Source organism: Puia sp. P3, assembly GCF_050632245.1.
Lineage (GTDB): Bacteria > Bacteroidota > Bacteroidia > Chitinophagales > Chitinophagaceae > Puia.
Map to the genome: position 1 here is coordinate 2,459,996 of NZ_CP192583.1, position 56,427 is coordinate 2,516,422.

Here is a 56,427-nt window from a genome sequence, read left to right on the forward strand (position 1 = left end):
CGTCCCCGATCCGCTGAATCCGGATATCGTTTACGGCGGCAACTACGACGGCTATCTCGGCAGGCTGAACCACCGTACCGGCGAGAACAGGTCTATCGACGTCTGGCCCGACAACCCCACCGGCTCGGGCGCCGACTCGCTGAAATACCGCTTTCAGTGGAACTATCCCATCTTCTTCTCCCCGCACAACCCACACCGGCTCTACGCTGCCGGTAATCAGCTGTTCGTCACGGAGAACGAAGGGCAGACCTGGGAGACGATCAGCCCCGACCTCACGACCAACGACAAATCGCGTCAGGGACCCAGCGGCGGCCCCATCACCAAGGACAATACTTCCGCCGAATACTACTGTACCATCTTCACCGCGACGGAGTCGGCGCTCGAAAAGGACCTGCTCTACACCGGCAGCGACGACGGGCTCATCCACGTCTCCAAAGACGGCGGCAAGCACTGGGACGATATCACGCCGCCGCAGGCCGGCAAATGGACGCTGTGGAACTGCGTAGAGGCCGATCCCTTCAAAAAAGGCGTGGCCTATTTTGCGGGTACCCGTTTCCGCGAGGACGACTATACGCCTTATTTGTTTAAGACAGAAGACTACGGCAAGACCTGGCGGCTGATCACGAAAGGCATCGACCCGCGCCATTTCACGCGCGTCATCCGGGCGGACAGGAAAAGGCCCGGACTGCTCTACGCCGGCACAGAATACGGCATGTATATCAGCTACGACGGCGGCGACAACTGGCGCCCCTTTCAGCTGAACCTCCCCATCGTACCCGTGACCGATCTCACCATCAAGGACAACGACCTCATCGTGGCCACGCAGGGCCGCGCCTTTTGGGCGCTCGACGGCCTCAGCCTCCTCCAGCAGCAGTCGCCGGACCTGCTCAAGAAAAGACTGCACGTATTTGCAGTCGACGACGCCTGGCGCACCGAAGGCGGCGGACGCCGCCGCCGCGACCAGCAGCCCATCCACAACGCCGGCCAAAATCCGCCCAACGGCGTCGTATTCCGCTACTGGCTGAAGTCGCCTGCGGATACCCCCAAAGTATCCATCACGATCTTTGACAAACAACAGAAGCCTATCAGAACGTTTACGACCCGGTCGAAAGACGCCGATACCCGCCTCGACTGCGAATCGGGTATCAATACCTTTGTCTGGGACATGCTGTATGCCCCCGCGGAAAAGATCACCGGAATGCTGCTCTGGACCGGCGGTGCCGGCGCACCCAAGGCGGCGCCCGGTAAATACACCGCCCGCTTCAAATACGACGACGATTCGACCGACGTCGCCTTCGCCATCAAGGGCGATCCCAACTACCAGCTGACCGAGGCCGACTACGACGCCCAGACCGGCTTCCTCCTGCAGATACGCGACAAATACAACGAGGCCCAGAAGGCCATTCTGCAGATCCGCAGCGTCCGCACACAGCTGCAGGACTTCAATTCCCGCCTCGACAGCACGCAGAAGCCGATCAAAAAACTATCCGACAGCCTTATCCGCAATCTCACCGCCATCGAGGAGGCTCTGTACCAGACTAAGTCGAAGAGCGGTCAGGATATGCTGAACTTCCCCATCCGGCTCAACGACAAGCTCTCCGGCGTTTATGGCTATGCGTCGGAAGGCTATGCCGCGCCCAACCGTCAGGCCCGCGAGGTCTTCGCCTCGCTGAGCGCCCGGACAGACGCCCAGCTCGACAAATTGAAAAATATATTGAACACAGGCATCCCGGCGCTGAACAAACTGGCATACCAACAGCAGATCCCCGTGATCAGCGTAAAAGAAAATCCTACAACCAACTGACATGGAGAACCAATGGCTCGAGCTTTCTTCCAATTTTGGCCTTATCGCGACTTGCGTGCTGACCTTCAATCTGCTGCTGGGCATGCTGCTCAGCACAGCCTACCGCCGGTCGCCGCTGTGGAAGAAGATGCCACCCCTTGTAAAGAAAGTGAGTATCGACGACCTGCATAACTGGACGGCCTACGTGGCGCTGGCGCTGGTGGCAGGACACGTGCTGCTGCTGCTCGCCGACGCCTCCCTGAAATACCGCCTCGTCGATATCCTCTTTCCGGTGAACGCGCCCCACCAGGTCCTGTGGACTCTGCTGGGCGCGCTCGCGATGTACGCGCTGATCGCGGTCATCGTCACGACGCAGAAAAAAATAAAGAGCAGGATGAGCTTTCGGCTGTGGAAGAATATACACCTGATCTCCTATGGTACGGCGCTGCTGTTCGTCGTCCATGGGGTCGTGATGGACCCACTGCTGAAGGACCGGCCAGTCGACTGGCTCGACGCGGAGAAAATGCTGTCTGAATTGTGCGGGGTGGCGCTGATCGCTGCGACCGTGGTCCGCTACAGATATTACCGCCGGAGGCAACACCTGAAGGTGGTGTGAACCTCGGCGGTTCACGCTGGTTGTATCCGCGGTTCACCTGATTTTAACCAATGCTATACCGATTTGAACGCAGGCGATATTTGTAAAAGATCATAAGGTAATTTCCATAAAATTATCGGCTATGCGCAAAATAATTGGCTGTTGGCTGCTCCTTCTCGGCGCTATGGGCTCATCAGCCCAGTCCATCGACAGCAGCATTTTCAGTCAGCTGCACTTTCGTTTTATAGGCCCCGATGGCAATCGCGCCATCGCCGTCGCCGGCGTGCCGGGCGACCGCAATATCGCCTACGTCGGAGCCGCCTCGGGCGGCATCTTCAAGACCGATGACGCAGGCATTACCTGGCGCCCCATCTTCGATAGCACCGACAACTCCTCCATCGGAGCGCTCGCGATCGCCCCTTCCAGCCCCCGCCAGGTATGGGCCGGCACCGGCGAGACCTTTCTGATCCGGCCGGCCGAAGCCATGGGCAACGGCGTGTATAAATCCACCAACGCCGGCCACACCTGGACCAATATGGGACTCCATGCCACGGGCAGGATCAGCCGCATCATCGTCGATCCAACAGACTCCAATACGGTCTATGTAGCCTCGCTCGGACATACCCACTCGCCGCAGCAGGAGAGGGGCGTATACAAAACTACAGACGGAGGCAGGTCCTGGGAACGCGTCCTCTTCGTCGACTCCCTCACGGGCTGCTCCGATCTCTCGATGGACCCGCAGCACCCCGGCACCCTCTACGCCGCCATGTGGCAGATCTCGTTCAAGACCTGGCAGCTCAACAGCGGCGGGCCCGGCAGCGGCATCTTCAAGACCACCGACGGCGGAAAGACCTGGAACCGGCTGGCGGGCGGCCTCCCCGGCGGAACCGCACACCCCGTGGGCAAGACTTCCGTGGACGTCGCCTACAGCAATCCGAATATCGTTTACGCGCTGATGGAGGACAGGGACCCCGCGCTCTACCGCAGCGACGACGCCGGAGTCACCTGGAAGAAGGTGTTCACCAGCCACTCGATGGCCCAGCGGGCCTCCTACTATACCCGCGTTCGCGTCAACTCCGGCAATCCCGACAACGTATTTACGATATGCGTTACCGTTATGGAATCGAAGAACGGCGGAAAGTCCTTCAACGGCAACGGCGGGAACGGCGACTACCGTCCCGGCGGCGACACCCACGACATGTGGTTCGACCCGAAGAACCCGGCCAGAGCGATGGTAGCACACGACGGAGGCATGAACATGACCTACAACGCCGGCAAGACCTGGCAGAACGTCAACCTGCCCATCGCCCAGATGTACCACGTGTCCGTAGACAACCAGGTGCCCTATTTCGTATACGGCAACCGGCAGGACGGCAGCTCCTATCGCGGACCCAGCAACAGCCTGCAGGGCGGTATCCCGACGGGACTCTGGACGACCATCGGAGGATGCGAGAGCGGATTTGCGCAACCGGATCCCGAAGACAACGCCATCATCTGGTCCGGCTGCTACGACGGCGGCCTCGACCGCACCGACCTGCGTACCGGTCATGTCAGGGACGTACGCGCATGGCCCGAGGCCGGCTACGGCTATCCTCCCGCCGAGATGAAATACCGCTGGCACTGGAACTTCCCCATGACGATCTCGCGCCACAACCATAACAAGGTATATATCGGCAGCCAATACGTACACGTGACGACCAACGAGGGCCAGTCCTGGTCCGTCATCAGCCCCGACCTCACCACAAACGACAAATCGCACCAGCAGAGCTCGGGAGGGGTCAGCACGGACAATCTGTTTACGTTCGATGGCTGCACCCTCTATGCGATCGCCGAGTCCCCGGTAAAGGAAGGCGTGGTCTGGACCGGCTCCAACGACGGTCTGGTACACGTCACCCGCGACGACGGCAAGCACTGGGAGGACGTCAGCCCGAATATGCCCGGTCTCCCGAAATGGTCGACCATCCGCGATATATGCCCTTCGGCCTTCGATGAGGGCGCCTGCTACGTCGCCGTCAACGGCCAGTTCATCGGAGATTTCAAACCCTATATCTACAAGACCACGGATTTTGGTAAGTCCTGGAAGCTCATCACCGGCAGTTTCCCGCAGGGCTATTCTTCTTTTATCCACTCGGTAAAAGAAGACCCGGACAAAAAAGGACTCGTATGGGCAGGCACAGACAACGGGCTGTATTTCTCGCCCGACGACGGCGACCACTGGGTCCACCTCAAGAACAACCTGCCCCCCGTGCCAGTCTACGGCATCACCATCCAGCGCGGTTTCAGGGACCTGGTCCTCGGCACCTACGGACGCGGTTTCTATATTCTTGACGACGTTACGCCCATCCGGGAGTTCACCCGGCAGACACAGCAGTCGGAAGCCTATCTTTTCTCCATGCGCAAGGCCTACCGTTTCCGGCCCCATATCGCCATCCACGGCGAACGTTCCTCCGCCTCCGGCCAGAACCCTCCCTATGGGGCAGATATCAACTACTATCTGAAAGACAGCGTTCAGGATACCGTAAAGGTCCTGGTGCTGGACGGAGCCGGCAACATCGTTCAGCAGATAAAAGGCTCGAACAAGCCCGGGGTCAACCGGGTGTGGTGGGACCTCGGCCTGCAGCCCTATGTCCTGCCGCCACTGCGTACCCGCCCCGAAGACGCCGACTGGGTCAAGCTCGACTCCAACGGCGAACGCGCGATGGTGATCTATGACCTGGACATCGGCCCCGGCCTGCCGACGACAAAAGTGCTGCCCGGCGCCTACACGGTCGTCCTGAAAGTGGGCGGCAAGGAATACCGCCAGCCCCTGGAGGTCCTGCGCGACCCGCATACCACGGGCAGTGACGAAGATATCCGGTTACAGTATACCTTTGGTACGGAGATATTCCAGTCGATCCAGAGCGTGCTGCACATGATCGATACGCTGGAGACGCTCCGGTCAGGGGCGATCGCCGCCGAACCAACGCTGACGAACAAACGCCAAAAGGAGAAGCTCGCCGCCTGGCAGCGGCAGCTGCTCGACGTCGAAGCGCTGCTCCACGACGTCCACTCCACCGGAGCGCGGGAGGATATCTTCCGGAGCCCGGCGCAACTGCTGGAAAGGTTTCTGACGATTTCCAAGGAGAGTATCTCCGGCGGATCGGACTGGCGGCCTACCGATCAGCACAGGGAAGTGTACAACCTGCTCAGCGGCCGGCTGGCAACGACGAAGACCAAATACGAGGCCGTGCTTAAGAACTATCCGCTGCCAAAGCCGGGCGGAATTCTGCCCCGCGAAAAAGTCGAAAAACCAATAGGAAAAGGTTGATTGTTGAAAAAAGGAGTCACCATATCGCTGCTGCTGCTATTGTTCTATACCCAGATAGGGTACTTCGGACAGTTCCTGCTGCAGCAATGGCGGCTCAAAGAAGCTGCCCGGGAGGCGTGGATAGCCGCGCTTCCCGACGCCGCATTCTTCAGGGTCTCGCAGGCCGACGTCGACAGCCACGGAAAATGGGAGGAGCCCGGACGCGAGTGCTGGTACAACGGGCATCTGTACGACGTCATCAGACAGAAGGCCGGCTGGCTGTACTGTTTTGACGACGACAACGAAGAACGGCTGCTCAGCCGCTCCGGTGAACTGGCACACGAGAACCATAATAAAAAGACGCTGCCTTCTTTCCGCATGGCAGATACCATCGTCGAACCACCGGCAATTGCACTCCTGGAGCCTGTTGTGTGCCGGCATCCCTGGTCGGAGCTCATCAGCGGGCGCCTTCCGTTCTATTGCTGTGATATCGTAGTCCCACCGCCAAAAGGGTAGAAGTTCATTCCCGGCTTCCAATACCTTCTTACCAAAACTTTTTTCAAGATGTTGAGACTACGATCGACAGGCATTTATCTGTTGCTGGGCGCCGCTATCTCTGCGAACGCCCAAACCCCGCAAAAAGACACTGTACATACACAAACGCTGAATACCGTTCAGGTTACCGGCTGGTCCAACGGCCAGAAAGGCAACCAGCTGGACATCGCCCGCAGCATCGGAATGCTGACGCCGGTGGACTTTCACCGCAACAACGGACTTTCGCTGGAGAACTCGCTCAACCTTATTCCAGGTGTTATTATGCAGTCCCGGTCGACCTTTGGCGGGCAGCGCATCAGCATTCGGGGCTATGGCAACAACACCAATTTCAACGGCCAGGGCGTACAGGTCCTCTTGAACAATATCCCCATTACCGATGCGACCGGGACGACGATCCTCGACGACGTGGACTTCGCCACCCTCGGCAGGGTAGAGACGATCAAAGGCCCGGCCTCCAGCCTCTATGGCAGCGGAATCGCGGGCGTGGTCAACCTCTATACGCTCAAACCCCAGCCCAACAAGACCCGCTTCGTTGAGGAGAATACCTTCGGTTCCTATGGCCTCTGGCGCAACAACACCCGGATCGAAACGGCCGGCGAACACTCGGCCCTCGTCTTCAACTACGGCCGCCAGCAGTCCGACGGCTTCCGGGCACACAGCGCCAGCCACAAGGACTATGCCCAGCTGAGCGGCGATTTCTATGTCAGCGACAAAAGCACGATCTCGACCTATTTCGCCTATGCGAACTCCCACGAAGAGCTGGCGGGTGAGATGGACAGCGCCCAGTTCTACGGCCGGCAAAAATGGAGCGACCCTGCCTATCTCGTCAACAACTCCAAAGTGGACATCGAGAGTTTTCGGGGCGGTGTGACCAGCGACTACAGGATCGACGGGCATTTCAGCAATCTGACCACGGTGTATGGGGGCGGGTATACGCTGAATTCTCCGTTCGCACATGGTTTGACAAGTAACCAGGCGTTTACGTTTGGAGGCAGGACGGGGTTTGTTTATAGCTCCGGCCCGGCGGCTGGTTCCGGCCCCATCGCTGTCGAGGTGGTTCACGGCATCTTCGGCGCGCAGTTCCAAAAACCCTCGCCTTCAACAAGTCCTACAATCTCACCAACGATACCCTCGGCGGGATCCGCGGCGACCTGCAGAATGTGTCGAGCAGCTACAGCGTCTTCACCGAGTGGAAATTCGCGCTGCCCTCGCAGCTCATACTCACGGCCGGCGGCAGCCTCAACTTTACCGAGTTCGGCATCACCGATATGCTCGCCAACAGCGCCAACCCGAACCACGCCAACGGTTCGGGCTATCGTAGTTTTCCTGCCGTCTTTACCCCGCGCGTAGCGCTGCTGAAGAAATTCAGCGACGCGTTCTCGGTCTATGCCGATATCAGCAGGGGCTATACGCCGCCCACTACCTCGACTACCGTCATTGCCGCGATCGGCAAAGTCAACACGGGCCTGCGCCCTGAATACGGCATGCAATATGAGATCGGCACCAAGGGCGACCTGCTCGGCCGCCGCCTGTCTTATCAGCTGGCACTCTTCGACCTGGACGTACGCAACAAGATCGTATCCCAAACTATTCCCGCATCGGGCGGACTGCCACAGTATACCGAGTCCGTCAACGCCGGCCGCCAGCAGGACCTGGGCGCCGAGCTGACACTCAGCTATCTGCTGGTGGATGACAAATCCTCGGCGATCACGCAGCTGCGGCCCTGGCTGAGCTATGCCTGGTCAGATTTTAAATACAAGGATTTTAAAAGCGACCACAACAACAACGCGGCGACGGTGGACTATTCCAACAAGAAAGTGGCAGGCACAGCTCCCAGCGTCCTCAATCTCGGCGTCGACCTCCAGACAAAGCCGGGATTCTATGCCTATCTCAGCTACCGCTACAACGGCGCCGCGCCGTATACCTTCGACAACCTGCATTCGGCGAAGTCCTATAGCCTGCTGAACGGGAAGATCGGCTACCGCAGCGTCCTCGGCGCGCATTTCTCCGTAGATTGTTATGTCGGCGCCGACAACCTCACGGGCAGCACATACTATACTTTCCTTTTCTATTCCGGCAACCTGGCGGGGACGACCGATCCGCATTTCCTGCCGATGCCGTATAACGCGACCGTTTACGGAGGCGCAAAACTGGCGTATATCTTTTAACTTTAGAATCATGAATCGAATTTCTTCCGGCCTCTCCCGGTTCCGTCAGGTTTTCGAACCGCTTCACTCATTTCGGTCCCGTCATCAGTCCAGCCCCCTCCATCCCCGCGTGAACCGCGCGGTTCACATTTTTCGGCGACCCTGATGCTCGTCCTTTCTGGCTGCGGCGGGCGTTTCGGCGACAAAGGCAACAACAAACAGGGCCTCCGGATCGTCAGCGTCAGCAAACAACTCACCGAGATCGTCTTCGCGGTAGGCGGCGACACCGCCCTCGTCGGCGTGGACATCTCCAGCACCTGGCCGCCGGCTGCGAAAAAGATCACCGCGGTCGGCTACCACAGAGCTCTCAATCCCGAAGGGATCATATCGCTGAACCCCACGGCAGTCTGGAACGACGGCAACTGGGGCCCGCCCGCGACGATAGAGCAATTGAAAAAAGTCGGCATTCCGCTGCGTCAGTTTGACGGCGGCAATACGATCGACTCGACCAAACAGCTGATCCGCCAGCTGGCGAATGAATTTCACAACCCGCAGGCGGGCGACTCTATCTGCGACCGGCTGGATAAGGATATGGCCCGCGCCGATTCGTTCCGTCGGACATTCCCTGATACCCCAAAAGTCCTCGTCATCCATTTCGGCCAGGCAGCCAACCAGTACTTTGTGCTGAGCCATCGCGGCACCCAGCAGCAGATGCTGGACTGGGCCGGCGCGGTCAACGTGGCCGACACCGCCCAGAAATGGAAAAATCTGAGTGCGGAAGTCATCGCAAAAGCACAGCCCGACGTCATTCTCGCCACGGACTACGGCTTCGACCTGCAGGGCAGCGTGGAGAAATTCAAAAGCCTTCCGGGCGTGTCGCTGTCGCCGGCGGCAAAGAACAATCGCATCTACCGGGTAGAAGAACACGACCTGGTCTATCTGGGACCCCGCACCGGGCAGAATGTGTACGAGCTGATCAGGCTGATCCATAAACACCAGTGACTTGAAAAAAATCCCCTTCCATATCTATTATTTGGTCTTTAGTCTGCTGCTCCTGTTGTCGCTGATCGTCTCGACCCGCGTCGGAGCGGTCTCTATCGGGTATGACCGCATACTGCTCTTTATCCGCCACGCGCTGACAGGGACACCCGGCGCTTCCATCGAGGAGCAGCTTTTCCTGCAGATCCGTCTGCCCCGCGTCCTGCTATGCGCGCTGACCGGAGCCTCGCTGTCTGTCGCCGGCGCGCTGATGCAGGCTCTCTTTCGCAATCCAATAGTAGAACCGGGTCTAGTCGGAACCTCTTCCGGCGCGGCGCTTGGCGCCGCCTTTGTTTTTGTCATGGGCAAAAGCCTCAGCGGCGCGTGGGTAGACGCGCTGGGGCCATTTCTCCTCCCGCTGGCGGCTTTTGTGGGCGGCGGACTGGCTACCTTACTGGTCTACCGACTGTCGAGCGTATTTGGCAAGGTCAACGTCAACACACTTCTGCTTGCGGGCATTGCCGTCAACGCTCTGGCGGCGGGCGGGACCGGCTTCTTCTCCTATATCGCGCGCGACCCGCAGGCCCGCAGCATCGTGTTCTGGCATCTGGGTACGCTCTCCGGCGCGGACTGGACCAATACAGGCATCGTGGCGTTCTCGACCATTGTAGGTATCGGGTTCTCCCTCCGCTATTCGCGGGCGCTCAATGCACTGTTGCTGGGTGAGACGGAGGCTGCCTACCTGGGCGTCAATACCCGGCAGCTTCAAGACGAGGATCCTCCTGCTGAATACTTTCCTGGTGGCGGCGGCCACTTCGGTGGTGGGCGTGATCAGCTTTGTGGGGCTGATCGTACCGCATATCCTGCGGCTGCTGAAGAGCTCGGACAATCGCTGGCTGATCATCGGCTCGGCCCTGCTGGGCGCCATCCTGCTGAATATCGCCGACATGCTCGCCCGCGTCATCGTAGCCCCCTCCGAATTCCCTATTGGCGTGATCACCGCTTTTGCGGGCGCACCCGTCTTCCTTTTCCTGTTGATCCGCGCCGGCCGCCAGCAGCAAAAAGGAGGGTTTTATGCTTAGCATCGAAAACCTCGTCTGCCGCATCGGGAACCGGACCATCGTCGACGATATTTCCATCTCGTTTCAGCCCGGGCGTTTGCACGTTATCGTGGGGCCGAATGGTTCCGGTAAGTCGACCTTTCTGAAGGCCTTCAGCGGAGAGTGGACACCCGCCGCCGGTCATGTGACCTATGATGGGGTAGGGTTGAGCAAGTTCGACCGGATCGACCTGGCCCGCCGCCGCGCAGTCATGACCCAGCTGCCCGAGCTGCACTTCCCGCTGAGTGTGGACGAGATCGTGATGATGGGACGGTATCCGCATTTTTCATTCCGCCCGTCCGCGCGCGACAGAGACGTCTGCCGCCACGTAAAAAGACTGCTGTCGATCGACGAGCTCGGCGACCGCGACTATCTGACCCTTTCCGGCGGCGAAAGACAGCGCGTCCAGTTTGCCCGCGCCCTGGCGCAGGTCTGGGAGACGCCGCACGACGGCGCCCGCTACCTCTTTCTCGACGAGCCGGTGTCCAGCCTCGACATCCACTATCAGCACCAGTTCCTCCGCCTGGCCAGGTCGCTGGTCAAAGAAAATATCGTCCTCATCGCCGTGCTCCACGACATCAATCTGTCTTTACAATATGCCGACCGCATGGTCTTTATGAAACAGGGCAGGGTAGTGGCGGAAGGAGCCCGCGATATCGTGACGGCCGAACTCGTCCATCGGGTATTTGACGTGGAAGCGAGACTGCTCGCCGATCCGGAGGGCGGGCGGCCGGTGATCGTATTTACGTGAAAGGCGGTGCAACGGTTGGTCAGGTTCCTTTGTCAAATGGAGACAAAACCTGATCATGAGAAACAAAACTGGCCTGCTCGCCATCGGCATCGTCCTGGCGTTTGGGGGAATGCTGCTCCCCGGTTGTCTGAAAGATAAAGTCAAGAAAACGTATACCATGTACATCCCCGTGTATACGAAGAAAACTACCGTCATCGCCTCTATCAACGGTGACGCCGGCCACGCCATTACAAAGGCGGGCCAGATCTATATCAAGGACTCCTATATTTATCTGAACGAATACAACGCCGGCATCCACGTCTTCGACAACAGCAATCCCGCCCATCCGGTACAGGTCGCCTTCCTGAATATCCCCGGCAACCAGAATATAGGCATCCGCGGGAACACGCTGTTCGCCGACATGTACAGCGACATTCTCGCGATCGACATCTCCAATATCAAACAGGTAAAAGTGGTCGATACCCTCCTGAGCGCAATCCCTTTCCGCAACACAGGACAGAACGATCAGGTGATAACCGGCTGGATCAAAAAGGACACAACGGTGGACGTGGAGACCCGAACAGGCCCCCCCGTGTTTTATGACATTCCAGGAACGAACTTTTATTCTGTAAATGCTGCCGCCTCCGCGGCCGCAGCCTCCAGTCTTGGTTCAACCGGCATCGCGGGCTCCACCGCCACTATGACCCTTGTGGGGGACTACCTTTACGTTATACCCGAACCGCATTCGCTGAATACCATCAATATAAGCGATCCCACAAAGCTTGGTCTGTCCTCTAGCATCAATGCTGGGTTTGACATCGAAACGATCTTTCCGGTCCGGAACCGGCTTCTCCTGGGCTCCAAAGAAGGCGTATATATCTATTCGTTAGACGACGCCTCCAGGCCCGCCAAAATAGGCGAGTTCACGCACGGCAGGGCCTGCGACCCCGTGATCGCCGACCAGAACTACGCCTATGTCACCCTGCGTTCGGGCACTAACTGCGGCGGAAGCGCCAACGAACTGGACATCCTCAACGCGCAGGACCTTTCCGCGGTCTCGATGCTAAAAAGCTATCCGATGACCAACCCTTCCGGCCTCGGCAAAGACGGATCGACGCTGTTCATCTGCGACGGGCCCGACGTCAAGGTCTACGACGCGTCCGACCCTTCCCACCTGAAGCAGCTGAGTACCATAGCCGTCAGCGCCGCCTACGACGTCATTGCCAACAACCACGTGCTGCTCGTAGCGAGCCCCACCGGACTGGACCAGTACGACTACAGCGATCCATCCCATATCGTTGCACTAAGTCATCTATCCATTACCCCTGGCCAGCAATGACAAAACACATTCTGACAGGCGCTCTTTTCCTCGCGTCAGTGAGCGCCTGTTTTAGTCAGCAAACCGCCAACACTACCCTCCAGGCCGCCACCGCTGGCCGGCACGCCGCCAACACTACCCTGCAAGCCGCGACCGCTAGCCGGCAAACCGCCGACCCTTCCCGGCAAACCTGGCGATTCCGCAGCGACAACTACGGCGGCCTCTCCATCGGCCAGATGGGCAGCTACGGCCGAGTCCGGACCGTCAACGGCCTGAGTCGCGGTCCCTCGGTTTCTGGGGCTGGGCGCGGGCCTCGACTACTACCGTTTCAGAAACATCCCTCTTTTTCTGTCCGCAACGCGGGACCTGACCACCGGCAAAAGGGACGGACTCTTCATCATCCTCGACGCCGGCGCCGACCTGCCCTGGTACAAAAGGAAACCCCAGCCCTATGAGAACCTCACCAGCAGCTTCCGCGCCGGCCCCTTCTGGAACACCGGCCTGGGCTACAGATGGCGGTTCTCCGACGCCGGCCGCAAAGCCCTGCTCTTCTCCGCCACCTACGGCATGAAACAGCTGAGCGAACGCCAGACAACTACCGGCGCCTGCTTCGATCCCCCCGCCTGTACAATAAATAGCCAGACGGCCGACTTTCACTATACCGACCGGAACCTTCGGTTAGGGGTAGGTGTGGAGTTTTAAGACGTGAACCGCCTCTCCGCAACAAAACTTACTTCCACGTAATCGTCGTCCACGGCTTCGTCGTCGGTCCCAGCGGTCCCAGGTCCCAGCTCGATCAGCCTTCCCCGACTGTCGAACTCATGATCGTAAAGTTTCTCAGGACCCTCCCCATTGGAATACTTTGTCATGATATAAGACGGCGACGTGACTTCAGGGAAATAACCAAGATATTCCAGGTACTGAAAACCCTCATGGTCGTTTTGCCACCCTTCACAGTAAAATTGCTGCTTAGCCGGGTGCGTATAGTCATATTCATAACTGTTGCCATTGAAGGAAAGCAGGTCACCGTATTGGTCATAGATAAGGCTATCCGTCTCGGGCAGATCACCGGCATACACTTCGTTATTGACCCTCAGCCTGCTCACGGCGACAAGCCTGTTGTTCTTATAACTATAGGTCTCATTGACATTGAAGTTGCCCCGCCCTCCCGGAGGGAACCAACTGGAATCCGCGATACTCGACTCGGGCCTCCCCTTCGCATTTAGCGTGATCGTCAGCAGCGTGTCCGGACCACCGTTTTTCAGGTTATGCTTGTCAATAAGATAAACCATCCTTCCCTTTTGCAATACCGCCGCTTCCCGGTATCCAAAGCGGTTGTAAAAAACAAACCGACCGGGAAATCATAAGAGCCGTCGATCTCCACCACCGTCCTGCCGGAATAGATCTTTTTGAAGGGAAAAGTTTTCCGGCCATCGTTGGGATCGTCAAAATCAGCGCGATGGTATTCCACTACCTGATACTCACTGTTCAGTGGATTTTGGGGAGGGATTGGTCCGCTGTCTTTACGGCAGGACGAGGACGCGAAAAGGAGAAGCACGCCAGCAGCGGCGAAAAGAATTCTTTTCATATAAATAAAAGTTTAAGGTTTCGACGGTCCTCTATTTATTTCCAGTTCACGGTCACATGACCATTTGTCTCGTCATCGTAACTGATCAGCCGGCCCTGTCTGTCCAACTGGTGATTGCTGACCTTGTGCGGCTCGAAGTCCGTATAGCTCGTCAGCAGATTGGTTGGGCTGCTGATCTCAGGGAAATAGCCGAGATATATCAGGAGGAAGAACGGTTCGTCAGGCCCGGTCAGCCCCTGGAAATAGAATTGTTGTTTGGCCGTCCTCGTGTAGTCATACGACCAGGTAATCCCGTTGAATGATATCACGTTACCGTACTGGTCGTAATTAATGCTGTCGGTGGGGTTGCCGTGATGCGGTTCATTTAAAACATTGTTCACAGCAATGATCCTGTTGTTTCTGTAAACATAATTCTGAATCAGGTATTGCGGAGGCCAGTAGCCGAGCAGGTCGTAGATCAGACTGGTGTCCGATTTCAGCGACTGCGGCCTTCCCGCCCCGTTCAGCGTGAGCCAGATGGCAGTGTCATGGCCGCCGCCGGGTGACAAAGTCTTTTTGATCAGGTAGACCATTTGCCCCTTCTGGGATACCGTATAGGATTTATAGAACGACTGTTGGAAGGTAAGGTATGAACGATCATCCTGGAAGCCACAGTCGATACCAACCACCGTATGGCCCGAATGATCGTACGTTTTTTTGAAGGGAAAATGGGCGTAACCGAGCCACTCATCGTACTCGGTGGCATGACACTCGACGACCTGGTAGTCGCTGGTCAATGGATTCTGCTGAGGGAAATGGCCGAGATCTTTACGGCACGACGAGGACAAAAAAAGGAGAAGCATGCCTATAGGGGCAAAGAGGCTCTTTTTCATATAATAAAAGTTTAAGGTTGACTTTTTCGTCAGGGGGCCGGATCGTTAATCAGTGTGTGTGTAGTAAGAAACGAGGTAAGAACGATAGTTGAGGAGGATCTTAGCGTGTAGGCTAGCGTAACGAAATTAGGTGTTTATAATTAATTGCCAAAAAAATGTTGTGCCTGACCGTTAGTTCTCGCGGCCTCCGGGGTAATCGGCTGATCCTCAATTTGGTTAATTTAGGGGCGGTGATTGGTAAAATTTGAAAAGGGCATTTGACGCGATTGTAGGAAATTTAGTAGGTCGCATAAGATCACTCAATTCAACTTCATTGGTATGAAAAGGCTCCTGATTCCCCTCGCCATCATCGCCGCAGCACCGGCATTTGCGCAGCATTCCATCGAACAGACCTGGCCCGGTTCCCGCCCCGCGCCACAGCCGATCGCCAGTTTCGACGGCCTCGGCGAAGGCTTCAGCGGCCCACAGGGAACCGCATACTACCGCAACCCTTCCGACAACGCACTGGCCGTCGGACCCGACTATATCTTCCAGATTGTCAATACCCGGATGGCGATCTTCACCAGGAAAGGCAAACGATTCGACAGCACCGGCCGCGTCCTCTATGGACCCGGCGAGACCCGCAACGTGTTTCGCGGCTTCGGCGGCCCCTGCGAACACATGAACAACGGCGACGCCGTAGTGCGCTATGACCAGCTCGCCAATCGCTGGCTGATCGTTATGCCCACATTCAGGAGAGGCATACCCCGCACCGAAGAAAAGATTCCGCCCACGGCGGCGTTCCCTATCCGCCCCAGCCGGGTGAAGCAGTGATGCTCTACCAGCCTGGACCGACCTATGCACAGGAACCCCAGCCCGGCAGCGCCCCGCGCACGGACCAAACAGGATTCCACTGGCACCTACTGCATGTGCTATGCGATCAGCACAGGACCCGATCCGATGGGGCCCTACTATCGCTATGAATTCGACCGCCCGCTCTTTCCCGACTATCCCCGGCCAACCATCTGGCCCGACGGCTATTATACCACCAGCAGCACCAGCGACAACCTCATCCAGCGCCAGGCGTTCGTCGTCGACCGCGACAAAATGCTAAAAGGCCAACCCGCCACCGAACAGGGCTTTTTGATCAACGGCGTCAATTTCCTCCTCAACTCCGACGTCGAAGGCCAGCAGGCTCCCGCCAAAAGGATCGCCTAATATAATGGTCGCCAACGGCGGAACCCAGCTGCAGAACAAATTCGAGGACGACGGCATCTATTTCTGGACCTTCCACGTCGACTGGAAAGACACGACACGAACGAAGATCGAAGGCCCTTTCAAAGTCAACGTCGCGCCATATCACTACGCCGGCGACGGACAGCTGAAAAAATCAGTCCCGCAGCCCGGCACCGATATGTCACTCGACACCCAGGGCGACAAGCTCCTCGGACGACTGGTTTACCGCCGCAACGGCCGGCAGGAATCACTGGCCGTCGTCCACTCGGTAAAAACTACCTCGGGCGGCAGCGGAGTAAGATGGTATGAGTTCCGGCTCGGTCGCCATCGCCGCCCCGCCGTCTATCAGCAGGGCACCTACGCGCCGGGAGGCGACTTCCGCTGGCTGCCGGGCCTGGCGATCGACAAATCAGGCAATATCGGCATCGGCTATTCCTTTGGAGGAGAAAAACAATTTGCAGGGCAACGGTTTACGGGCAGGCTCGCAGGCGATAGCCTCGGCATCATGAGCTTTGGCGAAGGGATCTTAGCCGAGGGACAGGCCGCACAGACCAACACCCTCCGCTGGGAAGACTATACCTATACCGCCCTCGACCCGTCCGACGACGAAACCTTCTGGTACGTCGGCGACTACCTGAAACAAGGTGCGAAGAACTATTCGACGAAGATCGGAGCATTCAAACTCAATCCCCCGGCCGCCGATAAGAAGGAACCCGCCGCGGGCAGGAACAAAACAGACGCAGGTAAGAAATAAAGGATAAGGCCTAATGGTCTATGGAATTATTTCTGCGCCGTAAAAATATAGGTCGATAACCCGGCCGGCGTCGCCAGAGTAGTCAAAAAAGACTATCGTTTTTGACCCTGCAGAATACGCGCGCAGGCATAGTCGCCTTTGAGCTAAGCACAGGTGCCGTACTAAAAACGAGAAATGAATCCACCTGGACGAAATTCGTCCCCTGTATCTGCGTCGTATCTATTTCTTATGACAGGCCGTAACCAGAACAAAGACGAATAAGACCACCAGCAGATAAGGTTTCATCGGTGCGTTTTACCCCTTGACAAGCATTCCTCCACAACCGTTGCACTTCAGATATTCGATACCTCCACGTCAAATATTCGTTCCTCCATCAACCGCAAACCCCGCTCCCGTGACATACCCTCCCTCCGGCCCTGCCAGCCAGGCGACAAGGCCCGCAATATCCTCGACCCTCCCATAGGCCGGTATCGCCATCCTCGAAAGCTGGTCCTTCGAAAACGGGCCGTCGGCAGGATTCATATCCGTATCTACCGGCCCCGGGTGTACCAGATTCACGGTGATCCCGCGAGGCCCCAAATCTCTTGCCATTCCCTTGGTCAGCCCGATCAGCGCCGACTTGCTCATCGCATACAGCGAGGCGCCCGGCACGGCTACCCGCTCCGCCAGACAGCTCCCGATGGTAATTATCCTTCCGCCTGAACCCAAAAAGGCAACGCCGCCTGACTGCCGGCGAACACGGCCCTCACATTGACCGCCATTATACGGTCGAAATCATCGTCGGTAAACGCGGTGATATCGTTAAAAAGGCCGATGCCGGCATTATTTACCAGGATGTCAAGCCCGCCAAAAACGCCAGCCGCCTCGCCGATCGCGCGGCGCACGGCCTTCGGATCGGCACTGTCGGCCGCAACGGCCAGCCCCTTCCCTCCGGCTTCTTCGATCTGCTTCACCACCGCAAAAGCCTTTGCCTCCGAATTGTGATAAGTAATTACGACATTCGCACCCTGAAAGGCGAGTCTTCTGGCAATGGCGGCGCCGATACCACGGCTGCCACCAGTCACCACTGCTGTTTTACTCTGTAAATTTTTCATGGAGTAAAACTAGGCCGGAGCAAATCTACAACCAACGCCCGCACGAATTGTACGCGGCTGACAAAAAAGTAAGTATGAGAAAGCTAACCTCGACCAACGCGGTCAACGAAGCCAGTCTTATCCGCAATTGCGGTGTCGTATATGCGCTGAACCTCATCGGCGGACGCTGGAAACCTACCATTCTCTTCTCCCTGCTCGACGGCCGGAAACGCTACAACCAACTGCTGAAAAACATCCCCGGCATATCCGAAAGAATGCTCGCCGCGCAGCTGCGCGAGCTCGAAAAAGACGGCCTCGTCAACAGGACCGTCTACGCCGAAGTGCCGCAACGCGTCGAGTACCAGCTGACCGAGCTCGGTATGACAGCGGCGCCGCTGCTGCAGAATATGTCAGACTGGGGCAACAGCCTCAGAGAACAAACCCAAACATTATAGCTCCACAAATTCCCACGCACTCTGATACGCTTCGTGCTGCTCCGCATACGTGATAAATCCGCCATAGAAGGGAAGCCGCGACAGGGTAGCGCTGTCACCGATCACCACCAGCTTTCTTACGCGCCCTGGTCATCGCTACGTTCATCCGCCGGATATCCGACAGGAACCCGATCTTGTTGTCGGTATTGCTGCGGGTCATACCGATATAGACAATATCCCGCTCCTGCCCCTGAAAACTGTCGATCGTATTCACCGCTATCTTGTCCGAATACTGTCGCAGCACCGCCGAATGTTCCATCAGGTGCTGAAGCAGACGCACCTGGTTGCGATAAGGAGAGATAATGGCCATCGACGGAAAGTCCGGGACGCTGTACCGCGCCGCCAGCTCTTCCACGGTATGTATCGCATGTCTGATCAGGAACGCCGCCTCTTCCGGATTGACCATTCCGGTCCCTTCCGGCTGCTCGTCATAACCGCAGCCCGCGGTGTCGATAAAGACCAGCGGCTTGTCCCCTTCGAAAGCGTACGACCGCCTACCGAAGCATGGGCCTTCAGCCGGCTTTCATAAAAGACCTCCGAAGAATAACCCATGATCACGGAGTTCATCCGGTATTGCTCGTCCAGCAGCGATACCACCCCGGGATGCAGGGCCACGTTCTTTTCCAGCAGGGTAGTGTTGAGACCGGACGCTTCCGCCGACTTCACCGTCGGGGGCAGCTGGCAGTGATCACCCGCCAGCACCAGCCGCTGCGCTTTCAGGATGGGGATCCAGCAGGCCGGCTCGAGCGCCTGACCCGCCTCGTCGATGACCGCGGTCTGGTAGCGCAGGTTCCTGATGGTATAGTGATTGGCCCCGACCAGCGTAGCCGTGACCACCTGCGCTTTGGAAAGCACATCCTCCAGAATATACTGCTCCAGCCTCTCGACCTCCTTCATTACGCTGCGGGCCTCGTCGAACAGCGCCTTCCGCTGGTCTCTTTCCGCCTTCCCGAAATTGCGCTTGTACTTATGGGCCATGTCTTTGAACTCGCTGGCCCTTTTCTTCAGCTTCTTGATCTCCCTGCTGCTGCCGTGCGCCGCCATCTTATCGTCCAGTGTCAGCGACTGCAGGCGTTCCGACACCCTGGCCGCATTGCCGATGCGCAGGACGTTGAGGCCCTGCTCCGACAACCGCTCACTCAGCAGGTCCACCGCGGTATTGCTCGGCGCCACCACCAGAACCTTTTCGCCGTTCCGCCTCACCATCGCACTGATCGCGTGTACCAGCGTCGTCGTCTTGCCCGTGCCGGGAGGACCGTGGACGATGGCGAGATCGCCCGCCTCGAGTATCCTCGCGACGGCAGCCTGTTGGGAAGGGTTCAGCGGCAAACCACCGAAATCTGTCTCTCGCCCATACCCACCGGAATCCTCCGCCAGCGCCGGTTTCTGCTGACCCGTCAGCACCCGCACAAGCCGCCCCTCCTCCTTCTTTTCCATCACCGACGCCGCCTGCCGCAGCGCAGAGAACATTTCACTATAGCTGTTGTCGTCGAAGAGAAGGTCGATCCCCAGTTTGCCATTGCGCGTCCAGTCGGGCAGTTCGTTTACCCGCAGCGTTAGTTTGAGCCGGTTGCCGCTCTGAAAAGAGATAGTCCCTTCCACCCGGTCGTTGACCGCATCATGATTGGAAAAAGCACCGCCGAAGCGCCGAAACGCAGCTGATGGGCGACGTCCTGGTTGGTCGTTCGCTCCACCTCCACGGTAAGATAGTCTCCCCTTCCGATCTCCTCGTCCTTTATGGCGATGGGATACCAGGCCAGTCCGGCGTCGCGCCGGTCGTTGACAGAGGCCGTTTCGGCCATCTCCCGGTAAAGCCTCCGGTCTTCCGCTTGCTCGGTTTTCAACAGGTCCGTCAATTTTGCGAAATAATCCATCGCGCAAAGATACGCCCGTAGCCCCAAAGAGGGTCGGATAGGGGCGCCTTTGTTAACGGCCGTTAACGAAACACCCTCAGGATTTTCCCTATTTTCATTCAGAATTATCCATTCAACCATTTTCCGATGAGGTGCATTTTACCACTCCTCGCCTTATTCTTATCCACCACAAACGGCCTGGCCCAAACCCGCCGCCCGGTCATGGAGTTCGGCATGGTCAGCCCGGAAAGCTTTTCACCGCATATCACCGGCGACAGCACCCCTCGAGCCGTCTACCTGTTCGACAAAGGTGTCGTCACATTCGAGCAGGGCTACAGCTCGGGCGGCGGATTCAGCGTCGTATTCAAAAGACACGTCCGCATCCTGATCCTCCACAAGAGCGCCCTCAGCCTGGCGACGGTCACACTGTCCAGATACCGCAAGAGCGACGCGACCCTCCAGGACGTAAAAGGCGCGACCTATAACCTCGAGAACGGAACGGTCATACCCACCGGCCTGGACAAGACCAATATCTTTAAAGACAAGAACACCAACTACGACCTGCAAAAGATCGCCTTCCCCAACGTAAAGGAGGGCTCGATCATCGAGTACAGCTACACGTTCGTCTTTCCGAATATCGGCTTTGTTCCCCCTGGACATTCCAGGGCAGCTTTCCCGAGCTCTGGAGTGAATTCGATATCACCGTTCCCCGTCTTTTCGACTACGCCGTCATGATGCAGGGCTACCAGAAGTTCGCGATCGATACCGTGATCACCTACGACGCCAATTCGCCGGGCATCAACTACGGCGTGACCGACCGGACCTTTTGCCAACCAGACCGTCCGCCACGTCTGGGCACAGGCCGACGTTCCGCCGCTGGAAAGGATCGAGCCGTATACCACGACGCTGAAGAACCACGTGAGCAAGATCGAGTTTCAGCTGTCCGCCGCCAGACGCCCCAACGGGTACACGGAAACGTTTTCCACGACCTGGCCCCAGGTCACCCACGAACTGCTCAGGAACGACCACTTCGGCGCCGAACTGGACGACCACCACCGGTGGCTCGACGACGAAATGAAAAAGGTCACTGCCGGTTCGGCCTCTCCCGAAGAGAAGCTGCGCCGGATCTACGCTTATATGCGGGATCATTTTACAACCGCGCCGCTCGAGCGCATCTATGTCTCGCAGCCCATCAAACAGACATGGCAGGAAAAGAAGGCCGGCTGCGTCGCCGATATCAATCTGCTGCTGACCGCTGTTTGCAAACACGAAGGTCTCGACGCTTCACCGGTCATACTCAGCTCACGCCCCAACGGCTATGCCCACGACGGATACCCACTGCTGAGCGAATACAACTACGTCATCACCCGCGTCCGCATTGGCGGAAAAAACTACCTTCTGGACGCTTCCAGGCCCTATCTCGGCTTCAACCAGCTGCCCGAACTCTGCTACAACGGCTATGCCCGCGTCATCGACTCTTCGCACGACCGTATCGCCCTGATGGCCGATTCGGCAAAGGAAAGCCGCCGGACGCTGGTGGTGCTCACCAATACAGACAGCGGCTTTACCGGCACCTATTCCCGCACCGCGGGCGTGTTCGAATCCATGGCCCTGCGGAACCAGCTGAAACATATCCATCCGGACGATTTCTTCGACAATATCAGAAAGACCCTGCCCGGAGACAAACAAATGGGCGCGGCGGCCTTCGACTCCCTCGAAACGCCGGAAGCCCCCGTCGTCTGGCACTACAACATGAAATATATTTTTTCACAGAAAAGGGTCTATTTCAATCCTATCCTGCACGAGCGCTTCAACAGCAGCCCCTTCAACCCGGAAGAGCGGCACTATCCCGTGGAAATGAACTACCGCATCGACAACGCCTATGTCCTGACCATGGAGATCCCAAAAGGCTATTCGGTCGAACAGCTCCCGAAGTCCCAGCGCATAGTGCTCTCCGACAGCGCCGGCTTTTTTGAATACAATATCGGCTCGGACGAACATTCCATCAACCTGCGGATCCTGCTTCAGCTGAAGAAAGCCGTCTTCCCCTGGAGGAATACGGCGGCCTCCGCGATTTCTTCTCGATGATCTCGGGCAAAGAAAAAGAACCCATCATCTTTAAAAAGACAGAACCATGAGCCCTGCCGTCCGCCCTTCCGCAGCCCTGCTGCTCCTTTTCTCGCCCTGACAGGCCGGAGCCAGGCGCCGGCGATACCGGACTCGATGAAAAAGAACGCCACAATGGTCGTGCGCAGCAACCTGCTGGAAATAGAGATCCTCTCCCCCGGAAGGCAAAAATGCACCGCCGCTATGTATACACCATCCTGAACAGCAGGGGCGACAACTACGCCAACGTGTATACCTTCTATGATAAATTCCATGACCTCGTCAGCGCGACGGGGATACTGTACGATGCGGAGGGCAAACAAATAAAGAAGATAAAAAAGGGCGATATGCAGGACTGGAATACCGACGGGTCGGGTATCCTGATGACCGATATGCGGGTAAAAGTCTATTCATTCGGCTGTCGCAGCTATCCCTATACGGTGAGCTATGACGAGGAGACCGAAATGAACGGCCTCTTCATGCTGCCCGAATGGCAGCCGCAGCCGGCAAGGAACGTCGCCGTCGAACAAAGCAGCCTGGTGATCAGAGCGCCTTCCGGCTATCCCCTTCGCTACAGGAACTACGACTACCCCGGAGAAACGGCCATCACCGAAGAAAAAGGAATAAAGACCTATACCTGGCAGGTGGGCCACCGGCCGGCACTTTATGACGAGCAGTTCGAACCCGATTGGGTCCGTCTGGAGACCCGCGTCCGCCTGGTACCGGGCGATTTCGAGATCCAGGGGTATAAAGGAACTCTCAGAGAGTGGAATGATATAGGTAAATTTGTCAATTACCTCTATCAGGGACGCGACCAGCTGCCGCCAGAGGCCAAAATAAAAGTACACCAGCTGACGGACGGGCTGACTGACGACCGCCGGAAGATCGCCGTTCTCTATCGATACCTTCAGCACAACACCCACTACGTCGGCATCGAGCTGGGCATCGGAGGCTGGCAGCCGTTTGATGCCGGCTATGTGTATACCAAAAGATACGGTGACTGCAAGGCCCTGTCCAACTATATGGTCGCCCTCCTGAAAGAAGCCGGCATATCGGCTTCCAGCGTCCTCATCCGCGGCGGCAATGCGCCCGCGCTCGACACGGACTTTGCCTGCGCCCAGTTCAACCACGCCATCGCCGTAGCTTTTACGGGCAGGGATTCGGTCTGGCTGGAATGCACGAGCTCTACGCTGTCACCCGGCTATCTCGGCAATTTTACCTCGGACCGCGACGCCCTCCTGATCGACCCGGCCGGCGGCCATATCGTCCATACGCCGGTGTATGGAGCAAAAGAGAATCGTTTTGTGCGGATCGTAAAAGGAAGCATTAGTCCGGAAGGCGATCTCGACGCAAGCCTGGTATACGACTATTCGGGGCTGGAGCAGGACATGCTGCAGTGGAGGATCGATCAGCTCACGCGCAAGGACCTCGTCAGGGCAAGGGTGGAAGACATGGGGATCCCCAACGAAAAGATCAACGACTGGTCCTATAGCAGCGACTCTTCGGCCGTCCCGGCGATTCCGTCTATCCGCGAGAATATACAGCTGTCCGCCGGACGTTTTGCAACGGTTAGCGGCAGCCGGCTGATTTTCACCCCCGGCTATTTCTTCAAACGCATGATCGGCGTAAAGGACGAGACGCATTCCCGGGCTTTCGAGCTGCCCAGGTCTTTTGAAGAGACCGATTCGCTCGTGCTGCAGCTGCCCCGGGCTACCAGCCGGAAGGACCGGCATTCAACGGCACGATCTCCTGCCCCTGCGGCAGCTATCGGATTCGAAGCAACTTCAGCGACGGAACACTCACGCTGAGCTGCTATTTCCGGCAGAACAAAGGCGTTTATGACGCCGCGACATGGCCGCGGCTGGCCCGCTTCTTCAATCTGGTTCACAGGGAAGGTGACAGGCAGATCGTGTTTGTCAAACAATAAAAAAGGGCCCCCAGGAAAAGGGGCCCGTAAGGTTTTTGAAAACCGATTCAATATTCAACCTTCTTTATTGTTTAGCCTTCTTTACGGAAAAAAATATTCCCGCTGATAGTTTGCAGGTCGATCTCCTTCCCCCGCCGCCATTGAGCTCGGCGGACACGGTCCCGCCGCCAACCTGCTTGATCCGCCGGCTGGTCGAGGTCAGCTCGATATTCGAATACATCGTTCCGCTGATGGTCCGCATCTTCAGTTCTGCCTTGCGCTGTGGAGCGATGGCGAGGTCGATATAGCCGCTGATGCTCTTGGCCCTGATCTCCGCGGTATTGCCCGTGATGGTGATATTGCCGTTGATCGTCTCGACGGAGAAGTCCGCGTTCTCGGGAACATACACCTCGTGGAAGATCTGGTTGTGACAGCTGCAGCAACAGCAGCAGTCGTTGTCTCCGTAGATGGTCGTACCGCCGCTCCTGACCACCTTTCCGGTAGAATCCTTCCTTCCGGAGCTGTCTTTCTTTCCGCCGCAGCAGGCGCCCTTGGGCAGCTCCAGTTTGGCAGACACATTGATGGTATTACCCGCCTCGCCGAAGACCATCTTGTAGTCATCGTTGTTCTGGTTATCGTTGACATTGATACTGCTCTTGATATAAACCTCGTTCTTCTTCCACGTGATGATCCGGATGGAATCGGAGATTTGGAAGTTCATCCGCACATAGCCGTTAGGCGCAAAGTCGATATGCTTCTCGACGATCTTTTGCGCTCCTGCCGGCAACAGGCCGAGACAGAGCAAAAAGAGGAGGATACTATTTTTCGTCCGGAGACAATTATTTTTCAATGGTCGGAGGGAAGCTCGCTGGCCGTCCCCCTGCATGTTAAGAGTCGTAATGCTCGGTTTCATGATCGATTTATTTGATGGTTAGTGACTAGCTGGTTGGAAGAATTACCCTTTCCGCAGGTAAATATTGCCGCTGATAGCGCGCAGCTTGAGGCTGGTTCCGCCGCCGTTCAACTGCGTTTTGATATTCCCGCCGCCTACCCGGTGCATATCCTTATAGGTAGCGGAGAGGTCGAAGTCGGAATACATACTGCCGGCCATCGTGGACAATTCGAGGTCGACAGCCGACTTGGCGGGCATGGTGACGTCGACGTCCCCGCTGATAGCGGCCAGCGAAATCGGCTTGTCTTTCGAAATATCGGTAAAGACTACATTGATGCCTCCGCTGATGGTGTTGATCACGAGCGGACCACTCACGTTCTTGAGGTTGACTTCCTGGCAGCTTTTCAGCTCTATCTCGTTCTTGATACCCGAAATATTCGTCTCGCCGCCGCGCGGACAATCCCGGTCGATCTTCAGGGCGATATTCTCGGGTACCCTCAGCTTGTAGCCGACGTCGTGGCCAAAGGATAGCAGACAGGTCAGGGTGACCGAATTGCCGTTCTTCTCCATGGCGATGGCCATGCCGGTATTGTCTACTCCTCCGCCATACACAGGTTTTAGCCCCTTTGCCTTCTCCGGCGTATCAAAATGTCCGTGCGTCACGGTGACGATGATCTCGTTGCCGCTGTATCCTTCGATGGGCAGGTCTCCGGTGAGATTGACAAGGGTCAGCTTTGCTTCTTTGTTGTTTTCTACGGCGACTTTGAATTCCTGCGCGGACGTCCACTGCGAGGCCGCGGCGACCACGAGCAGAGAAAAGATATACTTCATTTTTTTCATGTTTTTCGTTTTTTGCAAAGGATGGCTGGCTGGTAATCCGGTGTTACCTGCACAAGCATCGGGGTGTATGAATAGACGTTGATTACAATACTCTCAGGCCTTTCTGCGCAGCCTCCTTTACTTCCTTGAGGGCCTTGTCATTGGAAAGGATCGCCTTCATCGGCGATATGGCGCGGGTCTCTCTTTTTTCAGCCAGCAGATTGATCAGCACGATCTGGACGATCGGTTCGGTCTGTTTGGGCAGCGAAAGCACCAGTGAATCCCTGACAATCCGTTTGTCGGCCCAGCGGGAAAGCGAATACAGGGCCGCCAGACGTACATTGGCGTTCTTGTCGTTATTCAGCGAGTTGATCAGTGCGTTGATGACGGGCTCGTCGGGGTTGGACATCTCTTCGGCATAGCTGACGGCCTTGATGCGCTGGCTGGCCGATTCGTCGTCGATCAGGGAGAACAGCAGCATTTCCTTCATCTCTTTTACTTCTTTTCGCAATGTCGCCATCTCGTTCGGCTGACCGTCTTTTTTGTGCTGGAGCGCGGCGCCAGCCCAGGCTCCGCCGAGGAGCAGTACGATGGCGGCCGCAACCTGCCATATCCGGCGGGGAAGCGTCGCTACACGGGCGGTCTTCGCCGGGACCTCTTTTTCACCGGCACCGTCTTCGAGCAGATGACTCATGGAGAGCATATTCATCTCCGACTGCAGCAGCGTCTGGAAATTGTCCCTGAGCGACGCGGCGGGCTTTTGCAAAGTCGTATTCTTCATCGCTTCCAGAAGCAGCTGCATCTCGGCGGCCTCCTGCTGGCAGGCGGCGCAGGAATCGAGGTGCTTTTCCACCACCGCCGCCACTCCCGCGTCCAGCGACTGGTCAAGATATTCGATCATTACGGCTTGTATCTCTTTGCAATGCATGTCCTATGATTGTTTGAAATAAAGACTTCTCAGTTGCCGGATCGCCCGGAACACCTGGACCTTGATGGCCCCCACCGAGAGGTCTTTAATTTTTGATATCTCTTCGTATTTCAATCCCTGATACCGGCTCAGGACCAGGATCTCGCGCTGGTCGGGCGGCAAAAGAGCCAGTGCTTCGTCCAGACGCTGATAGTCGTCCTCGTTGTAACCCGCACTTTGGTCGGCCGGACCTCCTTCATCGTCAGCGCCGGTCTCAGGCAGCTGTCCCGGATCCTTCTGCCGCTGTTTGTAATGGTCGGCATAAATATTCCGCGCCATCCGGTAGAGCCATGTCCTGAACGTGCCCTGCGCCGGCTGGTAGCTCTGCCGGTATCGGATCACGCGGTAGAACAGATTTTGCGTCAGGTCTTCGCTGGTCGGCTTGTCAATGGTCAGCCGGAGGAAAAAATTGTACAGCGGTACATGGTAGCGGTCGAATAGCTCCGTCAATTCCGACAGATGACCGTCTTTCACCAGCAGCATTATTTTTTCGTCAGATAGTTCCGGCACCAGGATAATTATTGAATGGTTCTATAAAGATTACTTCCAAAGGTGGAAATGGTTACAGACTTGCCGGAAATATTTTTTTGCCCGCACGGTCCATATCGCGACTCTATTTCGAAAGTTTAGCAAGGAAGCCCGTCGAAAGACGGGCTTTTTTGTGAAATAACAGATGCATTGATTTTAAAACCAGTTACTTAGCTGCAATCAACTTGTAGACTTTGCCGGTAGCGCCCTGCGGCCCCGCTCGACCCGAGGTGAGCACGTAAATCTCCCCGCTCTGATCCTGTCCGATGCTTTTTACGAACTGACCCAGGTCGGTCGGGTAGCTTTTCAGGCTGAGGACGCTATTGCTCCAGGCGCCGCTGGCGCCGCCGTCCGCCACATACAGTTTGGCGTTGGGCTTGCCGTCCTGGGAGAAGATCCCGAAGATATAGCGTCCATTATAGGAAGGCAGGAGCCCGCCCCGGTATACATTTCCGCCGACGATCGTGATGGCCACCCCACCGCCCTTTGGATTGGCCGTATTGACCAGTTCAATGATCGGGTCGATCAACGGCTTACCCGCGGAATCCACCGAGGGACAGCTCGCTCTTTCCAGCAGGTCGCTGTCTGTGTCAAAACAGTGGCTGCCCTCTTTTACATTCCAGCCGTAGTTGCCCCCCTTCGTCACCAGATCGATCTCTTCGTACAGCGACTGTCCCGCGTCGCCCACGAACAGCTGGTGATTGCCGCCCATATCGAACGAAAATCGGTACGGATTCCTGAATCCATAGGCGTATATCTCCTGTTTGGCCGGGCCGCCCACGAAAGGATTGTCGCCCGGTATCGAGTACGGCTCGCCGCTGTTGACGTCGATCCGCAGGATATTGCCGAGCAGATTGGCATAAATATCCTGTCCGTTCCCGCCGGCATTGGTTTTGTACCAATCGGCGGCATGCCCTACGCCATCGTCGTCCGCACCGCCGCCGTCACCGATGGAGACATAGAGAAAGCCATCCGGACCAAAAGCGATGGTGCCTCCGTTGTGATTGCTCTGGGGATGGTCGACTTCGAGTATCACCTTTTCTGTAGAAGGGTCGGCCGTATTGGCGCCCGCCGTGGCGGTGAACTGCGAGATCCGGACCGTATTATCCCGGGGGGTACCGGGTTTTGGACCGCCGGCATGGGGTGGGGCGGAGTAGAACAGATAGAATTTGCCGTTGCTCTTGAAGTCGGGGTGGAAAGCCAGACCCAGAAGCCCCCGCTCGTCATAGTTGGCGTTCAGGTTAGGGACCATTTTGCTGGAAACGTCGATAAAGGGGAGGCGGATTTCGTTCCGTCGGCCTGGATGATCCAGATCTTGCCGGTCTGGTCGACGACAAAAAGCCGCTTTGTTCCATCCGCAGGCTCGGCTAGCGCTACCGGCGAGACAAGGCCGTCGGCGACCTGTTGCAGATCGGGGGTGGCGTTCCCGGAAGGAGGATTGTGGTGGTCTTTTTTGCAGCTGAACAAAATGAGGACGAACAGTACGACCGGTACAGTAAGAATACGCTTCATAACTCGTTAATTTTTGTAATGAGGGAATTGGATGCCGGATCTCAGCATGCTGGATGGAGGTAGTTAACGAGCTTTTAGCAGGACATGACTTACCATGAGAACAACGGGTTTTTACCTCCCTCAGTTGCCCGTATATCGCCGAACTTCCCTAATTTTCGTGTCAAATAACCAATGATATGAGAGTCATACTACTGTCGATCTTTTCTTTTGCGCTAGTTTCTCTTCGGGCCCAGACGCCGGCGCGCGCCACACCGGATCTCGTGGCTACTTCTGCCGGCGACCTTACCATACAGCCGATCGTGCACGCCAGCCTGGTACTTTCCACGGCAAACGTGACCATCTATGCAGATCCCACCGGCGGCGCCGCCAACTATGCGGGGATAAAACCACCCGACTTTATCGTGATCACCGATATCCACGGCGACCACTTCGACCTCAGGACCATCAGCGAAGTCATAAAAGCAAATACTATGCTGGTGGTGCCGAAGGCCGTGGCCGATCTGCTGCCCGATTCGCTGAAAGGCCATCTGACCATCCTCCATAATGGAGACAAGGTATCCAAAGCGCACGTCTCCATTTCGGCGCTCCCCATGTACAACCTGCCCGAAGACCCCCAGTCCCGTCACCCAAAGGGTAGGGGCAACGGTTACGTGGTTACTATCGGCGGCAAGAACATCTATATCTCCGGCGACACTCAGGGCATTCCCGAAATGCGCGCACTGAAGAACGTCGACATCGCTTTTGTCTGCATGAACCTTCCCTATACCATGGACATCAACGAGGCCGCCGACGCCGTGCTGGCCTTCAAACCCAGGATCGTCTATCCCTATCACTACCGCGGTCAGGGCGGCCCCAGCGACGTCGCGAGCTTTAAGAAAATGGTTGAAGAGAAGAATAAGAATATCGAGGTAAGGCTGAGGAATTGGTATCCTCACTAAATCGAAATGCATATGTCCAGCACGATTCAAGTCAAACGCATCTACGACCCGCCGGCCAAATCCGACGGCTACCGCGTACTCGTCGACCGCCTCTGGCCGAGGGGAATGAAAAAAGAAGCAGCGGACATCGACGAATGGGCGAAAGACCTCGCACCGTCCACCGACCTGCGGAAATGGTTTGGCCACGAGCCGCGGCTGTGGTCGGATTTTGAAAAACGCTATATGGACGAGCTGAAGGCCAACGACGCGGTGAAGACCTTCGCCAAAGCCCACGGCGGCGAAAATACGATCACCCTGCTCTACGCGGCAAAAGATGAGGAACACAACCACGCGCTTGTGTTGAAGAAATATCTGGCCACAAAGTTAAAGTCGGTGAAATAGACGGCGACCGGCGCGTGAACCAAAATTTACCCACCCCGTAAACCAAATTCATCCACCACGCGAACCAAAATGCGTCCACCACGCGAACCAAAATGCGTCCACCGCGTAAACCACGGCCGGATGGTCCCGTGGCGTGAACCATGCAACCTCGCCAACCGTGAACCAAAAATTGGCCGGGCGCGGCCCCAGGCCCACAAAATAAAAAGGGGTCGTATAGAAATACAACCCCGTCTAACGATTGCTTGCCATATGAAAATCTCGACGGCTAAAGCCGATAAGAGGTCGTGGACGGATTCGAACCGCCGTAGAAGGTTTTGCAGACCCGTGCCTGACCACTCGGCCACGCGACCTTTTCGATAACACAATATTAGTCCGTTTTTATTAGTCTACAAAATTAATAGACTAATATTTTATGTTTTTGTTTTCCCCCGCAATTGGCCGGGTTCCGGAAAGAGGCAACGATGAAGAGTATGCGGAAATGATCCGGTTTTACGGAAGGGCTCCGATCGTCCGCCCGCTAATAACCGAAATAGCCCACCCCCCAGTATACCATTCCGAGGGTGTGCAGCTACTTCGGCCTGCGGCGAAGAGAGCTCAGATGCTGGAGGCCCGCCGGCCCTAAATCCCCTCTCTCCTTATCACCTTCAGCAGAATGGCGATGATCGCGATAACCAGCAGGATATGTATGATCCCTCCGGCGTCATAAGCGAAATAACCGATGGCCCAGGCGATAATGAGAATGACGGCGATTAAGTAAAGAAGATTGCCCATAGGAGTTTTTATCTATAGGATAGAAAAACGCCTGCCAGCAGTAAAACCCGCCCGATCCGGCGTTTCTGGGGAAACCAGGACCCAGTTTTCCACAATTGGACAGGATCCAACCGCACCGGCGCGTCCATACAGGGATCGGGCGGGCTGGCGGCATCCGACAGTGGCTCCCATACCCGGTCGAACAGACAGGGTGGTCCCCCCACCTACACGACATACCGCCCCACCGAAGCCCCCAGCACCTCCCTGGCATTACCCGCCAGATTCTGAAAGTCAAAGGCCCCATGCATCGTGTCGAACCCCACCCGCAACAGTCGGTCAAAGATCTCCCGGACGATCTTCGCAGGCAGCGGAATATGATTGGGATAACTATACTGTATGGCGATATGCTTCCTGCTCCGGGCGATATATAGCGTATCTCCGACAAAGAGGGTGCCGCCGGGGGACAACGACGGAACGTGCAATACCGCACTGCCAGGGAAATGCCCTCCCATATGGATCACCTTCATCCCTTCCCACAACGGCTTCTCGCCGCCCTCCCAGACAGAGATACGGGGTCCCTTGTTAAAGATCCATTCATCGTCCTTCCCGTGTATATATACAGGACAGTCGAACGTGGACGCCCACTCGTTCATATTGCTGTAATAGTGCGGATGCGAGAACGCGATAGCCTTCAGTCCGCCTTTCGACCGGATAAAGCTAACCAGCTGCTCACTGAGCAACGGGATACAATCCCACAGCAGATTGCCGCCCGGCGTTAGGATCAGAAAAGCTCGCTGACCGATAGCGAAATCCGGCAAAACTTTGATCTCATAAACCTCCGGATAAAGCTGCCTGATCAATACGCTGCGCTGCTGCTGCAGTCGCACGCCGCTGGTCCATACCTGCCCGCTTTCGGGCACGAACTGACGGTCATCGCTGCAAATGGGGCAGACATCCGGAACTTCGCCCTGCGGGTATTGCGTGCCGCAAGTGGCACATATATTATCAATCATAGCCGAAAGATACGCCAGGCTGTGGAACTAATTTCACGGTCCCAACTCCAATGACGCGCGGCACAGGCTGGCGCGATTTTGTATACGGTATCCGTATGAGATATGCACTTTACATAATCGGACTTATTGAGGCTGCAGTGTGGCTGACCTGCATGTATCTGTCAACGCCATAAACTACCAGTCATTCGAACAACCGCCGCGACTTCCAGCCGCTGTGACATGCCGGCGCCATGCCCCTGGAACGCCTCTTGCATACACGCATTTCAACAACCGCTAACCATGCAAAAAACACTGGGTATTCTTCTTATTGGAATTGGGATCATCATGCTGATCTGGACCGGCTTCTCCTTTACAAAAAAGGAAAAAGTAGTGGACGCGGGGCCCGTGCATGTTACTGCCGACAAACAAAAGAACGTCAACTGGCCGCCCTACGCAGGCGGCATCCTCGTACTGGGAGGAGTGGTTCTTTTGGCCACCTCGCGCCGGTCTTCCTAGCAGCAACCCCCTCCCGGCAAGGGCGCAATCCCGCCGGCGACCGCCTCATAGCGACAGCTCATATTTCTGCTCGGTCAATTCCTTTCCGAATGTCGACGAAGTTTTCTCCTCCACAAGGACAAAACCATACCGCCGATACAGCGCTATAGCGGTCTTCTGCTCAACGGTCGTCCACAGATAACAGTGCTGGTAGCCCTTTTCCCTTAGATAGCACATAAAATCTTCCATCATCCTCTTTCCCAGACCCAGGCCGCGACACTCCGGCTGCAGCAGGAAATAGCGCAGCTGCGCCGATCCTTCCCCTCTATGCATCAGCGCAAGAAAAACCAACCATGACATCCCCGCGCTCGCAAATCCAGACCCTGTCTTTTCCCGGATCATATTGCGCGTACAGCTCGGCCAGGCCCTGCGCCACATAAGCCTCGAAACCGACGCCGAAATTCTGTTCTTCCCTGTACAGCCGTCCGTGCAGATGGAACGACATAACCCAGGTCCCCCGGCCGCAGATCCGTACGAATGGTCACGGCGTCCCGGACCCTTGAACCGGCATCATCCTGTACCCTTGAACCGGCATCATCCTGCACCCCGGAACCGGCATCATCCTGCACCCCGGGACCGGCATCATCCCCCGCCGTCGCAACGGCGCCACCCGATTCCTGCGCCTTCATAAACAGATCCATAACCGCCGCCACATGCTGGCTGAGCTTCTCTCCCTCCGCCGCCGACAACCCGCCCAACAACTGCCTGAGCTGCTCTTCCGACGCCTGATCCAGCTGCTTAAAGGCCTCCCGTCCCTTCTCCGTCAGATAAATATGCATCAACCTCCCGTCGGCCTGAGACCGCCGCCGGACGATCAGCTTCCCTGGTCGAGAACTCGTCCAGGATCCGGCTCAGATAGCCCTTGTCGATGCCCAAACTTTCAATGATGCCCGAAGCCTGAATACCTTCGCGGTGATTCAGCTCGTATAAAATGCGGGCCTCGGGAAGACTATAGCTGCTGTTGAGAATATGGCGGTCCAGCAGACCTATGATATTGGTATAGTACCGGTTGAACGCCCTTATCCGGGATATGGTTTTTTGTTGCATAAGACAAATTTAGCAAATGGTTGACAAAATCAACTATTATATAGTCTTATTTTCAATCGCCGCTATAACAACCGGTATAACTCCTTGTGAAAGAAAGATATTATTCCCTGGACGTATTCAGAGGCGCCACCGTCGCATTCATGATCCTCGTCAACAATCAGGCTGGACAGTCCTATGGCCCCCTCGATCACGCCCCTGGCACGGCCTGACGCCAACCGATCTGGTATTCCCCTTCTTCCTTTTTGCCGTGGGCAACGCCCTCAGCTTCGTCATGCCGCGACTCAAACAGCAGGACAACTCCGTCGCCCTGGGCAAGATCCTAAAGCGCTCGGCGCTGATCTTTCTGATCGGTTTTCTGCTGAACTGGTTCCCCTTTATCCGCTGGGAACACGATTCCCTGGTGTTCAGGGGCTGGACCTATACGAATGACTCAGGCGTGGTTATCGGCGTCCGCGTAATGGGCGTACTGGCGCGCATCGCACTGTGCTACCTGTTCGGTTCCCTGCTCGTCTATTTCCTCGGACTCCGCGGCGCCCTGGTGGCGAGCGCCATCCTCCTGCTGGGGTACTGGCTGCTTTGCTATACGCTTGGCGCGCCCGGCGATCCGTACAGTCTTAGCGGCTATTTCGGAACGGCCGTCGACAAGGCCCTCTTCGGACCGGAACACCTCTACCACGGCGAAGGCGTGGCCTTCGACCCCGAAGGAATTCCAAGCACCCTGGCCGCGATCACACAACCCGTCTTCGGATATATGGTCGGCTGGTACATACAGCAAAAAGGAAAGAACTATACCATGCTCCGCAACCTGGTGCTGATGGCCCTCGCATTCCTCGTCGTGGGCTATGCGTGGAGCCTGGCATTCCCCGTGAATAAAAAGATCTGGACGAGCAGCTTCGTTCTCGTCTCCACGGGATGGGCCACCCTGCTCCTGGCCCTGCTGGTCTTCGTCATCGAGTTCAAACACCTGAAAGGGTGGGGCGACCGGTTTTTCGACGTCTTCGGAAAAAACCCCCTGTTCATCTTCGTACTCAGCGGGGTTGTCCCGCGGCTGCTCGGTCTGATACGCATCCCCAACCCGGCGGGTGCCAAACCCGTCTATCTCTCGCCGCTGAGCTGGTTCTTTCATCAGGTCTGTCAACCCTTGTCTGCCGGCAACGGAAAGAACGCGTCCCTCATCTACGCACTCACGCTGGTCCTGCTGTACTGGCTGGTGGGCTACATTCTCGACAAAAGGAAGATATATATCCGGGTTTGACGTAATTTGCCGTTTTATTTTTTCAATCGAAGCCATGACAAGTCCAGAGCAGAATGCAGCTTCCTCCGTGCCCGAAGACGACCAGAAAGTTCAGCAACCCCGGCGGGAAAGAAGACCGACTATTTTTTCTGTTTTCGATGCCAAAGACAAACACCTCATTACCGCGATCATCATCGGTCTCAATACCCTTGTCTTCCTCGCCATGGTCTTCAGTGGCGTCAGTATATTCGAACCCAGCTCGCAAACGCTGCTCAACTGGGGCGCTGTTTTCCGTCCTGCCGTCCTCGCCGGCGAGTGGTGGCGGCTGATCACCTGCTGCTTTATCCACGTCGGTCTGTTTCACCTCATGGTGAATATGTACGCGTTGCTCTACATCGGGATCATGCTGGAGCCCCTCCTCGGGCGGGTAAAATTTCTCGTGGCATACCTGTCGACCGGACTGCTCGCCAGCGTCTCGAGCGTGGCGTTCAACGCGTTTACGGTCGGCGCCGGCGCCTCGGGGGCCATCTTCGGCGTATATGGCCTGTTCCCGGCCCTGCTGACCACCAAACTCATTCACCCGCACGTAAGAAAACCGCTGCTGAAAAGCATGGTATGGTTCGTCGTTCTGAATCTCGCCATCGGCTTTAGCGGCATCGTCGACAACGCCGCCCATGGCGGAGGACTTGTCAGCGGCTTCCTCTTCGGCTACGCCTACCTGCCCGCGCTAAAGCATCCCCTGGAAAAAAGACTCTCCCTTCGTACGGTCGTGCTGACCATCGCGGGGGTACTGCTCCTTACGTTCACCGTCCTGCGCCGCATCCCCAATGATATTTTGGTCTACCAGCAGAAGATGCAGTCCTTCGAGTCGACCGACTCCCTGGCCCGCGCCGCCTACGACCAGATGACCAATAACGCACCCGCACAGCGCGACCGCTGGAAGAATACGGCCATTGGCAACTGGCAGCAAGGTGTGCAACTGCTCTCGGAGACGGAGAAGCTGCGCCTTTCGAAGGCCCTGCACCAGAGAAATTTTATGCTGCTGTCCTATTGCAAACTGCGGATACAGCAGACCGAAATAGCCTGGCGCGCGCTCAACGGCGAGACCGGCCCGCCGGACAGCCCTTACAAAGCACAGCTGAAAGAGATGGCCACCCAACTGGAGGCGATGGAAAAGAGACTCGGCGACGACGACTAAAAGCTATCTTTTTGTATCTTTTGTTCTCCATATGAACAGAAGACAGTTTATCCTCGCCGGCCTCGGGACACCCGCTATCACGCTGCATCCGGGGTCCCCCATAAATTTCATAACCGATCCCGCAACCAGCTTGATCCTGCCCGGGGCAACTCCCCGGACGCGGCCTCGGACCAGCCGCATGCGCTGGGCACAGCTCGCTTTTGTCGAGAACGACCCCAAACACTTCGATCCCGATTTCTGGCTCGACTATTTCCGCCGCATCCACGCCGACGGAGCCCTGTTGAGCGCCGGCGGAGTCGTAGCCTTCTATCCGACCAATGTTCCCCACCACCATCGCAGCGACTGGCTCGGCAATTCCGACCCCGTGGGCGAGATGATAAAAGGCTGCCGCAAAATGAACATGTCGGTCGTCCTTCGCACCGACCCGCACGCGACCCGCCAGGACATGTTCGACGCACACCCGGACTATATCTCCGTAACAGCCGACGGCAAGCCCCGTCGTCACTGGGCCAATCCCGACCTCTGGGTGACCTGCGCCTATGGTCCCTACAATCTGGTCTTCATGACCGACGTGCACCGCGAGATCATGCAGCGCTACCAGCCCGACGGCATCTTCTCCAACCGCTGGGCCGGACACGGCATCTGCTATTGCCGGCACTGCACGGAAAACTTCAAAAAGGCTACCGGCCTCGACCTTCCCCGCAGCGAACGGCGGCTCGATCCCGCCTATCAGAAATGGGAAGCCTGGCGCAAGGACCGCCTGCGCGACGTCTGGTTCACCTGGGACGGCGAGATCCGGAAACAACGGGCATCCGCGCGCTTTATCCCGAACGGTTTTCCCGACAAACTCGAGACCGGCAAATTTGCCGACTTCTTCTTCGCCGACCAGCAGGCGAGGAGAGGGGTGATCCCGCCCTGGTCGAACGCCATGGGCGCCAAAGAACTCCGCGCGGGTCTGGGCATGAAACCCATCGTCAACATCTTCAGCGTTGGCGTCGAAGAAGAATACCGGTGGAAGGATTCTGTTCAAAACGACGCCGAGATCCGCATCTGGGTCGCGGAAGGCGTGGCCAACGGCATGCGCCCCTGCTTCGTAAAATTCGGCGCCTATATCTACGACAAAAGATGGATGAAGGCCGTCGAAAAGATGTATCAGGCCTATCTCCGCAACGAAACATACCTCAAAAACACAGCGCCCCTCGCCCGCATAGGCCTAGTCTATTCCGAACAGACCAGCCAGAAATACGGCGGCAAGCCCTGGCAGGAAAAAAGCAACGAGCACGCCCTCGGCGTCTATCAGGCCCTGGTCGAAGAACACCTGCCCTTCGAGATGGTCAACGACAAACTCCTCGACAGAGACCACCTGAAGCCATTCCGACTATTGATCCTTCCGAACATTGCCGCGCTTTCAGATAGCCAGTGCCGGCAGTTAAGAGATTTTGTGAATGCCGGAGGCAGCCTGCTGGCGACCTTCGAGACTTCCCTTTACGACGAAGAAGGGCAACCGAGAAATGACTTCGGACTAACGGACCTTTTCGGCGTTTCCGTCGACCGGACCAACGCCCCGGGCACCACAGCCCCAGTGCACCACAGCCCCAGGCACCACAGCCCCGGGCACCACATCCCCAGGCGCCACAGCCCCGGGCACAAATGCCGACCCGGTAGAAGGCCCCATGCGCAACTCCTACCTCCGCATAAAAACCGCCCACCCCGTCGTGAACGGCCTGGAAGACGCCTACAAGATCATCAACTCCGTATACAGGGTAAAGGTCAAACCCAACTGGGCCTTCCCTTCTCCCGTCACCCTGATCCCCACCTATCCCGACCTCCCGATGGAAGACGTCTACCCCAGGCAGGAAGAGACCGACACCCGCGAGCTCTACCTCAGCGAGCCCGGCCACGCCCCCAACACCGCGCCCCCCGGCCCCAATCCCGCAAAAGGCCGCGTCGCCTACATACCAGGGCGACCTCGACCGCAGTTTCTGGCAGATGCTGAACGCCGACCATTCCCGGCTACTACGCAACACGATTCTGTGGGCGTTAAACGAGGCTCCTGCCGTTACACTTCAGACAAAAGGCACCATCGACGTCTCCGTCTGGGCCCAGCAGAATTCCATGACGGTCCACCTCGTCAACCTCACCAACCCCATGTATATGAAAGGTCCCTTCCGCGAGATCCTGCCCGTCGACGCCGGCGTCCGGATCAATGTCCCCGGAGACAAGAAACTCGCCGGCGTCCGCCTGCTGATGAGCGATATCGCTCCCGCCGTCCGGCATGAACACGGCTCCATCTCCCTGGACGTCAAGGATCTCGGAGACCACGAGATCATCGCGCTGGACTGGGCGTAAAAAAAAGTAAAAAAATCCGCCAGGGTGGTCACGTTTTTTACGATGCCGTGTCTTGTTATGGAAATCTTTAAAAACAAAATTTATGGAACAGAGAATTTCTTTAATGGACACACCCAAAGGCTTTATGGACGGACTTATGAAGACAGGACAATTTCTCAACACGTCCGTGATCGACAAGAAACTCCTTCACCTCATCGAATTCCGCGTATCACAGATCAACGGCTGCGCATTTTGCCTCGACATGCACTACAAAGATGCCATCCACCTCGGCGAAACGCAGCAGCGCCTCTACAGCCTGCCTTCATGGCCCGAAAGCCCCTTCTATACCGACTCCGAAAAAGCAGCCCTCCGCTTCGCCGAAGAAGCCGACGACCAGCTGCGCGACCGGAGACGCTACCTACGAAGCGCTCACGAAACATTTCTCGAAAGAAGAGATCTCCGTTCTCGCGCTCAGCGTCGCGATGCTCAACTGCTGGAACAGGCTCAACAAGGCCTTCCTGACAACGCCGGGGACTTATAAAGTAAACAGCTACGCGGCATAACCACATCGTATGATGGACTACCAGCAGATACTATTTCCTTATGCCTACAATATCCTTGGCTCTGTGGAAGACGCCAGGGGATATTGTCCAGGACGTGCTCACGAAATTCTATTCGGACAACAGGGACGGAATTACTAACGGGAAGGCTTATCTGATCAGGAGCGTGATCAACCATGCGATCAATTCCAAAACCCGCCGCCGCCGAACCGTCCAACCGGAAGTCTGGCTGCCCGAACCCGTCGCGACCGAATCTGCCGACGCCAACGTATACCTCAAAGACATCCTTTCCTATTCCCTATTGGTGCTGCTGGAGAAGCTGAACGCCAAAGAGCGCGCCGTCTTCATCCTGAAGGAGAGTTTCGACTATCCCCACGACGAGATCGCCTCCATCCTCTCCATCACAGAAGAACACTCCCGCAAACTGCTGAGCCGCGCAAAGGACAAACTCTTCAAGCCCCGCGCCACACCCCGCATCCGCGACGAACGCACCAATACTTTGCTTCGAAATTATATCGACGCCATCCGCGACCGCAATATGCAGCGGCTCGAAGGCCTGCTGGCCGAAGACATCGCCTTCTATGCCGACGGCGGCGCCAACGTCAACGTCGTGAAGAAGGTCTGCACAGGCAATACCGAAGTGGCGAACCTGCTCTCCGTCATCTACCAGCGCTACCAGCAGGAAGCCACGATCAGCCTCATCGAGGTCAATCACCAGCCGGCCCTGCTGTTCCGCAACGGCGACAGGCTGACCTCCTGCCTGGTCTTCGATATATCACCGGAGGACAATCGGATCACGCGGATCAATTCCGTCGTCGACCCGGAAAAACTCAAAAATTTTGGCTAAACAGACGCTAAGCGATACTATCCTTCGTCAGGGCATTGTTAACCACCCTCCAGATCCCCTGCGGATTTGCATTCCTCAGCTTCGGCCGGAAGCATCTCGTCCAAAAAATTCTGGAAACACACCGGTCTTACCCAGCGCTGGATGGCCGACGTTCCAACCGAAGTAAAACGACCATCGGTCGTCGCAGGCCAGGGGCCGCCATGCACCATGCTGGCGTTCACTTCGACGCCGGTGGGGACATTGTTCAGGATCACCCTGCCCGCCAGCTGTTGCTGCAGATCGATGATATCCATATTGCCACGAACATCATCGGGAGTGCCCATGATCGTGGTCGTCAGCTGCCCTTTAAAACTTTTCAGGACTTCACCCAGTTGCTGCCTGTCGTCACAGATCACGCACAGCGAAAAAGGCCCGAATACCTCCTCGGAAAGATGGGGATTCTTCAAAAATACGGCCGCCGGCACGCTGGCTACCACCGGACGGGCTTCCATATCACCCGCGGTCTTGGCTGCCTGTCCCACGATCGTCAGCCCCTTCTGGCCAAGCATGGAAGACAGCCCTTCCGTATAAGCCTCGCAGATACCCTTGTGCAGCATCTTCGCCGGTTCGACCGCCGCGATCTCCGCCGACAATAGCGTCAGGAAACTATCCAGTGCAGCGCTCTTCACCCCCAGCAGGACGCCCGGATTGGTACAGAACTGACCCATGCCCAGCGTGATGGAGCCGGCATAGGATTTGGCAAGCGCCGCGGCGTTCTTTTCCAGCGTGTCGGGAAAGAAGACGACAGGATTGATGCTGCTCATCTCCGCGTGCACCGGGATCGGCACTTCTCTTTTCTGCGCCGCTTCCAGCAGAGCCTTGCCACCGGCAAAACTGCCCGTAAACCCAACCGCGGTTGTATAAGGATGCACGACCAGCGCGATGCCGACGGTCCTGCCGGAACCCAGCAGGTGCTGCACGGTCATCGGAGGCATACCCGACGCTTCGATCGCTTTTTGGATGGCGCCGAAGACCAGTCCGGAAGTCTCCGCATGCGCGGAATGCCCCTTGATCACGACCGTACTGCCCGCAGCCAGCGCGCTGACCGTATCCCCGCCCGCCGTCGAGAAGGCAAAGGGGAAATTGCTGGCGCCAAAGACCACGACAGGGCCCACAGGGACCAACATCTTGCGCGTATCGGGCTTCGGCGGCGTGCGGCCCGGGTCTTCGGTGTCGATAGCCGCTTCAACCCAGCTGCCTTCGCGGATCAGCGACGCAAACAGGTTCGCCTGGCCGATCGTCCGGTTGATCTCCCCGTTGAGCCTCGCCGCCGGAAGATGGGTTTCGCGACCCGCTACGGCCACCAACTGCTCCCTGATCTTGTCGATCTCCTTCCCAATCGTCTCCAGAAAAAGCGCCCGGTCCTTTGCAGCCATCCTGCGGTATAGCTGGAAGGCGGAATGGGCATTCTCCATCGTTGAATTCACAAGGGCCTGGTCTTTATCGGCTGTAGAAATGCCTGCGGCAGCGGTAGTCGTTTCGGACATATGGTGATGATTTGAATTTGAGCACAAATTAGACCCGATAGACCTATTTTCGTACACCGATCTTAACTTTTTTGGTACGGGACTATCCTCTTTGATAGGCGCTGTAGCCCTTGTAAAAGTAAAGGACTCCTGCCGCGGCCAGACAGCCAAACATCGCCCCGCAGTCCCATATCCGCCTGATCAGCCTTCCGGATCGGCCGGAGGCTCATTTTTGTGTTTTGGCATCTTCATTGCGGCTAAAAAGGTATCCAAACACGCTCAATATGGCAAAGCAACTGTTCTTCAGCACCGAGGCCAGAAACAAAATGAAAAGAGGCGTCGATATACTGGCCAACGCCGTCCGGGTTACGCTCGGCCCCAGGGGCCGCAACGTCGTGCTCGAAAAGAAATTCGGCGCCTCGGCCATCACCAAGGACGGGGTCAGCGTGGCGAAAGACATCGAGCTTGAAGACCCGATCGAGAATATGGGCGCCCAAATGCTCCGCGAAGTCGCTTCCAAAACGGCCGATGTCGCGGGCGATGGCACGACTACCGCCACCGTCCTCGCCCAGGCCATCATCAGCGAAGGCCTGAAGAACGTCGCCGCGGGCGCCAATCCCATGGACCTCAAGCGCGGTATCGACAAGGCCGCCGCCGCCGTAATCGCCAACCTGCGCCAGCAGTCCCACACCATCGGCAACGATAGCCGAGGAGATCAGCCAGGTAGCCAGCGTGTCGGCCAACAACGACGAGACCGTCGGACGGCTGATCGCGGAAGCCTTCGCCAAAGTAGGGAAGGAGGGGGTCATCACCGTCGAAGAGGCCAAAGGCACCGACACCACGGTCGACGTGGTCGAGGGCATGCAGTTCGATCGCGGCTATTTATCACCGTATTTCGTGACTGACACAGAAAAAATGCAGGCCGTCCTCGAAACCCCCTATATCCTGATCTATGACAAAAAGATCTCGGTGATGAAAGACATCCTGCCCCTGCTCGAGAAGACCGCGCAGAGCGGAAGGCCGCTGCTGATCATCGCCGAAGACCTCGAAGGCGAGGCGCTGGCTACCCTGGTGGTAAACAAGTTGAGAGGCACCCTGCGCGTGGCCGCCGTTAAGGCCCCCGGTTTCGGCGACCGGAGAAAGGAAATGCTGCAGGACATCGCCACACTCACCGGCGCCACGGCCGTCAGCGAAGAACAGGGCTACAAGCTCGAAAACGCCGGACTGGACTATCTCGGCACAGCCGATACGATCACCATCGACAAAGACAACACCACCATCGTCGGCGGCAAGGGAAAAAAGGATGACATAACAGCCCGCGCCAGCCAGATCACGGCGCAGATCGCCAATACCGACTCTGACTACGACAGGGAGAAATTGCAGGAACGCCTGGCCCGTCTCAGCGGCGGCGTAGCCGTCCTCTATGTCGGCGCCGCTACGGAAACGGAAATGAAAGAAAAGAAAGACCGGGTCGACGACGCCCTGCACGCCACCCGCGCGGCTATCGAAGAAGGCATTATCCCCGGCGGCGGCGTGGCCTATATCCGAGCCATCGCATCCCTCGACAATATCAAAGGCGAGAACGCCGACGAAACCACCGGCATCGCCATCGTCAGACGCGCCGTCGAAGAGCCGCTGCGCCAGATCGTCGCCAACAGCGGCGTCGAAGCCAGCATCGTCGTACAGAAAGTCAGGGAGGGGAAGGCAGACTTCGGCTTCAACGCCCGCACGGGCAACTATGAGCCGCTACTCGCCGCCGGCGTCATCGACCCCACCAAGGTCGCCCGCATCGCGCTCGAGAACGCCGCATCGGTTGCCGGCATGCTGCTGACGACGGAATGCGTCGTCGCCGAGAAACCCGGGAACGACGAAACGCCGCCTCCCGCGGGCGCGCCCGGAATGGACTACTGAGCTGCAGCACCGACAGGCCGAAGACTTTTCAGCAGCTGCAGCGCCCCGTCCGCCAGCAGCGGCGAGCCATATTTTATACAGTTCTCGTCGAACGTCACTCTGGGGTGGTGCAGCCAGTAGGCGTCGTTCTCCCTTGTTTTTGCCCCAAGGAAATAGAACTGGCCGGGTATGACCCTCGAATAAAAAGAGAAATCTTCGCCTACCAGATAGGCCTGCCCTTCCACGATATTTTCCTTCCCGAACAGCCGCTCCTGCACCGGCGCCAGCCATCGGTGAATTTGCCCGTTGTTGAGCAGACCGGGATAGTATGCACTGAACTCCAGTTCCGTCCGGCAGCCGAATCGCTGTTCCAGCTGCTTCAGCAGCAGGCGAAGCCGCGCCACGATATCGTTGTAGTCTTCGTTCTTTACCGCCCGCAGCGAACCCTGAAGCAGCATGGACGATGGGATAACGTTATAGCTGGGTCTGGCAAGGGTCTCCACGTGCGTGATCGCCAGAACGGCGGTCGGGGGATCCGGCTGCGCCCCGACCAGCGCATGCGCGGCGGGGATAAGCGCGCCCGCCACCGCTACGGGATCGATCACGTGCTTCATCGCTCCCGGATGCCCGCCCTTGCCCTCGATCCGGATGGCGAAATTGCCCACGCTCGCCAGCGCTTCTCCGACCTTATATTCGAGCTGCCCGGTCGGCAACAGGGGGTTGACGTGTAGTCCGACCACGGCGTCGGCGCCCGCCAGCCTGCCGCTCTCCATGATCAGCTGCCCGCCCGATTTACCCTTTTCGGGGCTTCGGAGCGGACTCTCCTCGGCGGGCTGGAAAACGAATTTGACCGTCCCCGCAAAATCCCTGTCCTTCAGCAGCAGCGCGGCTCCCAGCAGCATCGTGACATGCAGGTCGTGGCCGCAGGCGTGCATCACACCCTCGGTCTGCGAAAGAAAGGGTACCCCCGAGTCTTCGAGCACGGGAAGGGCGTCCATATCGGCGCGGAGTACCACCGTCGGCCCTTCGCCCTTTTTCAGCGTACCGATCAGCCCGGTCTGGGCCACAGCCTCGACGGCAATATCCAATTCCCGCAACTGGCCTTCTATCAGGGCAGACGTCTTATACTCGTTAAAACTTAGCTCAGGGTACCGGTGCAGCTGACGCCTGATCGCGACCAGCCGGTCGAATAATTGTTCTTCCATTCGCTAAAAATACGGAAAAAGAAAAGCCCCCTGTTGAAACAAGAGGCTGATAAATGACCTGTGATCTATCCCTGAATTACCCGTTACATACGCTACAAACAAACTAACGGGTACAAAACAAAACAATATTGGGAGATCAAATTTCGTCGATTACCCGGCGGCGTCCTCCCGCAGCTCAACGGCAGCGGCGGGTGGCTCAATGGCTGGTCCTTCGGCCGGCCTGGGCGCTGACGAATCCCATATACCAGAAGGGTAGGGCCAGCAACCCGTCCGCGAGGTGCGCCAAACCCTCTATCCGGGAGATCCTGCTCAGGGGAAAAAGGACAGCGCCCACGGCCAGCATCACACCCGGCAATACCGGCAGCAACCGGTGCCGCATCAGCAGGATGCTCAGCACCAGCAGACTCAGCGGGAACAGCGGACCCGGCCAAAAAAGAAGGAGATTGAAGGCCAGCGAATGCTCGGAAACCACCTGGAGGTAGACCGGATGCGGGATGCCGAATGCCGTCGTAAAAACATCGGCCAGCCCGAAACAGGCGCCGCTGACGGTGCCCCAAACGGCAAAAAGCAATCCGGCCGACGCATAGAGTGGAAGCCTTTCCCTGAACCACCCGAAGAGGCAATCAAACGCGATGACCCAGGCAACAGTAGAAAGGAACAGCAGCGTGCCTCCTGTTATGCCATAGCTGCCGTTTGTCCAGTAGAAGGTCGAAGCGCCGAACACCAGCGGCGCAGCAATAAAAGACCAGTTAGCGCGGGGCGGCGGCATAGGCTTGTCGTTTTCCCCTGGGACGCCCTCCCTTTCCACCAGGTTACACATAAATTCGCAATATCTTTCGAGCCATGAAACCCTTCGAACGGGTCAATGCCGGGGATCGCCAACGCCGAAGCCACCTATCCCGAATAACACTAGGCTTTTCCAAAACGATAGTGCAACCCGATCACTCCGGTTTTGAAAGGCACCGTCTCCACCAGCGTCAGCGATTTTACCGTATCGATATCCTTGAACATAGGTATTCCGTTCCCAAGAAGTACCGGATTAACATTCAGCCACAGCTCATCGAGCAGATCTTCCTTCATAAGGGAATGAATAGTTGACGGACTGCCGAAGATCAGGATCTGCTGCCCCGGCCGCTCCTTGATCGCCGTAATGGCTGGGCGAAGACTATCGCTGACGATCGTCACCTTTGGGATTTGCCGACCGGCCATGCTCCGCGATATAACGAGCTTGTCTACTTTATTGTACCAGGCGGCGTGATTCTTATGGTGTCTGTTGGCGCCGGGATCATTGCCGGCCGTCGGCCAGTAGGCGTCCATCATCTCATAGGTGTTGCGGCCATAGAGGGCAAGGTCCGAACGACCGGTTTCCTTGTCTGCATAATCGAACATCTCGTCGTCGAGGTTGATCCAGTTCATTTCGCCCTGCGGGCCGGCAACGAATCCGTCGAGGCTGACGTGCATAAAAGCTAGAATCTTGCGCATATTCTGTTATTTTTTACAAATCTAAGGCACGGGAACTCAACGGAAAAGGCCTTGTCACGACAATTAAGAGGTTATTTGCGAACTGGTACAAAGTTTGCCGGTCCAATGCCATGTTAAGACCCATATCCGCATTCGCACTCACGGCGACCGTTATCCTTTGCTCCTGTCAGTCCACCACCAATGAGCCGGCGACCAGCCCCGACAGTTCCGCTTCCCAACGACCGGCACTACCGATGTTCAAACGCAACCCCGGGAAGCGCGACCACCCCAAAAAGGACCCCATAGCCGAATACCGCGTCCGAACCAGCGACTCGCTCAACGAAATGTATTTCTCCGTCCGCCTCTACGAGACGACGGAAACCATGAAATACCTGGCCAAAGTCGAATTTGAAGGCATTACAGGCGAAGACACCATCAAACTCCCCGATATGGGGACGCCCCCGCATCCCATCCTTCAGAAAGGCCCTGAGAAATACTCCTGTATCGTCGGACTCACCGACAACAACAAGACCTTTCGCGAGCTGAAGAAGGTCTATGTTACCGAGAAGGGACACGAACTAAAGATCACCACACTTAAGCACTATATTGTGACGGAAGACTACCGTCTCGTCGGCCAATAAAAATGCAATGAAAGTCCAGACGCTTGCTCCGCCTTCTCCGATCGCCGCTATCGTGAGCCATATCGTGGTTCTCGAAAGCAACAGCGTGTTTGACGAGGCCGTCCTGCCGCTGATCGCCAACGGCTATCCCAGCGTCACCTTTCAGCTGACCGATCCGTCACGGATCCTCACCGGCGAAAAGAAAAGCTATCCCCTCGTACTATATGGGCAGAACACAAAGCCCATACAGCTGCACGCGGCAGGAGAGATCGCGGTGATCGCCTATTTTCTCTATCCATGGTTGCTGCCTTCCCTGTTCGGGTATTCGGCAAGCGAACTTACCGATCAGGGCATCGACCTCAGCCTCTGCGGTCCGGCCAGAGAATCGAACCTCAAAGAACAGCTCCTCAACAGCCCTTCCCGCGAGGACCGCCTCCGGCTAATGGACGACTATATCCTGCGACTGTCCCGAAGCAGAAAGATCGTCACCGACGAACGACTTCCCTATGCTATCCGTACAATACGGCAGCACAGAGGAACCCTCCTGCTCGGCGATCTGCAAAAAGAATTGTTCGTGACGGAGCGGACCCTACAGCGCCTCTTCGGGGAAACCGTCGGTCTCACGCCGAAGCTCTATAGCCGCATCTGTCAGTTTCATGCCGCCCTGAACCAGCTGGGCTGTCATGGCTTTAGCGACATGACACAGGTAGCCTTCGACAACGGCTATGCCGACCAGAGTCACCTGATCCGGGCTTTTAAAGAGTTTACCAACCTCTCGCCGTTAGAGTACCGGAGGCTGGCGCAGCAGTTCCCCGCCTGACGCGCGGAAGCGGCGGTCTACTCACACCGGCTTCGCGGTCCATCCCCTTTTGTCGGGTTTCTTCTATTTTTTGGCTTGTCGCCGTCCTTACTTTGTCGAAAAATTCACCATGCGAAATTTATCAGTCTCCGAATGGATCAGCCTCGACGGCGTCTTCGACGCGGAAACAATGCCCCAGTGGTTCATGCCCTATGACAGCGTCTCCCGGCAGGAGTGGATCAGGGATGGTATCCTTTCCGCCGACGCGATCCTTTTTGGACGAAAGACCTACGAAATGCTGGCTCCATACTGGTCACGGATGAAAAACAACGAAATGGGTATTTCAGACAAACTGAACAGTGTATCCAAATATGTCGTCTCCACCACGCTGAAGCAGGCGGACTGGGCAAATACCACGATCATCGGCAAGGATGTTATAAAATCCATCACCCAACTGAAGCAACAGCCGGGAGGCACGATACAGATCGAAGGCAGCGCGGAATTGGTCGGCCACCTCCAGGCCGCCGGTCTCGTCGACGAGTACCAACTACTCGTACACCCGGTGATCATGGGCGGCGGAAAACGTTTTTTCGGGAAGGGGATGTTCCGCGTGGGCTAACGCTGAAAGCCGCTAGGACACTGGATCATGGCGTATTAGCGCTCACGTATCGTCGTGCGGAAAGGAAATAAAAAAAGCCCAGATAGACATCCGGGCCGTTGCTAATCCAATATCCTATTAAAGCCTGATGAACTAAGTTTTGCAATTGCCGGACCAACGGAGGCAAAGAAAACCGCATAGCTGGAAAGATTTTCTGTGCGGCCCGCTCGCACATAAAATCCGCATGTTATCAGTGAGATTTTTTTCTAATATTATTTTCGATCCGATTTAGTTCAGAATTGTAGAAGGAATGGCCGATAAAATGCTGTAAAGATTCCACACTATCGTTGGTGGTATGCCCTTCGTGCTTTACGATATCCGCCTCCCCTGAACACCTTTTGTAAAGTATCCTTTTAATAACTTTGCAGCGATGAGCAAAATCTCTACGTTCACCCTCTCGCGCCACAGCCGACTCTTCTCGGTTCCCGAAGACGGCAACGAAAAATATCTCTTTGTCAAGAGCGGCGATACGCCATACCAGGAAGAACCCTACCGCGCAGAAAGCTATGCTCTGGCCTTTATCAAGGAGGGCGGCGTCAAACTCACGGCCGGATTGTTGTCCTGGGACGTAGACGCTCCTGCTATTATTACACTCGCTCCATCCGTCATCCGCTATTTCTCGAAACGCAGCGACCGGCTGAAGATGGACGTCATCTTTTTCAAGGAAAGCTTTCTGCTCGAACGCCACGCGGACCCGTTTTTCCTCGGGAGTTTTGAGTTCTTCGAAGATATCGGACGCTGTGTTTTGCCGCTAAACCCCACCAACGCCACCAAATTCGCCCGGATCTACGACCTGGCACAGCAGGCAAGGTCGGCATCCCAAAGCCATCAGGACCTGATCGTCCGCAGTTACATCTTTGCCCTCCTCTACGAGCTGGAAGCATACTATCGTCAATACACGGCAGAAAAACCGCCCCCGTCCAGGGGCTACCCATTGTTCGACCAGTTCCGAAAACTGCTGCGGGAAAACTATATGCGCGAGCACAAACTCGATTTTTATTCTTCCCGCCTGCACGTCACGTCTAAATCGCTTTCCGCGGCGGTAAAAAAACACACCGGCAAAAGCGCCGGAAAATGGATCGACGATACCATTATTCTCGAGGCCAAGGTCTTGCTCCAGAACAAGACCCTTACCGTATCCCAGATTGCGGGTATGCTCAACTTCTCCGACCAGTCGGTCTTCGGGAAATTCTTCCGGGCAGGCGCCGGAATGTCGCCTGTTGAATATCGAAAAAAATTCGACTGAACAAGCCAAGGAAATCAAATAAGCCATTTCGACGAACAATGAAGGTATAGCGACGATTTTCGGCTATACATAAAATGGAATTTTGCCTATCGAAATCACAATGATTCAAGATATGGCAAAGATTATATTTTTCTCCTGTCTGGTCATTTTACTCTTACACCCACGAACAGTAAAAGGCCGGCAACTTCAGGGCCCGGGCTATCAACTCACCCTTTCGGAAGCGATCCAATTCGCGAAAAACCAAAATAAATGGGTAAGGTCAGTAGGCATTGCAGAGACCGCCGCAGCCGAAGACAGGAAAGCGACATACAAAGAGGCGCTACCCTCCATTAACGCAGACGGCTCCTACCAATACTTTACCCCCCTCACGCTTTTTGGCGGAGGACTCAGTCATGCCAGCACCATTTCCAGACCGCCGGGCTCGACCTCCGCTGCACTGGGCGTCGAAGCCCTGTTCAATTTGTACAGCGGCGGCAGACAGCGGGCGAAACAAAACGAGCAAAACTCGCATCTGAAAATTGCCCAATTGGATACCCATGATCAGTCCGGAACAATTGCGTTACAGACGGCTGTCGCATATTTGGACCTGGTAAGGCTGAACGACCAGCAACAATTCATCCTCGACCAAAAAAGAAGAGCACTGACGAGGCTCGCCAACATCAATTCACTCTACAACAACGAAAAGGTCACCCGATCTGACGTGTTGCGGGCGCAGGTTGCACTTTCGAACACACAGCTTGCACTGGAACAGAATCAGAACGACATCGCCATTACCAATCAACGCCTGGACGTCCTGATGGATCTCCCCGATTCGGTGCGGATCTTCCCGGCGGATTCTGCCGCCATGCCCAAGCCTGCCACCCCTTCGCTGACGCCCCTCGTCCAAATGACGACGCAATCGGCCTGGTCCCTTCAAAAGGCAAATGAAAATATCCGGCTGGCAAACGCCGTGCTCAAAGAAGTGGAAAGCGCCGGCCGGCCGAGCGTCGGGCTGTATGGAGGATACGGGTTGAACTACCCGAATTACAACGTCTTTCCGGCGGCCGACCAGGCCTGGTCCATTGGCTTTGTCGGCATAAAAGCCAGCTATGAGATCTCCTCACTCTACCACAATAAAAATAGGGTAGCCGCCGCCCGGCTTCGCCTCAGGCAGACCGAATTGCAGGCGGAAGCCCGTCTCGATGACGTGCGCACGGAAGCCGAAGCTTACCTCATAAAATATGGCGAAGCGCTCAACCGGATTTCCGTCAACGAGCGTTCCGTCGAAGAAGCGCTGGTGAACTACCGGATCCAGAATACGAAATATCTGAATCAGCTGTCCCTGCTCACGGACCTGCTGGACGCTGACAATCTGTACCAGGAATCGAGGATCCATCTGATCAGGTCCCAAACCGACGCACTGACCATCTATTACCGCCTGCTGTATTTGAGCGGGAATCTGTAACAAAAAAAAGCCTTAAAAAATGAAAAAGAATAAGACACATCCCGGGAATATTGCGATCACTGCCCTGGCGGGAATCTGCCTCGTCGCGGGTGTCATTTACGGTATCCGTTACTGGAACTATAATGAGCAATACGAGGAGACCAATGACGCACAGGTGGAATCCTACATCAACCCCGTCTCTGCCAGGGCCGGTGGCTATATTCAGCGGGCCTGTTTTGAGGAACACCAGGAAGTTAAGAAAGATGACACGCTGGTGATCCTGGACGACAGGGAATACCGGGCGCAGGCAAGGGCTGCCGAAGCGTCGCTGGAAGATGCCCGGGCACAGCAGACAGTGCTTACCGCAAGCATCCATTCCGCAGAAGCCGGAACGAGCATCAACGAGGACCAGATCAAAGGCGCGGAAGCCAGGTACACCCAGCAGCAAAAAGACATCCACCGGTATACTAATCTGGTGAAGGAAGAGGCGGCGACCGGTTCGGACCTCGACCAGGTGGAGGCCCGGTATGAAGTGGCCGAAAGCGATCTCAGCGCCGCCCGAAACTCCCTGCGGACCAGCGTCGTTCGGATTGCCGAACTGAAAACCCACTATGCCCTGCTGGCCGCCGATATCAGGCGAAAAGAAGCCGCCCTTGACCTCGCCCGGCTGAACCTGTCCTACACCGTTATCCGGGCCCCCTATTCCGGCCGGCTGGGCCGCAAAAACATCCAGGAAGGCCAGCAGATCCAGCCCGGTCAGCCACTGGTGAGTATCATCAACGAACACGAAAAATGGATCACAGCCAACTACAAGGAAACACAGGTAAATGGAATGTATATCGGCCAGACCGTGGAGATCCGCGTGGACGCCATCGACGGGAAAATATTCAGCGGAAGGATCGCAGCGATCGCCGGGTCCACCGGCTCCCGTTTCTCCCTATTGCCGGCCGACAACTCCACGGGCAACTTCGTGAAGATCATCCAGCGCGTGCCGGTGAAGATCGAGTTTTCCGACCGAAAACAGACGGGCGGCATCATCGCCGGCATGAATGTTACCGTGGCCGTTAAAAAGACAAGATCATGAGCAAGCCCGTCTATTTCCGGGCCTGGATCACACACTGGGACTGGGGCGTCAGGATCGCCCTTTTTCTGATCCTCGCGTCGTCCCTTATGCAGTTCGGGTTGTTTGCGCTGACCCAGAACTACATGATCTCCTATCTGGGCGCCCAGCCGGAAGATATTTCCTTCGCCTTCCTGATCACCTATGGCGGCATAACGGCAATCCTCCCGGTCCAGTTTCGGTTCCTTCGGTACTTCGAGACCCGCGACTACCTCCTCGCAAATATTCTTTTGGGAATCTTGCTCAATCTGGCCTGCCTCAGGTGCCGGAACATCGATCTGTTCATTGCACTGCGGGTCCTGCAGGGAATTCTTATCGGCAACATTAATATCGCCGTCCTTATCCTGATCCTTTCCCGCCTGGATACCCACAGGGCCAGGACGGAGGCGCCCGCCGTTTTTTACGGGACCCTGCTGGCCAATACTACACTGATCGGCGTGGTTGCGGCGTCGGTGGTCGACTCGACCGACTGGAAGGCGACTTACTACTATGTGATCGGTTTTCAATTGGTCACCCTGGCGCTGATACTGCTGATGCTACGACCGAAGGCCGGTCACCGGAGATACCCGCTGTTCCAGCTCGACTGGGCGGGATTTATCATCTATTCGGTCGCCGCCTGGTCACTCGGCTATACGGTGATATATGGCGGTAAATACTACTGGTTCGGGGATCCCCGGATCAGATTGAGTGCCGCAACAGCGGCTATCGGTACCTGCCTTTTCCTATACCGGCAAAAGATTGTCCGCCGCCCGTCGATCCACCTCGGCGTTTTCAAAAGCCCGGGTTTTGTGACCGGACTTTGCCTGCTGGTTATTTATTACGGCAGCAAAGACAGCATCGGTCTGATCTATACCTATGCGGGCGGCGCCCTTAAATGGCGGGCCATTCAGGTGGTCTCGCTCGCGGTTTGCAACCTCGCGGCAATGGTCGGCTTTCTGATCGTCACGACGAAAATGATCCTTGCCCATAAAGGATGGATCAACATCTTTCTGATCCTGGGATTTGCCGCCATGGGCGTCTTTAACATCTGGATGGCCTGTTTGCTTACCCCGGACCTGTCATTTATGGACCTGCTGTTCCCGGTACTCCTGCAGGGTGCCGCTTCAGGCATCCTGTTTGTCCCGATCATCCTTTTTATCCTTTCCCACGCACCCGCTAATACCGGGTTCACCGGACTCATTCTGGCGGCGTACACCCGCTTCATCGCAACGATCAATTCGGTTGCTGGCTTTTACAGCCTCCAATTGTATTGGAATCAGAAGTATAAAGAAGGGTTTCTCGCCGCCCTTACAACTGAAAATCCCAACACGGTCGAAAGGCTCGGCGTTTGGCGGTCGGTCTATGCTGCCAAAGGATTCCCGGCGGAACAGGCCGCGGCTCTGGCCAACGCCGCGCTAAGCCAGAGTATCACACAGCAGACACAACTGCTGACGAACCGTACCATCTATATGCTATTCGGAGTGGCCATGCTGGCTATCTCCGGGCTTATTTTCATCGGTAAAATCATACAATCATGGAAAGTACAATCACTACAAAATTTATCATAGGCGACAACGAAGGCATAACCCTGTTATCTTCCCTTGCTGCCGCAACCATCAGAGAGAAATATGGGAATGGCATTCCCGAAACCCAACTGGAAAACTTTATCCTGAAACGATTCAGTCATGCGGCTCTGGCAAAAGAGATGAACAACCTGAACAGTCAGTTTCTGATCGTCTATTCCAGCGAAGAGCCGGCAGGTTTCGCATGGATCACTTCCGGAGGGGAGAGGCCGGCCATCTTAAAAGGCACAACGGTAGCGCGCATCCCGGAATTCGGCATCCTTAAGAAATTCGACAACGACGCAGTCAGGAAAGGCCTCATGGACAAAGTCCTGCGCGTATGCGGAATGCAACAGATCGTCTGGATCGGCGGGCACGATGAACTTTTAAACACTACACATGAATAACATTTCAGGAGCCGTAGCCGTCATGGAAGCACTGGTGGCGGAAGGCGTCGACACATTTTTCGGGATTCCGGGCGGGGCAAATATAGCCCTGTACGATACCCTTTACGACTACAGTGAAAAGCTAAATCACATTATGGTCCGGCATGAGCAGGGCGGCATTCATGCCGCACAGGGATATGCCCGGGCATCCGGTAAAGCCGGCGTGGTGTTCGTGACCAGCGGACCCGGCGCGACCAATATCGTTACCGGCCTCGCCGACGCGATGATCGACAGCACTCCGCTGGTTTGTATCACCGGGCAGGTATATGCCCATCTCCTCGGCTCGGACGCCTTTCAGGAGACGGACATCATCAATATTTCCGGGCCCGTAACAAAATGGAATTATCAGGTCACGGAAGCAGGCGAGATACCCTCGGTCCTGGCGAAGGCCTTTTACATTGCCCGCAGCGGGCGTCCGGGTCCCGTGCTGGTGGATATCACAAAGAATGCACAACTGCAGCTGATGGAGGACCAGGGCTACCAGAAGTGCAGCCATATCCGCAGCAACATGCCCAAACCCCGTATCCGGCCGGAATCCGTACGCGCTGCCGCGGACGCCATTAACAAGGCTTCCAGACCATTGGTCATCTGGGGACAGGGAGTCATCCTCGGCGGCGCTGAAAAAGAATTCACGGCCTTTGTAGAGAAAAGCAATATTCCCGCTGCCTGGACCGCGCTCGGGGCCGGAGCCATCCCTTCCGATCATCCCCTGAATGTAGGAATGCTCGGGATGCACGGCAACTATGCGCCCAATATACTTACCAACGAGTGCGATCTGCTGATCGCCGTTGGAATGCGCTTCGACGACCGGGTGACCGGACGTTTGGATAGATATGCCCGCCAGGCACAGGTAGTCCATCTGGACATCGACCCTTCCGAAGTCGATAAGAATGTAAAGGCCGGTTTTCCGGTATGGGGCGACTGTAAAGAGACGCTGCCGATACTAACCTCCCACCTGGAGATCAGAGACCATAGCGCCTGGCTGCGGCGATTTCACGAGCTCTACCAGGAAGAGCTGGATACGGTCATCCAACCCGAGCTATACCCGGCATCCGGGGAACTCACGATGGGCGAGGTCGTGCGGATCCTGAATGAATACACACAGGGGGACGCCATCATCGTCTCGGACGTCGGACAGAACCAAATGTCCGCTATCCGGTATGCGAAAATGAACCGGACCCGCAGCAATATCACCAGTGGAGGCATGGGCACGATGGGATTTGCACTACCCGCGGCGATCGGCGCGAAATTCGGCGCCCCGGACCGGTCGGTAGTGGCCATCATCGGAGACGCAGGCTTTCAGATGAATTTTCAGGAATTGGGTACCATCATGCAAAATTCGGTCGACGTCAAGATCGTGATCCTGAACAACCGCTTTCTGGGTATGGTCCGCCAGTGGCAGGAACTGTTCAACGAGCGCCGATATTCGTTCTCCGATATGGACAATCCCGATTTTGTAAAGGTCGCCGCGGCTTACCGGATCCCCGGACAGTGCGTGACCGAACGGGCCTGCCTCTCACAGGCGATCGGCGAAATGTTCGAACATCAGGGGCCGTATTTACTGGAGGTCATGGTCGGCAGGGAGAACAACGTATTTCCCATGGTTCCCCAGGGATGCGGGATAGGAGAGATCAGGCTCAAATAACGATGGGTCGCAAATTATCTTTAAATCTCGCGTTGCGTCGGGGATATCCCAATTAGCCTTGTCTGAAAACCAGTGATTTAGCGCGGGCATATTTCTTGTCTTCGACGAGACGGAAATGATTCCACGACAAACCATCAACAACAGACCATGATCACGAACATTCTCGCGCAAACCGCCCCGGCAACAGTTTTTGAAAAGGAAATACTCGAAGGCCTCCGGGCATCACCGAAATACCTGCCTTCCAAATATTTTTATGACAAGACAGGCGATGCAATCTTTCAGGAGATCATGAAATGCGAGGAATATTATCCGTTTGCCTGCGAAATGGATATCTTTCAGCGGTGGTCGACGGAAATGGCCACGACGATCATCCAGGATGGAACGGACTTCGACCTTATCGAACTGGGGCCGGGCGACTGCGAGAAATCCATTAACCTGCTTCGCCAACTGGTCTGGAGTGGGGCGGAGTTTACCTACAATCCTATAGATATATCAGAGAACGTGATCAATTGCCTTCAGACCAAATTGCCGCAGGAAATCTTCGGACTGAATGTTCGGGGTCTTTCACGCGAATATCTACCCGGGATCAAAGAAGTGACAAAAAACTCGCGCAGACGGAAAGTCGTGCTGTTTCTCGGGTCGAACCTCGGAAACATGCCCCCCGAAGAAGCCCTGATCTTCTGCCGGAAATTGCGCTGCCATCTAAAGCCGGGGGACGTCGTTTTTACCGGCATCGACCTGAAAAAATATCCCGCCACGATTCTCGCTGCTTACAACGACAGAAAAGGGATCACAAAAAGATTTAATTTAAACCTCCTGCATCGGATCAACAGGGAGCTGAATGGCAATATCGATACTTACGCATTCGAGCATTTCGCCAGTTATGACCCTGTCTCCGGCGCATGCAGGAGCTATTTGATCAGCCGCATCGAACAACAGGCGGCTCTATGGTGCGACGGCCGGGAGC

Annotated in this window: 56 protein-coding genes, 1 tRNA gene and 5 pseudogenes (2 of these 62 only partly in view); 39 read left to right on the top strand and 23 right to left on the bottom strand. The window is 56.5% G+C overall.

Translation table 11 applies throughout. The features are described 5' to 3' along the window. The 11 genes and pseudogenes from ACQ86N_RS14735 to ACQ86N_RS14785 form a co-directional block, all read left to right on the top strand. Positions 1–1,804: the 3' portion of a VPS10 domain-containing protein gene (locus ACQ86N_RS14735; RefSeq protein ID WP_431215798.1), read on the top strand. Its footprint begins 1,340 nt before the window's first position; only the last 1,804 of its 3,144 coding nucleotides appear in the window; its start codon lies off the left edge, out of view; the stop codon is at positions 1,802–1,804. Position 1,805: 1 nt separating this feature from the next. Then, positions 1,806–2,399 (top strand): ferric reductase-like transmembrane domain-containing protein, encoded by a 594-nt coding sequence (locus ACQ86N_RS14740; protein ID WP_431215799.1) that lies wholly within the window; start codon positions 1,806–1,808, stop codon positions 2,397–2,399. A gap of 121 nt (positions 2,400–2,520) precedes the next feature. Continuing rightward, the gene (locus ACQ86N_RS14745; RefSeq protein ID WP_431215800.1) at positions 2,521–5,685 is read left to right on the top strand and encodes a WD40/YVTN/BNR-like repeat-containing protein; all 3,165 of its coding nucleotides are present in this window, start codon (positions 2,521–2,523) and stop codon (positions 5,683–5,685) included. 3 nt (positions 5,686–5,688) lie between these two features. Beyond that, on the top strand, positions 5,689–6,180 hold the full coding sequence (locus tag ACQ86N_RS14750; protein ID WP_431215801.1) for a hypothetical protein: 492 nt from the start codon (positions 5,689–5,691) through the stop codon (positions 6,178–6,180). 48 nt (positions 6,181–6,228) lie between these two features. Beyond that, a pseudogene (locus ACQ86N_RS14755) lies at positions 6,229–6,693 on the top strand (TonB-dependent receptor plug domain-containing protein); the annotation flags it as partial. Positions 6,694–7,379: 686 nt separating this feature from the next. Further along, positions 7,380–8,387: a TonB-dependent receptor gene (locus tag ACQ86N_RS14760; RefSeq protein WP_431215802.1), complete on the top strand. Its 1,008-nt coding sequence runs from the start codon at positions 7,380–7,382 to the stop codon at positions 8,385–8,387. A 144-nt stretch (positions 8,388–8,531) separates the two neighbouring features. Continuing rightward, positions 8,532–9,368, top strand: coding sequence for a heme/hemin ABC transporter substrate-binding protein (locus ACQ86N_RS14765; protein WP_431215803.1), 837 nt, complete (start codon positions 8,532–8,534; stop codon positions 9,366–9,368). A 55-nt stretch (positions 9,369–9,423) separates the two neighbouring features. After that, positions 9,424–10,047: pseudogene (locus ACQ86N_RS14770) on the top strand (FecCD family ABC transporter permease); the annotation flags it as partial. A 19-nt stretch (positions 10,048–10,066) separates the two neighbouring features. Continuing rightward, positions 10,067–10,426, top strand: a complete 360-nt coding sequence (locus tag ACQ86N_RS14775) for a FecCD family ABC transporter permease (protein ID WP_431215804.1) — start codon at positions 10,067–10,069, stop codon at positions 10,424–10,426. After that, positions 10,419–11,195, top strand: a complete 777-nt coding sequence (locus ACQ86N_RS14780; protein WP_431215805.1) for a heme ABC transporter ATP-binding protein — start codon at positions 10,419–10,421, stop codon at positions 11,193–11,195. Before ACQ86N_RS14775 ends, ACQ86N_RS14780 begins: the two co-directional genes overlap by 8 nt. Positions 11,196–11,250: 55 nt before the next feature. Beyond that, positions 11,251–12,513: an LVIVD repeat-containing protein gene (locus ACQ86N_RS14785; RefSeq protein ID WP_431215806.1), complete on the top strand. Its 1,263-nt coding sequence runs from the start codon at positions 11,251–11,253 to the stop codon at positions 12,511–12,513. A 243-nt stretch (positions 12,514–12,756) separates the two neighbouring features. Here the strand turns inward: ACQ86N_RS14785 and ACQ86N_RS14790 are convergent, their stop codons facing one another. The 4 genes from ACQ86N_RS14790 to ACQ86N_RS14805 are packed head-to-tail and all read right to left on the bottom strand — an operon-like array spanning position 12,757 to position 14,952. Further along, on the bottom strand, positions 12,757–13,149 hold the full coding sequence (locus ACQ86N_RS14790; RefSeq protein ID WP_431215807.1) for a hypothetical protein: 393 nt from the start codon (positions 13,147–13,149) through the stop codon (positions 12,757–12,759). A gap of 41 nt (positions 13,150–13,190) precedes the next feature. Next, entirely contained in the window at positions 13,191–13,784 is a 594-nt protein-coding gene (locus ACQ86N_RS14795) for a hypothetical protein (RefSeq protein ID WP_431215808.1), read from the bottom strand. After that, a complete protein-coding gene (locus ACQ86N_RS14800) occupies positions 13,754–14,080 on the bottom strand; it encodes a hypothetical protein (RefSeq protein WP_431215809.1) in 327 nt (108 codons plus the stop codon). The genes ACQ86N_RS14795 and ACQ86N_RS14800 overlap by 31 nt, the downstream gene beginning before the upstream one ends. A gap of 35 nt (positions 14,081–14,115) precedes the next feature. After that, on the bottom strand, positions 14,116–14,952 hold the full coding sequence (locus ACQ86N_RS14805; protein ID WP_431215810.1) for a hypothetical protein: 837 nt from the start codon (positions 14,950–14,952) through the stop codon (positions 14,116–14,118). 318 nt (positions 14,953–15,270) lie between these two features. On the opposite strand from ACQ86N_RS14805, the gene ACQ86N_RS14810 reads away from it, so the two are divergent. Genes ACQ86N_RS14810 through ACQ86N_RS14820 form a run of 3 tightly spaced genes read left to right on the top strand, consistent with a single transcriptional unit; the run spans position 15,271 to position 16,921 of the window. Further along, positions 15,271–15,765 carry a hypothetical protein gene (locus tag ACQ86N_RS14810; protein WP_431215811.1) on the top strand — a complete coding sequence of 165 codons (495 nt, stop codon included), beginning with the start codon at positions 15,271–15,273 and terminating at the stop codon, positions 15,763–15,765. A 24-nt stretch (positions 15,766–15,789) separates the two neighbouring features. Next, entirely contained in the window at positions 15,790–16,149 is a 360-nt protein-coding gene (locus tag ACQ86N_RS14815; RefSeq protein ID WP_431215812.1) for a hypothetical protein, read from the top strand. Between the two features lie 4 nt (positions 16,150–16,153). After that, a complete protein-coding gene (locus ACQ86N_RS14820; RefSeq protein WP_431215813.1) occupies positions 16,154–16,921 on the top strand; it encodes a hypothetical protein in 768 nt (255 codons plus the stop codon). A 354-nt stretch (positions 16,922–17,275) separates the two neighbouring features. On the opposite strand, the pseudogene ACQ86N_RS14825 reads toward ACQ86N_RS14820, so the two are convergent. Next, positions 17,276–18,015 (bottom strand): annotated as a pseudogene (locus tag ACQ86N_RS14825) (3-oxoacyl-ACP reductase family protein). A 74-nt stretch (positions 18,016–18,089) separates the two neighbouring features. Here ACQ86N_RS14825 and ACQ86N_RS14830 point away from each other — a divergent pair. Then, positions 18,090–18,449: a winged helix-turn-helix transcriptional regulator gene (locus ACQ86N_RS14830; RefSeq protein ID WP_431215814.1), complete on the top strand. Its 360-nt coding sequence runs from the start codon at positions 18,090–18,092 to the stop codon at positions 18,447–18,449. A 94-nt stretch (positions 18,450–18,543) separates the two neighbouring features. Here ACQ86N_RS14830 and ACQ86N_RS14835 read toward each other — a convergent pair. Together ACQ86N_RS14835 and ACQ86N_RS14840 are read right to left on the bottom strand one after the other, a co-directional pair. Continuing rightward, positions 18,544–19,958: pseudogene (locus tag ACQ86N_RS14835) on the bottom strand (AAA domain-containing protein). 86 nt (positions 19,959–20,044) lie between these two features. Further along, positions 20,045–20,332, bottom strand: a complete 288-nt coding sequence (locus ACQ86N_RS14840; protein ID WP_431215815.1) for a hypothetical protein — start codon at positions 20,330–20,332, stop codon at positions 20,045–20,047. Between the two features lie 156 nt (positions 20,333–20,488). Here ACQ86N_RS14840 and ACQ86N_RS14845 point away from each other — a divergent pair, with 156 nt between their 5' ends. The 3 genes from ACQ86N_RS14845 (at position 20,489) to ACQ86N_RS14855 (ending at position 24,255) form a co-directional block, all read left to right on the top strand. Further along, complete coding sequence (locus ACQ86N_RS14845; RefSeq protein WP_431215816.1) at positions 20,489–21,076, top strand: hypothetical protein; 588 nt, start codon at positions 20,489–20,491, stop codon at positions 21,074–21,076. A gap of 183 nt (positions 21,077–21,259) precedes the next feature. After that, positions 21,260–22,429, top strand: coding sequence for a transglutaminase domain-containing protein (locus ACQ86N_RS14850; RefSeq protein ID WP_431215817.1), 1,170 nt, complete (start codon positions 21,260–21,262; stop codon positions 22,427–22,429). Between the two features lie 209 nt (positions 22,430–22,638). Next, positions 22,639–24,255 carry a DUF3857 domain-containing protein gene (locus ACQ86N_RS14855; RefSeq protein ID WP_431215818.1) on the top strand — a complete coding sequence of 539 codons (1,617 nt, stop codon included), beginning with the start codon at positions 22,639–22,641 and terminating at the stop codon, positions 24,253–24,255. A 183-nt stretch (positions 24,256–24,438) separates the two neighbouring features. On the opposite strand, the gene ACQ86N_RS14860 is transcribed toward ACQ86N_RS14855, so the two are convergent. The 6 genes from ACQ86N_RS14860 to ACQ86N_RS14885 all read right to left on the bottom strand — a co-directional run bounded on the left by ACQ86N_RS14860 (position 24,439) and on the right by ACQ86N_RS14885 (position 29,071). Continuing rightward, a complete protein-coding gene (locus tag ACQ86N_RS14860) occupies positions 24,439–25,266 on the bottom strand; it encodes a hypothetical protein (RefSeq protein WP_431215819.1) in 828 nt (275 codons plus the stop codon). 42 nt (positions 25,267–25,308) lie between these two features. Further along, complete coding sequence (locus ACQ86N_RS14865) at positions 25,309–26,085, bottom strand: DUF4097 family beta strand repeat-containing protein (protein WP_431215820.1); 777 nt, start codon at positions 26,083–26,085, stop codon at positions 25,309–25,311. Between the two features lie 82 nt (positions 26,086–26,167). Further along, complete coding sequence (locus tag ACQ86N_RS14870) at positions 26,168–26,992, bottom strand: zf-HC2 domain-containing protein (protein WP_431215821.1); 825 nt, start codon at positions 26,990–26,992, stop codon at positions 26,168–26,170. Between the two features lie 3 nt (positions 26,993–26,995). Next, positions 26,996–27,541, bottom strand: coding sequence for an RNA polymerase sigma factor (locus tag ACQ86N_RS14875; protein ID WP_431215822.1), 546 nt, complete (start codon positions 27,539–27,541; stop codon positions 26,996–26,998). Between the two features lie 184 nt (positions 27,542–27,725). Beyond that, the gene (locus tag ACQ86N_RS14880; protein WP_431215823.1) at positions 27,726–28,811 is read right to left on the bottom strand and encodes a PQQ-dependent sugar dehydrogenase; all 1,086 of its coding nucleotides are present in this window, start codon (positions 28,809–28,811) and stop codon (positions 27,726–27,728) included. Then, positions 28,796–29,071: a hypothetical protein gene (locus tag ACQ86N_RS14885; protein ID WP_431215824.1), complete on the bottom strand. Its 276-nt coding sequence runs from the start codon at positions 29,069–29,071 to the stop codon at positions 28,796–28,798. The genes ACQ86N_RS14880 and ACQ86N_RS14885 overlap by 16 nt, the downstream gene beginning before the upstream one ends. Positions 29,072–29,247: 176 nt before the next feature. Here ACQ86N_RS14885 and ACQ86N_RS14890 point away from each other — a divergent pair, with 176 nt between their 5' ends. Together ACQ86N_RS14890 and ACQ86N_RS14895 are read left to right on the top strand one after the other, a co-directional pair. Beyond that, positions 29,248–30,009 carry an MBL fold metallo-hydrolase gene (locus tag ACQ86N_RS14890; protein ID WP_431215825.1) on the top strand — a complete coding sequence of 254 codons (762 nt, stop codon included), beginning with the start codon at positions 29,248–29,250 and terminating at the stop codon, positions 30,007–30,009. A gap of 12 nt (positions 30,010–30,021) precedes the next feature. Then, on the top strand, positions 30,022–30,390 hold the full coding sequence (locus tag ACQ86N_RS14895; protein WP_431215826.1) for a DUF488 domain-containing protein: 369 nt from the start codon (positions 30,022–30,024) through the stop codon (positions 30,388–30,390). A 279-nt stretch (positions 30,391–30,669) separates the two neighbouring features. On the opposite strand, the gene ACQ86N_RS14900 is transcribed toward ACQ86N_RS14895, so the two are convergent. From ACQ86N_RS14900 to ACQ86N_RS14910, 3 genes are all read right to left on the bottom strand, one after another. Continuing rightward, positions 30,670–30,740 (bottom strand) — tRNA-Cys (locus tag ACQ86N_RS14900). A gap of 268 nt (positions 30,741–31,008) precedes the next feature. Next, positions 31,009–31,161, bottom strand: coding sequence for a lmo0937 family membrane protein (locus ACQ86N_RS14905; RefSeq protein ID WP_431215827.1), 153 nt, complete (start codon positions 31,159–31,161; stop codon positions 31,009–31,011). Between the two features lie 203 nt (positions 31,162–31,364). Further along, positions 31,365–32,153, bottom strand: a complete 789-nt coding sequence (locus ACQ86N_RS14910; protein ID WP_431215828.1) for an MBL fold metallo-hydrolase — start codon at positions 32,151–32,153, stop codon at positions 31,365–31,367. Positions 32,154–32,432: 279 nt separating this feature from the next. Between ACQ86N_RS14910 and ACQ86N_RS14915 the strand changes: the two genes are divergently transcribed. Continuing rightward, positions 32,433–32,648, top strand: coding sequence for a hypothetical protein (locus ACQ86N_RS14915; protein ID WP_431215829.1), 216 nt, complete (start codon positions 32,433–32,435; stop codon positions 32,646–32,648). Between the two features lie 45 nt (positions 32,649–32,693). On the opposite strand, the gene ACQ86N_RS14920 is transcribed toward ACQ86N_RS14915, so the two are convergent. The 3 genes from ACQ86N_RS14920 to ACQ86N_RS14930 are packed head-to-tail and all read right to left on the bottom strand — an operon-like array spanning position 32,694 to position 33,734. Beyond that, positions 32,694–33,065, bottom strand: a complete 372-nt coding sequence (locus ACQ86N_RS14920) for a GNAT family N-acetyltransferase (protein WP_431215830.1) — start codon at positions 33,063–33,065, stop codon at positions 32,694–32,696. After that, positions 33,026–33,469 (bottom strand): hypothetical protein, encoded by a 444-nt coding sequence (locus tag ACQ86N_RS14925; protein WP_431215831.1) that lies wholly within the window; start codon positions 33,467–33,469, stop codon positions 33,026–33,028. Before ACQ86N_RS14925 ends, ACQ86N_RS14920 begins: the two co-directional genes overlap by 40 nt. Continuing rightward, the gene (locus tag ACQ86N_RS14930; protein ID WP_431215832.1) at positions 33,426–33,734 is read right to left on the bottom strand and encodes a hypothetical protein; all 309 of its coding nucleotides are present in this window, start codon (positions 33,732–33,734) and stop codon (positions 33,426–33,428) included. Before ACQ86N_RS14930 ends, ACQ86N_RS14925 begins: the two co-directional genes overlap by 44 nt. 86 nt (positions 33,735–33,820) lie before the next feature. On the opposite strand from ACQ86N_RS14930, the gene ACQ86N_RS14935 reads away from it, so the two are divergent. The 7 genes from ACQ86N_RS14935 (at position 33,821) to ACQ86N_RS14965 (ending at position 39,901) form a co-directional block, all read left to right on the top strand. Continuing rightward, positions 33,821–33,943, top strand: a complete 123-nt coding sequence (locus ACQ86N_RS14935; RefSeq protein ID WP_431215833.1) for a hypothetical protein — start codon at positions 33,821–33,823, stop codon at positions 33,941–33,943. A 38-nt stretch (positions 33,944–33,981) separates the two neighbouring features. Next, entirely contained in the window at positions 33,982–34,989 is a 1,008-nt protein-coding gene (locus ACQ86N_RS14940; RefSeq protein ID WP_431215834.1) for an acyltransferase family protein, read from the top strand. Positions 34,990–35,023: 34 nt separating this feature from the next. Continuing rightward, positions 35,024–36,166, top strand: a complete 1,143-nt coding sequence (locus tag ACQ86N_RS14945) for a rhomboid family intramembrane serine protease (RefSeq protein WP_431215835.1) — start codon at positions 35,024–35,026, stop codon at positions 36,164–36,166. A 31-nt stretch (positions 36,167–36,197) separates the two neighbouring features. After that, a complete protein-coding gene (locus ACQ86N_RS14950) occupies positions 36,198–38,162 on the top strand; it encodes an alpha-amylase family protein (protein ID WP_431215836.1) in 1,965 nt (654 codons plus the stop codon). Further along, entirely contained in the window at positions 38,156–38,515 is a 360-nt protein-coding gene (locus tag ACQ86N_RS14955) for a hypothetical protein (protein WP_431215837.1), read from the top strand. Before ACQ86N_RS14950 ends, ACQ86N_RS14955 begins: the two co-directional genes overlap by 7 nt. A gap of 82 nt (positions 38,516–38,597) precedes the next feature. Beyond that, positions 38,598–39,035: a carboxymuconolactone decarboxylase family protein gene (locus ACQ86N_RS14960; protein ID WP_431215838.1), complete on the top strand. Its 438-nt coding sequence runs from the start codon at positions 38,598–38,600 to the stop codon at positions 39,033–39,035. A gap of 62 nt (positions 39,036–39,097) precedes the next feature. Next, a complete protein-coding gene (locus ACQ86N_RS14965; protein WP_431215839.1) occupies positions 39,098–39,901 on the top strand; it encodes a sigma-70 family RNA polymerase sigma factor in 804 nt (267 codons plus the stop codon). A gap of 38 nt (positions 39,902–39,939) precedes the next feature. Here ACQ86N_RS14965 and ACQ86N_RS14970 read toward each other — a convergent pair whose 3' ends face one another. Next, on the bottom strand, positions 39,940–41,427 hold the full coding sequence (locus tag ACQ86N_RS14970; protein WP_431215840.1) for an aldehyde dehydrogenase (NADP(+)): 1,488 nt from the start codon (positions 41,425–41,427) through the stop codon (positions 39,940–39,942). 263 nt (positions 41,428–41,690) lie between these two features. Between ACQ86N_RS14970 and groL the strand changes: the two are divergent. Beyond that, a pseudogene (groL, locus tag ACQ86N_RS14975) lies at positions 41,691–43,317 on the top strand (chaperonin GroEL). On the opposite strand, the gene ACQ86N_RS14980 reads toward groL, so the two are convergent. The 3 genes from ACQ86N_RS14980 to ACQ86N_RS14990 all read right to left on the bottom strand — a co-directional run bounded on the left by ACQ86N_RS14980 (position 43,311) and on the right by ACQ86N_RS14990 (position 45,983). After that, the gene (locus tag ACQ86N_RS14980) at positions 43,311–44,501 is read right to left on the bottom strand and encodes a M20 metallopeptidase family protein (RefSeq protein ID WP_431215841.1); all 1,191 of its coding nucleotides are present in this window, start codon (positions 44,499–44,501) and stop codon (positions 43,311–43,313) included. The pseudogene groL and the gene ACQ86N_RS14980 overlap by 7 nt on opposite strands. A gap of 196 nt (positions 44,502–44,697) precedes the next feature. Further along, positions 44,698–45,270 carry a hypothetical protein gene (locus tag ACQ86N_RS14985; RefSeq protein WP_431215842.1) on the bottom strand — a complete coding sequence of 191 codons (573 nt, stop codon included), beginning with the start codon at positions 45,268–45,270 and terminating at the stop codon, positions 44,698–44,700. Between the two features lie 140 nt (positions 45,271–45,410). Then, entirely contained in the window at positions 45,411–45,983 is a 573-nt protein-coding gene (locus ACQ86N_RS14990; protein ID WP_431215843.1) for a dihydrofolate reductase family protein, read from the bottom strand. 110 nt (positions 45,984–46,093) lie between these two features. Here ACQ86N_RS14990 and ACQ86N_RS14995 point away from each other — a divergent pair, with 110 nt between their 5' ends. The 10 genes from ACQ86N_RS14995 to ACQ86N_RS15040 form a co-directional block, all read left to right on the top strand. Beyond that, a complete protein-coding gene (locus ACQ86N_RS14995) occupies positions 46,094–46,603 on the top strand; it encodes a hypothetical protein (protein ID WP_431215844.1) in 510 nt (169 codons plus the stop codon). A 7-nt stretch (positions 46,604–46,610) separates the two neighbouring features. Further along, a complete protein-coding gene (locus ACQ86N_RS15000; protein ID WP_431215845.1) occupies positions 46,611–47,402 on the top strand; it encodes a helix-turn-helix domain-containing protein in 792 nt (263 codons plus the stop codon). A 109-nt stretch (positions 47,403–47,511) separates the two neighbouring features. Continuing rightward, on the top strand, positions 47,512–48,000 hold the full coding sequence (locus tag ACQ86N_RS15005; RefSeq protein ID WP_431215846.1) for a dihydrofolate reductase family protein: 489 nt from the start codon (positions 47,512–47,514) through the stop codon (positions 47,998–48,000). A gap of 409 nt (positions 48,001–48,409) precedes the next feature. Then, positions 48,410–49,285 carry a helix-turn-helix domain-containing protein gene (locus tag ACQ86N_RS15010; protein ID WP_431215847.1) on the top strand — a complete coding sequence of 292 codons (876 nt, stop codon included), beginning with the start codon at positions 48,410–48,412 and terminating at the stop codon, positions 49,283–49,285. Between the two features lie 112 nt (positions 49,286–49,397). Further along, entirely contained in the window at positions 49,398–50,729 is a 1,332-nt protein-coding gene (locus tag ACQ86N_RS15015; protein ID WP_431215848.1) for a TolC family protein, read from the top strand. 19 nt (positions 50,730–50,748) lie between these two features. After that, positions 50,749–51,792, top strand: a complete 1,044-nt coding sequence (locus ACQ86N_RS15020) for an HlyD family secretion protein (RefSeq protein ID WP_431215849.1) — start codon at positions 50,749–50,751, stop codon at positions 51,790–51,792. Continuing rightward, complete coding sequence (locus ACQ86N_RS15025; protein WP_431215850.1) at positions 51,789–53,375, top strand: MFS transporter; 1,587 nt, start codon at positions 51,789–51,791, stop codon at positions 53,373–53,375. Before ACQ86N_RS15020 ends, ACQ86N_RS15025 begins: the two co-directional genes overlap by 4 nt. Next, positions 53,342–53,776 (top strand): N-acetyltransferase, encoded by a 435-nt coding sequence (locus ACQ86N_RS15030; RefSeq protein WP_431215851.1) that lies wholly within the window; start codon positions 53,342–53,344, stop codon positions 53,774–53,776. Before ACQ86N_RS15025 ends, ACQ86N_RS15030 begins: the two co-directional genes overlap by 34 nt. Then, a complete protein-coding gene (gene ilvB, locus ACQ86N_RS15035; protein ID WP_431215852.1) occupies positions 53,769–55,460 on the top strand; it encodes a biosynthetic-type acetolactate synthase large subunit in 1,692 nt (563 codons plus the stop codon). The genes ACQ86N_RS15030 and ilvB overlap by 8 nt, the downstream gene beginning before the upstream one ends. 147 nt (positions 55,461–55,607) lie before the next feature. Continuing rightward, positions 55,608–56,427, top strand: the 5' portion of a protein-coding gene (locus tag ACQ86N_RS15040; protein WP_431215853.1) for an L-histidine N(alpha)-methyltransferase. Its footprint extends 164 nt past the window's final position; only the first 820 of its 984 coding nucleotides appear in the window; the start codon lies at positions 55,608–55,610; the stop codon falls past the right edge of the window.

What these genes read in the sequence shown, in the direction of transcription:
- ACQ86N_RS14960 (WP_431215838.1), top strand. Translation starts at nt 38,598, where the DNA reads ATGGAACAGAGAATTTCTTTAATGGACACACCCAAAGGCTTTATGGAC.
- ACQ86N_RS14910 (WP_431215828.1), bottom strand. Translation starts at nt 32,153, where the DNA reads ATGATTGATAATATATGTGCCACTTGCGGCACGCAATACCCGCAGGGC.
- ACQ86N_RS14890 (WP_431215825.1), top strand. Translation starts at nt 29,248, where the DNA reads ATGAGAGTCATACTACTGTCGATCTTTTCTTTTGCGCTAGTTTCTCTT.
- ACQ86N_RS14905 (WP_431215827.1), bottom strand. Translation starts at nt 31,161, where the DNA reads ATGGGCAATCTTCTTTACTTAATCGCCGTCATTCTCATTATCGCCTGG.
- ACQ86N_RS14820 (WP_431215813.1), top strand. Translation starts at nt 16,154, where the DNA reads ATGGTCGCCAACGGCGGAACCCAGCTGCAGAACAAATTCGAGGACGAC.
- ACQ86N_RS14970 (WP_431215840.1), bottom strand. Translation starts at nt 41,427, where the DNA reads ATGTCCGAAACGACTACCGCTGCCGCAGGCATTTCTACAGCCGATAAA.
- ACQ86N_RS14845 (WP_431215816.1), top strand. Translation starts at nt 20,489, where the DNA reads ATGAGGTGCATTTTACCACTCCTCGCCTTATTCTTATCCACCACAAAC.
- ACQ86N_RS14985 (WP_431215842.1), bottom strand. Translation starts at nt 45,270, where the DNA reads ATGCCGCCGCCCCGCGCTAACTGGTCTTTTATTGCTGCGCCGCTGGTG.
- ACQ86N_RS14795 (WP_431215808.1), bottom strand. Translation starts at nt 13,784, where the DNA reads ATGGTTTATCTTATTGACAAGCATAACCTGAAAAACGGTGGTCCGGAC.
- ACQ86N_RS14990 (WP_431215843.1), bottom strand. Translation starts at nt 45,983, where the DNA reads ATGCGCAAGATTCTAGCTTTTATGCACGTCAGCCTCGACGGATTCGTT.
- ACQ86N_RS14855 (WP_431215818.1), top strand. Translation starts at nt 22,639, where the DNA reads ATGCACCGCCGCTATGTATACACCATCCTGAACAGCAGGGGCGACAAC.
- ACQ86N_RS14995 (WP_431215844.1), top strand. Translation starts at nt 46,094, where the DNA reads ATGTTAAGACCCATATCCGCATTCGCACTCACGGCGACCGTTATCCTT.
- ACQ86N_RS14800 (WP_431215809.1), bottom strand. Translation starts at nt 14,080, where the DNA reads ATGAAAAGAATTCTTTTCGCCGCTGCTGGCGTGCTTCTCCTTTTCGCG.
- ACQ86N_RS14780 (WP_431215805.1), top strand. Translation starts at nt 10,419, where the DNA reads ATGCTTAGCATCGAAAACCTCGTCTGCCGCATCGGGAACCGGACCATC.
- ACQ86N_RS15030 (WP_431215851.1), top strand. Translation starts at nt 53,342, where the DNA reads ATGGAAAGTACAATCACTACAAAATTTATCATAGGCGACAACGAAGGC.
- ACQ86N_RS14745 (WP_431215800.1), top strand. Translation starts at nt 2,521, where the DNA reads ATGCGCAAAATAATTGGCTGTTGGCTGCTCCTTCTCGGCGCTATGGGC.
- ACQ86N_RS14860 (WP_431215819.1), bottom strand. Translation starts at nt 25,266, where the DNA reads ATGAAACCGAGCATTACGACTCTTAACATGCAGGGGGACGGCCAGCGA.
- ACQ86N_RS15025 (WP_431215850.1), top strand. Translation starts at nt 51,789, where the DNA reads ATGAGCAAGCCCGTCTATTTCCGGGCCTGGATCACACACTGGGACTGG.
- ACQ86N_RS14880 (WP_431215823.1), bottom strand. Translation starts at nt 28,811, where the DNA reads ATGGTCCCTAACCTGAACGCCAACTATGACGAGCGGGGGCTTCTGGGT.
- ACQ86N_RS14895 (WP_431215826.1), top strand. Translation starts at nt 30,022, where the DNA reads ATGTCCAGCACGATTCAAGTCAAACGCATCTACGACCCGCCGGCCAAA.
- ACQ86N_RS15005 (WP_431215846.1), top strand. Translation starts at nt 47,512, where the DNA reads ATGCGAAATTTATCAGTCTCCGAATGGATCAGCCTCGACGGCGTCTTC.
- ACQ86N_RS15000 (WP_431215845.1), top strand. Translation starts at nt 46,611, where the DNA reads ATGAAAGTCCAGACGCTTGCTCCGCCTTCTCCGATCGCCGCTATCGTG.
- ACQ86N_RS15020 (WP_431215849.1), top strand. Translation starts at nt 50,749, where the DNA reads ATGAAAAAGAATAAGACACATCCCGGGAATATTGCGATCACTGCCCTG.
- ACQ86N_RS14980 (WP_431215841.1), bottom strand. Translation starts at nt 44,501, where the DNA reads ATGGAAGAACAATTATTCGACCGGCTGGTCGCGATCAGGCGTCAGCTG.
- ilvB (WP_431215852.1), top strand. Translation starts at nt 53,769, where the DNA reads ATGAATAACATTTCAGGAGCCGTAGCCGTCATGGAAGCACTGGTGGCG.
- ACQ86N_RS14805 (WP_431215810.1), bottom strand. Translation starts at nt 14,952, where the DNA reads ATGAAAAAGAGCCTCTTTGCCCCTATAGGCATGCTTCTCCTTTTTTTG.
- ACQ86N_RS14930 (WP_431215832.1), bottom strand. Translation starts at nt 33,734, where the DNA reads ATGCAACAAAAAACCATATCCCGGATAAGGGCGTTCAACCGGTACTAT.
- ACQ86N_RS14870 (WP_431215821.1), bottom strand. Translation starts at nt 26,992, where the DNA reads ATGCATTGCAAAGAGATACAAGCCGTAATGATCGAATATCTTGACCAG.
- ACQ86N_RS14915 (WP_431215829.1), top strand. Translation starts at nt 32,433, where the DNA reads ATGCAAAAAACACTGGGTATTCTTCTTATTGGAATTGGGATCATCATG.
- ACQ86N_RS14765 (WP_431215803.1), top strand. Translation starts at nt 8,532, where the DNA reads ATGCTCGTCCTTTCTGGCTGCGGCGGGCGTTTCGGCGACAAAGGCAAC.
- ACQ86N_RS14920 (WP_431215830.1), bottom strand. Translation starts at nt 33,065, where the DNA reads ATGTGGCGCAGGGCCTGGCCGAGCTGTACGCGCAATATGATCCGGGAA.
- ACQ86N_RS14955 (WP_431215837.1), top strand. Translation starts at nt 38,156, where the DNA reads ATGCTGAACGCCGACCATTCCCGGCTACTACGCAACACGATTCTGTGG.
- ACQ86N_RS14865 (WP_431215820.1), bottom strand. Translation starts at nt 26,085, where the DNA reads ATGAAAAAAATGAAGTATATCTTTTCTCTGCTCGTGGTCGCCGCGGCC.
- ACQ86N_RS14740 (WP_431215799.1), top strand. Translation starts at nt 1,806, where the DNA reads ATGGAGAACCAATGGCTCGAGCTTTCTTCCAATTTTGGCCTTATCGCG.
- ACQ86N_RS15010 (WP_431215847.1), top strand. Translation starts at nt 48,410, where the DNA reads ATGAGCAAAATCTCTACGTTCACCCTCTCGCGCCACAGCCGACTCTTC.
- ACQ86N_RS14950 (WP_431215836.1), top strand. Translation starts at nt 36,198, where the DNA reads ATGAACAGAAGACAGTTTATCCTCGCCGGCCTCGGGACACCCGCTATC.
- ACQ86N_RS15015 (WP_431215848.1), top strand. Translation starts at nt 49,398, where the DNA reads ATGGCAAAGATTATATTTTTCTCCTGTCTGGTCATTTTACTCTTACAC.
- ACQ86N_RS14810 (WP_431215811.1), top strand. Translation starts at nt 15,271, where the DNA reads ATGAAAAGGCTCCTGATTCCCCTCGCCATCATCGCCGCAGCACCGGCA.
- ACQ86N_RS14885 (WP_431215824.1), bottom strand. Translation starts at nt 29,071, where the DNA reads ATGAAGCGTATTCTTACTGTACCGGTCGTACTGTTCGTCCTCATTTTG.
- ACQ86N_RS14785 (WP_431215806.1), top strand. Translation starts at nt 11,251, where the DNA reads ATGAGAAACAAAACTGGCCTGCTCGCCATCGGCATCGTCCTGGCGTTT.
- ACQ86N_RS14830 (WP_431215814.1), top strand. Translation starts at nt 18,090, where the DNA reads ATGAGAAAGCTAACCTCGACCAACGCGGTCAACGAAGCCAGTCTTATC.
- ACQ86N_RS14815 (WP_431215812.1), top strand. Translation starts at nt 15,790, where the DNA reads ATGCACAGGAACCCCAGCCCGGCAGCGCCCCGCGCACGGACCAAACAG.
- ACQ86N_RS14945 (WP_431215835.1), top strand. Translation starts at nt 35,024, where the DNA reads ATGACAAGTCCAGAGCAGAATGCAGCTTCCTCCGTGCCCGAAGACGAC.
- ACQ86N_RS14965 (WP_431215839.1), top strand. Translation starts at nt 39,098, where the DNA reads ATGCCTACAATATCCTTGGCTCTGTGGAAGACGCCAGGGGATATTGTC.